Here is a 52,962-nt window from a genome sequence, read left to right on the forward strand (position 1 = left end):
ATCTTCAAGTTGCCGCAGACGGCGCAATTCTGTCACGCCCATACCGCCAAATTTCTTTTTCCAATTGTAAAACGTCGCCTCAGAAATCCCCATCTTTCTGCAGACTTCCTCGACGCGAGTGCCGGTTTCAGCCTGTTTGAGTGCAAAAGCGATTTGTTCCTCGGTATAACGTGTCTTTTTCATAACGAATGACCTCTTTTGGGAAGGAAAAGAAAGGCCGAAAACTCTACTTTACAACGGTACTGAATAAAGGGGGAAGGTCACGATTAATTCCTTTTTTTGGGGATTATCCATTGAGCTTCATCGAGATTAAACTCATGCCAGCGAGCAAAGCGAAGTTCGCTTGAGCGAACAAAGGTCAGCATGGTTAACTCAATAGCCAGACGTGTTATCAGGTTTCCGTTAAAGTCTGCTAACTTTTGGAAAAATGGGGCTAGGTGACCTGTTTTTAATGCTGCATGATGTTTTGTATCACGCTTCTTTAACCGGATATTGAGGTCATCAGGGATAATTTCAGTTTTAGCACCACTCAATCGGGCGTATCGCACCACATCTTTTACCCGCTGTTTCAATCGATCTGCAGTATCGTGCTTTCCCATCTCGTGCACTTTCTGAAATAGCGGTGTAATGCTGAAACTTTCCAGTTTGCGGATATCTAACGCGCCGATGGCAGGAAAAATGTATCGTTCTAAACTGCTTAATACCCGTTTCTGATGGTCTGCACTCCACATCTGATGATTTGCCCAGCTGCGAGCGACAGCTTCAAAAGTATAGGTTCCGTTAGCAGTTGCTTTCTCTTCTCTCTGCTTCGCCTTCGGATCGATATCTTGGAGGAGGAGACCTTTGGCTTCATCTCGTCTTGCTCTGGCACCAGCCAGACTCAGATCGGGATACACACCGAAGGCAAGGCGATCTTCTTTTCTGTCAGAAGGACGACGATACTTCATACGCCAGTATTTAGAACCTGTCGGAGATACTTCAAGATACAAGCCGCCCCCGTCAGAGAGTTTGTAACTTTTCTCTTTTGGTTTGGCTGTTTTACAGGTTTGTGCTTAGAGTTTGTCGCGGACGTTTCTGTTCATTTTGGGGGCATATTTTACATCGAACCGGAAGTGCCCCGGATTATGCCCCATACATGCACTGGATTTCAATAGATGTGACTGGACCTCAGAATAACTAGAATCCTTTAAGAATCAGTGGTTGATGGGGGTTTGTAGACTTTAGAAGACGTAACTGGATGTCGATATGGTGTCCCCTGCAGACATCAAATTAGAGTTGCAGGAGACTGATTAGAAAAGGTTATTTGGTATGTGTTTGTTTTTTTACCCGCTAATTTACCCATTACGTCCGGATAAAAGCCTGGATTTGAATGTGCAGTGGTCACTATATAGCCAACGGGCCCGGCCGTGAACGATGGTACTTTTCGGCAGCGTTCCGTCTTTGATGCGGTCATATATAAAGGTTTTTCCGAAGCCAGTATCTGCCATGATGAATTTCAGGTCAACCAGGGAGTCTGGCTGTAATTCATGTTGCATATGCTTTTCCTTATTCCTGATTGGATGATACCCAACCCGCGGGCACGACGATACCGCCGGTGACCGGTGCGGGATAGGGTGGTTTGGTTTAGTGGGTGGGGTTACTTACCGTTGATGTGGGGATATTTCTTCAGCAGTTCAGTGGCTTTGAATGGCGGGCCCATGCCGATCCCCTTACGGTTGTTGTCTCGGTAGTTATCGAGGACGTCTTTCAGCATTTGCAATGCTTCATCGCGCTGCTTCAAAAAGTGAGAGTCGAGTTCGTTGCTCATTCATACCTCAGTGGCGTTTAAACTTCGCGGCGCGTTCGCGTTTCTCGTCATCTTCACGGCAGGCTGAATCGCAATAGTGGCCTTTGTCGATGGTGTCGCCACAGCTATAGCATTTGCCGGTGAACGGCTTCGGGCGCGGGCGGTTAGCCATCGCAATCTTCAGTTGTTGCTGCTCCAGCTCTGAAGCCTGGTCGAGTGGGTCTGCGTACATAGTGGTTTCCTTTAGGCAATAAAAAACCGCCTCAGTGGGCGGTCTGGATCAGAGATGAGTGGCTAGCTTATCGCTTTGCCACTCTCATTACTGAGGGATAGGCTACATCGTTATTTATTGGCCCTCCAACTGTCATAACGTGGTACTGAGCAACAATCCCATCGATAGAAAGTGAAATGTCTGTTCCTGCTCTGGTGTCCTCAGGAAGGTCAATTTCCTTCACTTCCCCTGTTTCGTGAAATGTAACTTTAAAAATCACTTCCCTTCCTCCTTCGCATAAACTGGGTCATTTCCCCGTGGTAACTTCATGGCCTCCTGCCGGTACATTGCAAGCCTTTCCCTGAAATACTCCCACAGCGCTTCCGGCTGTTGTTCCTCAACCTGCACGGGCACGACCGGCATATTCATGCGCTCTTTGTAAGCCACGCCTGACGCTGCCAAATCGGCATTAATTTTCTCGCGTTCTTCTTCTGGTCTGGCCGAAATATTGAATGACATAAGCACCCCTCCATTAGGGATATTACATCTTTCTTTCGACTTCGCCACACAATAACTCAGCCGCCGGCCGCCGCTCATGCAGTCGGTCGATGATCAGTTGGCACTGTGTTTCGGTGGGGTAGATTGTTTCAGTGAGGGGAGTTGCCTGGTTACCGGAGAGAATAAGGATTACGTATCCGGCGAGCATCATCTTTCGAGTGCCTCAATTTTTCGCATAATCCGGTCGTAGTGTTCTGTGGTGTTAACGCCAGCCGCAACAACCTCCCGGATATCCTCGACTTCTTCTGTGGTCAGAAATTTATCCCTGTAATCACTCCAACTGACAGCTGCCAGCTTTCCGCCTAAAACATCCATGTTTGCATGAACCGGCGGCTCCTTGCCGTCTTCGTACTCGATAACATAAGTCACCTTTCCCATCACTTCCTCCTGTACGCATCCCACAGAGCAATGCGGAACGCTATTCGTTTAATGAAAGCAGGGAACCATCCTCTGATTATCAGCATGCTTATTCTCTGGATCATCGCACCACCAAAAGGGCGCTTTGCTTCAGGTTTTCGAGCCATGTCTTATCCATTGCAGCGAGTCTCATGCTGATATTAAAGCGACCCTGATTATAAAGCCAAGCCATTGAGCCCATACAATGAGCCTCTTTGCCACTATGCTGATACTTGCCGTTAACATCTTCATGTCCTGAGAGTGTTTTGTGGCACAGGAACGGCGTTATGTCATCAGCAAGAAGCCCAGACTTAATTCCAGCCAGTCGCCCGGACTTCAGCGTGTGAGAAATGGACTCCGGAGAGTCCAGGAATGGACAGTTACTGCATGGTCTGGTTAATGCTATTGCTCGTATTTTTCCCATCACTCAGACTCCAACTTGATGCCGGCCGCGGACAGAGATGCTTTCCATTTTTCATCATGTTTTTTTATTTCCTCTCTCAACCAGCCGATACATTTTGTGCCGGGGGTATTCACTGTTCGGGCTTCCAGTTCGGCAATGCGGGCCTGCGCTTTCTCCAGTGCATCGATAATTACAGTGATGTTTTCGGGGAAGCAAAGGGCGATAAAATCCTGATCCGATTTGCTAACCTGCAATGACGTATGACCATCTTCCATTCTATAGGAGTCGATAACACCCCCATCTTTAGCAGTGGCATCACTACTTAATCGAAGGAATGAGTTACTGGTCCACCACATCCATTTGCCCGGAGTGGCTTTCTTTGCCGCCGCTTTAATCCTCTGCACTAGTTCTGAGATATCAGTCATTAGCCGATTCCTCTTTCAAGACCAGCTTGCCATTAATCAGCGCATCAATGATGACGGTGAACTCCCAGCACCATACGCGGCTATCAACGAACACTCGTAGGCCATCAGGGTAATCGTGAGCTTTGCGCTTAATGAATGCTTCCGCCGCATCGCGGGTTAGGTGGGAGTTAACGTATACCCATTCTTCCTGATAGCCATAGAGGCTCAGATAGTCCCGATCACCCAAAAACTGCCACTGATCATCCTCGTCTAAATCCAGGAAAAACTGTTCTTCGGACTCTATGCATTCTTCATTCAGGGAACTCTTTTCATCCAGATCCAGCGAGTCCCAATATTCTTTCGGGGAAAACCATTCACGCTCATGGTCTGAGTCGGAGAGCATACGTTCCGGGTCAAATGAAAGGTCTATGCCGGTAACCCGGCGGAGTCTTTCTACGTTAAAAATTGCGTCCCGGGTGCAGTGTCGTTCAACCCCTTCACCGGCAACGTCGTGTCTCAATCTGGTAATAAAGTCCGCAAATGTTTCAGGCGTCAGTTCCGCGCCTGTTGCTAATGTTTCCACTTTTTCCTCTCCAACAGATAACCCTCCCGGCGCCGTAGGGCAGAGGATAGGGTGGGTGAATGGGGTTTAATTGACGTAGTGCTTTCGGCTGAAGACGATCCGTGTCTTTTTTTTCGCATTAACGCGCCGTGGTTTGGCTTCCAGCCAGTAGAGCCTGTCCATGGCTCTGCCGTCAGTGGCGAATAGCTCTCCTTTGCCGAGCTTCACTGTGTCGCCTTTAAAGCTGGAGCGCATAACCTCGTTTATCCTGCCGAGGCTAAGGCCGAACTTGTCGGCCAGTTGCTGGCCGGTCATTGGTCCCTTGTTTAACTGCCAGGTTATCTTCTCCTTGATACCAGATAGCGGACATTCCCTTGTCCGGCGGTAGTGGGGCATTAGCTTCATGCGGCGGCCCGGTTATTCATGATGGACGCGATCTCTTTATCGAGGTCCGAAAGAAAGTCGCTTATCTCCGACTCAATTTCCTGCACAAGGTTAGCGTCCCTGTGAATCCTGGTTTCAAAGTAGGATAAATCTTCCGGTAACCGGTTATCAAAGCTGACGAAATCGCACCAGTTCCTGCCGGTACACATCATCTGAGCATGCATCTGCAGGATATATTCCCGCTTTGGCTTCCCTGTGCGCATGGTTTCAATGTGGGTTGCGGTATTGGGGCACTTGATCTCGATAAGTCCGTCATCATTGACCAGGCCGTCCGGAGAGGCTCCGAACCACTCGATAGTAGGGTGGGGAATAAACCCGACTTCAGTGACCTCTGCATCGAACTGATTGAGTACATACATTTCACGCGCCAGTGGCTCAAGTTCAGTCCCGCGCATCATTGGTCCACTGGTGAATCCTGGCTCACACTTCCCTGTCAGCCGCTGGCAAATAAGCTCCATCATGTAGTTCTTGCGGCTGGCTGAATACCCGGATTTGGTTTTCGCCATCACATCTGCAAGTCGGCTTGCGGTGATACGGCCGCATCGGGCCGCAAACCAATCATCGGTTCTCTGTTCCATCAGGCCACCTCCTGATTAACCAATTCTCCCTCAACAACGCCGCTTGCATCCTCGCTCAGTGTCTTGATGCGCTCCTTTTCTTCTTTTCCAATGATGTTTCTGTCTGCGATAGAGAGTGACATCCAGTGAGACTTGAACGCTTCAATCCCTTTCTTTGCGGATTCCTCTGCTGCTGAAATCAGAAGCGGCCGCTTTTCGTCAGACTGCCGACCCGCATCCACGCCAGCCGGAGTTCCTTCAATTACACGTTCCGCTTCATCCTGATCGAATATTCCTGCGAACCCGAAAGCCATCCTGGCGCACTGAATCAGAGATTTATGACGAAGCATTCTGGTTGGATGTGACTGCCATGGCTGAGTGTTTCGCTTACACTCACCCATGTATTCGGTCACGACAGTCGGGTGAGCGCGGTCTTTCCTGTAAATCTTGCAGGTACACGCACCTTCATCCTTGTCGTAGCTAAATTCCATTCCATCAAACTGAGGGTGTTCATTGATGATTCTGGCCCAGCCATCGACTCCGACAACAGGTACGATTCCACCTTTGTCAGGAAAGGCGTAAATTTCCTTAGTCCAAGGATTAAGCCCATACTGGTTAGCCACAATCAGCAGGGCAGTGAACTGTTCATCTGTGACGTTCCCGCTTTTGAATGCAGTGTTTTTCAGCGTTGTAATCAGTTCCGTTCCGGCATCCATTCCGAGTCGGTCGGCCAATTTATTAGCCATCGTGCTTAATGCTGTGGACATGCTTTACCTCTCTAATTTTTACTGTTTCCACTCAGCCTCTGCCAGCTTCAGGCAAAGGCGATCGACAAATTCGGCATATTCGTCTTGGGCTTCATCGGTAGATAACATCGCCATTAACAGGGGGTGCTCTCTCGCAAATTCCTCTACGGTGTCAGGGTACTGAGCTGACAATTCCTCGGCCCGTTCCCGCACCGCTTCGTCATAATTCAGTTCGGCGTAGTGCCGATCCCAGCGCTGTGCCTCTGCGTTCTCAGCGACTGCAAATGAAGGTTCAAGCAACATTCTTCACCTCCGCGAACGAGTTCACATACTCAACCAGCCAGTCAAATTCCATTTGCGCGCATAGCTCCATCTGCTGCTCTCGGGTGAGTGGCTCTATCTGGCAATCCTCAAGCTCAAAGTTGTACTTCCCTGGCCTTGCCTGCCAGCCGGTGTGCATCCCACTGCATTCGATTTTTAGGTTCAGGCTCATTTTGACCTCCGAGTTAACTGTTCCATACGAAGCCGGCTGTCAGCGTTATCCGGCAGTGAGTAGCGCGTAAAAGCGACATTGAACTTCAGTCTTTCTTGCTTCATGCGAAAGCCTCCGGCCCCGGACGGGCAGCATCGTTGACGAACTTCTGGATGCGCTCCAGTTGGGTAGTGGTGAATGATTTAACGTGGTTTAACAGGTTGGTAGCAGCGCCAATGACGCCGCCGATGACGTTGGTTGTCATTAGCGATACTCCGTTAGGTGTTGTGGTCATATAACCGCCCACTCAGTAAATGGACGCTGATATGAGGGCGTAAAAAAGCAGCTCAGTGGCTGCTTATTCGCTTCTCAGATTTTTCACGTAATTCATGCAGTAGGTAGGTGAACAATCACGCCATTTCCCTTTATGCTGCATTCTCTGTGACGGAGGGTAGTAGGCGACCGTTCCTGCCGCTGTTCTGAATAGCAGGGTGTTATTTCCCTCTTCGAACTCAATGCCATTCTTCCTGAAGAATGCGGATATTCTGATGTGAGCCGAATCCCTGGCCTGCTTTCTCCTTTCCTTCGTTCCATCCCTGACGTCACGCCAGTATTCACCCATATCACCCAAGACAAACTCTCCCATAAAAAAGCCCCTGCATAAGCAGAGGCGAAATTTAATCAGAACAGGTCTTCCACTCCTGTTCATCGGGCAGTATTACCCACATAGCCCACTGGTTAATGAGCTATAGGGGGTTACTGGTCGGGTATGTAAAAACTCATAACCGCTAACCTTTAAACAGCTCCTCGAAAGCAACACGGATAGTTTTAGCAATCTTCTTTGCTTCTTCTGTCCGTTTTTCTCCCATCATATCAATCTCGGTACGCAATCCTGACGCCAGGGCTTCGGCAGCGATCGCCTGAATATCTGCTGGTAATTCGTTAATTTTCATACTTCACCTCACACTAAAGGAATAGACCGGCCTCTGACCTTCTGACGGCCGGTGCATGTTACCCGGTCACTTTTGGTGCGGTGGCCGGCTGAATAAATTGCTACGTCTGGCATGCACTGTGATACCTGCTCCGGACGGTTACGCCAGTTCGGTGCTTTCAGTGCCCGCTCAACGCGATCGACTGGTTTAAGCTGCATTGCTTCGGCTGCCTTGCGGGCATTGAACTCTGCCATGCGGCGTCTGTTTCTGTTCATTGGGATATCCTCTGTAAGTTCTTTGGTGGAGTGGTGGCCGGTAGTCCGGCAGGGCTTACTGATTTTCTCGGCCTCTATCAAGTCCACGAAAAAACCGTGATTCGTGTATGTCGCCTTACTGATATGCCTTCTTCACCTTGCCCCTGCTGGTCGATTACCAACGCTATGCGGGCATCATTCTCCATCTACTCACAGGATTGCAGCGCACAGCCTGCGCATTCACCACTCCCCGAAGAACTCACTTCGGCCTGTGTATTCACAGGAACCTTGTTTTTAAATAGCAGCCTGACTTCATGTCCGGCGCGGTAGGTAGTCCGTTTACCGCATCGATGTTTCGTTTCGATGGGCTAAGAATACTTGCAGTATTTATTTATGTAAATACCTTTAGTATTCTTTTGTGGTGTGGTTTATCTATCGCATTGAGTATTAAGGGTATTTATTTTACTCATACGAAAAAATCCCGCACGGAGCAGGGCGGGATAGTGTCCGAGGTTCGGTCTGGTTGTGATTTCGGGTGGTGCAGCTATCAGGAGAGGGGAGAGCAGTGGATTACAGGCACAAAAAAAACCGGCGCGGTGGCCGGGGTTAGCAGTTAATTTTGCTTTTTATGTCGACCAGAAGCCTGTCGGCTCCGCTGGCTTTTAGCTTTCTTTCTATCCTCCCACCAATCTGGTGCTGGGTTCGGTTCTGCATGCAATGCATCCGCAAGCCCAGTAATGAGGCTAAATGATTGAACCCCATCTATGTGTTCGGATAGTGAAGGGCTGACGTTTTGTCTGAGGGGATCAAGAATGAAATCAATGCCTTTTATGCGGGCGTGCTTTGCTGCCGGAACAAAGTCTGAGTCCCCAGCAACCAATACAATAACATCTACGAGTTTTTCATAAGTAAGGGTTGTAATATCTACCCCTAACTTTATATCAACCTGTTTTTGCTTGATGTCATAATAAAAATCATCGTTAGTTAATTCGCTCCACTGCTTATGCCCCTTCATCAGGGCATCAAGAGAAAAGCTGGTTAGTTGCCAACGCTTATTGTCAACTAGGTGACCGAGCCGCAGAGCTGTCTTTCTTGTCTTTCTTAGCTCTTCGTGAAGCTCAGTTCTTAACTGATAGGACTTATCTAGCTTGAAGTTTTTACGCCCAGGGGTTTTATTTCCTGGCTCAGGGAGTGGGTATCTTGTTTGTATATCTAAAGGAGGGCAGTCATAAAAATAGATACGGTAGAGTTCGAGTGGATCTCTTCTCTCCTGAGATTGCTTTCTGTCCTTGAGGTGTGAAATTACCATCGACCATATCACTTTCATGATACAAGGTGCCGTTAATTCCTCAGACGAGAAGTGCTTTCTATGTGTTGCATTTAGACGCTGCATAAAAAATCCGGCGTCTATCAGTATTGCTGCTTTTTTCATAAAAAATCCAAAAAAAAGCCCGGAGCCGTTATGCAGATATTAACAATTGTCTGCGAACGGGGCCGGGCTGGTGAGTAAAATCTACTTAAACTTGACCCGTGAGTCAAACAAAAAAACCAGAAGAATTAAAAAAAACAGAAAAGCAAAAAAAACAAAAACGTAAAAAACGGAAAAAACAATTCACTTAAACCGCATCTTGGCCTCAACGGCTACGCCAATGATTTTGCAGTTCCCGTTGATCGGAACCATCGGCCAGGCCGGGTTAAGGCCTTTCAGGTACTTCTGGCCGCCATCGATAATCAGCTTCTTGAACGTTGCTTCGTTGGAATCGACCAGCTTTGCGATCACCAGGCTTCCATTAACCGGATCTTTGCCAGTATCGAACAGGACATACATACCCTCAGGAACACTCATGCCGGTCGGCGCAGTCATTGAGTCACCCTCAACCTTCAGCCAGAACGCTTCACCCTGGATATGCGCGTCAGACTCAAGCCACTCACTTATCTCGCTTAAGGTGTAGGCTTCGATAGCTTCGGCCCAGCAACCCGCCTGAACGGAGCTGAGGACGGGGTATCGCTTCCCGGGATGGTAAGGCTGGGGATTGCTCACATTATTTTCAAAAGCTGCAGCATACTTGCCAACTTCTTTAGCCAGCTTCGGGCTAATGTCAGACACCTGAACCTGCAATATCCTTGCGAAATCAGTCACTACAGGGACATTTAATGCGATTCTTCCATTAATGTAATGGCCGACAGCTCCCTGAGATATACCCATATCATCAGCGATTGTGTATTGAGTAACCTTTAATTGCTTCTTTTTTGACTCATACAAGGCCTTTAGACGCGCGGCATCTTCAAGCTGTTCTGTCGTCAGGGTCTTTTTAATTTCCATAAACGCATTGTAATACCAACAGTAATCAATAATGAAATACCTGGGATATTTACTTGAATAAATACTTGTAGTATTCTTTAGTCATATCCAAGGAGGTATTGATGAACAAAATGACCTTAGAGGATTACGCCAAAATTCACGGCCAGGCTAAGACTGCAAAAGACTTTGGTGTAATCCAGTGCGCTATCAGCAAGGCGATTCGTACAGGACGAAATATTTTTGTGACCGTTCTGAACGATGGCTCTGTCAAGGCTGAAGAATTAAAGCCATTCCCAAGCACCAGAAAGTAAGCACCAACCGCTCTTTATCAATCTGCCACCCTCGGAATACCAGGGACCAATTCAAGTGACAGCACCTGCTGATCACTCAACTTCACACACACAAGGATTTTCTCAAATGGAAGTATCAACCACACGCAACAACGCTCGCGCAATTGAGAGCAAGTTATTGAACAAAATCGCATTAGTCGGGCTGACCAACGTAGCGAAAGCTGTTGGCGTCGATAAGTCTCAGGTGTCGCGCTGGAAAGCTAATTTCATTCCGAAGATGTCACTGCTACTGGCGGTGCTGGAGTGGGGAGTGGATGACGAACAGATTAACGATCTGGCCCAGCGTCTACGGGTATTGCTCACAAATGAAAGGGCCCCAAAGAACGGCGAATTCTTTGAGGCCTGATAGCGAATTTTTGGACCAATTCACAGGAGGAATTATGCCAGGCATAACTGGATATGTAAACAGTAAGGAGGGCAGCTATGGCAACCGCAGCCCTTTATGATTTTAACTCCGCTCGCAATCTCAGGAGCAATCGGATGGAAAACCAGAAGTCAGGTTTTGTGCCGATGTACCGGAGTATTTTAAAGCAGTCATGGAGGAAGGACGTTTATCTTAGAACGCTGTGGCAGGACCTGTTGTTTGCTGCACAGAAAGAGCCACGGAAGGTAAGTTTCAGAGGTCATGACTGGCAGCTTAATACCGGACAACTGGTCACAACACTGGACGATTTAGGGGCCAATCTCTGCAACAGGGAGGGGGATCCAACAAGTCGTCATGCAGTGAAAAGAATGCTTACCGTGTTCGAAAAAGAAGGGATGATTACTATCCATTCTGAGCACCGAAAAGGGACGGTGATCACCATCCTGAATTACTCAGAATATAACCAAAAAATGGCCGATTTACCCGCGCATAACATCGCGCACTACTCCGCGCCCAACAAACCCAGTAATACCAACGCTTCAGAGGGTGGTGCCGCGCATAGTGCCGCGCACTACCCCGCGCACCATGAACAACAATGTAATAACAATAATAAAAACCTTACGTCTGAGAATTCTGACGAATCCTCTGACAGGCCCGATAAAAATCCTCCTGCTCTCCGTCCCGGGGCTGCAATCCAAAGCGGAAACAAGTGGGGATCGGACGAAGACCTTCGTGCTGCTGAATGGCTTTTTGGCAAGGTCCAGGAAATCTCACCCTCTGCGAAGAAGCCGAACTATGCTGCCTGGGCTAACGACATCCGACTCATGCGGGAACGGGATAACCGAACCCACAAAGAAATCTGCCAGTTGTTCAAGTGGGCCTGTCAGGACAGCTTCTGGCAAGGCAACGTCCTTTGCCCTGGAAAGCTCAGGGAAAAGTGGGATCAGCTGGCGATTAAGTGCAGCAAACAACAGGTTAGCGCTCAGGCTGCCATCCAGCAGGACGTACCCCACTGGAACAGCCCTGAATCATGGGAGGAATTTATATGAGTCGATTACTCCAGGCGGTCGCCAACCGTGACGCCGGTACGTTATCGCAGATCGCAGGTAACTATCCTGACAAGCCAACACAGAGCGTGGTCAATAGCGAGGCTGAGCACCTGGTCGATGCGCTGTTCCGGCAGTTCAGGCAGGTATTCCCGGCGGCGGCAGCGACAAACCTGCGTACTCAGGCAGACGAATCAGCCGCGAAAAAACAGTGGATTGCTGCTTTCGCTGAAAACGGGATCACCACCCGTGAGCAACTGGCGGCCGGTATGCGGTGGGCGAGGGCGAAAGATACCCCGTTCATGCCATCCCCGGGCCAGTTCATCGAACAGTGCAAAGCTGGGGCCTGCCACGCCGCAGGATTGCCGGACGCTGACGAGTTATACCGCCGGGTGATGAAATACTGCGGGGAACGGGGATTTTATGATTGCCCGGAAAACTACCCCTGGGATAACAACGCTGACTACTGGATGATCACCGCCCTGTACAGCCAGATGCAGGCCGGGAACCTGACGGAATCAGAACTGCGTCATCGGTGCGGTAAGCAGCTCAAATCCATGGCTGACCGGATCACTTCCGGAGAGGATATCCCCGAACCCCGGAAGCAAATCCCGCAGTTGCACATACCGTCAAAACCCGATGTGGCGAAGTCACATATTGCAGACATCCGGGCCCGGTTCGGGCTCCGGAAAAATTAGTGATTGGATTAAAATATCTGGGTTATTTATCTGATTTTTCTCGTTTTACTCTAACCATTTCAGGGAGTGTGAATGAATAAATCAGGAATACTTCGGTGAAGCCAATCATCTCTTCAGCTTCCTGCTGAGTGAATTCTTCATCTGAATGAACTGCTCCATTGGCATCAAATCTGACGATGTGGGCCCATTCCCTCATTTGTTCAGTTATTTTCCCTTGAGCATGGAGCATGGAAATTCGTTTTGAAAGCTGCTCTTTGCCGGAGTCATCCCCTAGAATGACTTTTGTTGATATATCTACCACTTTCCGACATAGCATTACGGACGTTTCGTAATTCCCACGCTTCAGGTTGTCTTTTGCTTCGACAAAGAATTTTGCGGCTCTTTCTGGAGAGCTCTCTGGGGCAGAGCTAATTTCTGGCTTAGGGAAATAATCAAGAAGAGGAAATTGTGGGCTATCAGGAATCGAGGTGTCACCATAATGTTCGGCAAATCCCATGGGGTTAAAACCACCAGGAGATAAAACATTAGCTGATGTTGGATTACCGCAGCTACGGCAAAAAAAACTGACGGAGTGCTCGCTATTTTTCTTTTCAATCTGACCAAACGCCACAAGCACAGCCTTCTCCCGAAGGCAATGAGGGCAGGTTATATCTAATGTGAGGATACCCATGAATATTTCCCATATATCGAATGAAATAGAGCAAGTTTTACTTTCAGCAGAAAGGCCGGAAGTTAAATTAATTCAAATGTATCAATGTTCATCAGAAGATCAACGCTTTGTCTTTATCAGTGCTCTCATTGGTAAGGTGATAGCCCAAGACAGAATGCTTCGCCACAAAAAAGACCCCACCGCCGCTTAATGCGGTTTTTTTTGTGCCTGAACACGGGGAGAACCATGAACATCCCAAAGACGGCATCCGGTTACACACCACCAACTTTCAGGCCATAGGCCAGCAACTCTCAGAACTACTCCAGTCTGGTAACAGCTTCCGCCTCAAGGTCGAGCCATGGCGAGAACGTCGCAGCCTTTCACAGAACAGTATTCAGCATTTGTGGTACGCCGAAATGAGCCGATATCTCATCGCTCACGGTCGTCCCTTTGCGTCTGCTGAATGGGTGAAAGACGCGATGAAACATACCTACCTGGGGTACGAAGAGACTGAAAGGGTGGATGTGATAACCGGAGAGCGAACAGTAATCCAAACACTCAGACACACATCCCGACTCGATACCGGCGAAATGCACGACTACCTGAGCAGGGTAGAGGGCTGGGCCCGCAGCATTGGCTGCCTGCTCACCGTGCCGGATAACAGCGAGTACCGGGAATTACAGAGGAAGCAGGACGAATGAGAACTTGGAAACATTACAATCAGGATGAACTCGACTACATCGTGCGAGTGGCCGGCAAGGTGCCGATACCGGTTATCTGCAAGTCACTCAAACGCACTGAGAACTCTGTTGTACGTAAAGCTCAGGAAATGAAATTAAGCCTCACAGTGCCGAAAAGGGTATTACTCAAGCACTGGCCTGAATATGTGAGAGGTGGTGATGAAGCGTAGCCCGACACAACTAGCCATCGATAACCTGATATTTCGTCCCACAAAACTCTCCCGCAATAAACCCAAGCCGATACCGATAGCCTCAGAGGTCGAAACCTATGATGCCGTCCGGCTATTGCGTAAACGGAAATATGACTGCATGAGGATGAGGCGTATATGACCGCGTATTACAACGAATTCGACCCCAAGGCTGCTGCCTGGCTTAGGGAATTAATTAAACAAGGCCACATCGCACATGGCGTGGTTGATGAAAGGAGCATTACAGATGTCAGACCTGAAGACCTTACCGGATTCACTCAATGTCACTTCTTCGCTGGCATTGGTGGATGGTCATATGCACTGCGTCTTGCAGGTATCCCCGATGATTACCCGTGCTGGACAGGATCACCACCGTGCCAGCCCTTCAGTATCGCAGGAAAGCAACTCGGACAACTCGACGATCGCCACCTTGCCCCCACATTCATGCGGCTCGTTGAGCAGTGCAAACCTTCAATCCTCTTTGGCGAACAAGTTGCGGCAGCGATTAGAAAACACTGGCTCGATGATTTATTCACTGAGCTGGAAAGACAAGGCTACGCCTGCGGGTCGGCAGTATTGCCAGCGTGCAGCGTCGGTGCCCCGCACAAAAGGGATCGACTTTTCTTTGGGGCAGTTAATCGACTGGCCCACTCCGGCAGTGTCAGCAATAACCAATGGAGTGAGAATGCAAAGCTGCAAGGATGGCAGGAAAAAGCCAAACAAAGTGGGCTGGGCGGCAGCTCTTTGTTCGTGGCCCACGCCGACAGCAAACAACGGCACTGGCCCGGGAACGTCGGGGCGACAGGGGGGCATGAATTTACAGACGGCGGCATCAATGGCGGCATGGCCGACACCAACAACAATCGACAACCCGCAGGTTCGCGGGGAGGGAAAAGCTGTAGGAACGTCTCGCGGGACGACGCTGGGCGGCGCGGTTCGACTAATAGACAAGCCCATCAGAATCCTCGCAATAACTGGTCAGACCCTGATTGGCTCAGCGGCAGGGATGGATATTTTAGGCCAGTTGAATCCGGCACATTCCCGCTGGCTAATGGGATTCCCGCCAGAGTGGGACGCCTGCGCGGTTACGGCAATGCCATCGTCCCGCAAGTAGCGGCTGAGTTTATCGGGGCATTTCTCGACAGTCTGGCGGAGACGCCTTGCACAGCCTGTGGCTTCCCGGCCACTGATAACCAACTCTGCGATACCTGTGAGGAACTATACAGCGCAAAGAGCCCTAACTTTTACGACCTGGGAGGTGATGATGGTCAGGCAGAAGAAGCCGAAACCGAAAACCTGCCGCCACTGTAAATCGAAATACTTCCCCCGCACCACCACTCAAGTCGTCTGCTCAACCTCCTGCGCAATTCAATACAGCAAGCACCAATCAGCCAAACAGGCTGAGCGGCAGGCTATTGCCGATCGGAAAGCGCACCGGGAACGGAAAGCAGCGCTCAAGGGTATTCCAGAGTGGAGTCGGGAGGCTCAGGTGGCATTTAACAGGTACGTAAGGTGGCGAGATTTTGGCAAGGAGTGTGCGAGTTGCGGGTGCATTCTATCCTGGTCAGGTAATTACCTCACCGGGAGCGCAGTCGATGCAAGCCATTACCGGTCCCGAGGTGCCGCATCTCAACATCGGTTCAATGTCTTTAATGTCCACGCAGCTTGCACCAGGTGCAACCGCCAGTTAAGTGGAAATGCTGTTGAGTTCAGGATTCGACTTGTCCAGCGCATTGGCTTGGAGAGGGTTGAGAGGCTGGAGTCTGACAATACACCACGAAAATTCGATATCGACTATTTGAAGCGAGTGAAATCACTATTCACGCGCCGGGCCCGTCATTACGAAAAACTGCGAAAAATACACTCGGAGGCAGCATGAAATGCAAGATTGAAGGGTGTGAGCGAGAGAGCATCTATAAAGCGCAGCAGGTCTGTCAAAAGCACTACTTCAGAATGATGCGATATGGAACATATGAACTTACTACTGTCGGAAAGCGCAAGGAACGGTCTCAAAACGCTAAGGGGTATCAGATGCTTTTCCTCCCTGACCACCCACTTGCGATGGCAAACGGCTCTGTATACGAGCACAGAAAAGTAGTTTATGACCAATATGGTGAAAACATTCCACCCTGCCAATTATGTGGAAAATCAATTAATTGGAAAACCGTACACATCGACCATATTGACGACTCAGTAGATAACAATGACCCGGAGAATCTAAGGGCTTTGTGCAGGGCATGCAACACAATGAGAGCGAGAGTGCATATACCTCAGCACACAGTAAAGCGCAGACATGCAATAACTTTTAAGGGGGTTACAAAGACACCGACGGAGTGGGCGAGAGAGCCAGGGGTGAGGGTTTCAGGGGCAACCATCATCAGGAGGATAAAAGACGGCATGTCTGTTGAGCAGGCACTGTTTGGTGAGAAAGTTACACATCGCGGCACCAAAGCCAATCCGAGGCAGCCTTTATACGGCGAATACCAGGGCCCCAAATTAGTCGGTGCATCCTCATGACTTGGCTAACCCGAATCCTCAACCACTTCACCCCGATCACCCCGACAGCCCACTACAAAATATCACACAGCTACCCGGCACAGCCTGGCAGTAAGCGGAGGATTAATGAATCTCGAAAACGCCGTTAAATTTCACAGCCCCAAATCCCCGCAATTCACCGACTCCCCACGGGCAACCGCATCAGAGGCCTTAACCGGTACTGATGTTATGGGAGCGTTCGGAATGGTACAGAGTCGCTCTGCACTCGGATTCACAGCTTTCAGCGGCAAAATGGATCTGAGTGAGAACGACAAACGAAAGGCTATTCAGTTACTGACACAACACGGATTAAAGCACTGCGATAAGGTGGCCGCCTTACGCAAGCTTGAAACCAAGGTTAAGGGAAAAGTGGTGCAAACACTCGCAACTTTCGCATATCGGGACTATTGCCGATCTGCGGCCAGTACTGCAACCTGCCCATGCTGCGCCGGTAAGCGAGTGGTGCGAAAGGTTAGGGTGGTAGTTAAACACCCTGGCTGTGGGGAATCGACGCCACAAAGGGTGGCTGAGGAGTCAGTCGAGGAATTGTGCTCGAAGTGTGGCGGTCGTGGCGTCATCTCAACTGCGTGTATTAAGTGCCGCGGTCGAGGAATGGCGCTAAACAGGAAGGAGACTGAGGCGCAAGGTGTTCCGGTAATGGCATCGTGCAAGCAGTGCTCTGGCCGTGGGTATGAACGACTGCCAGCGGTTTCATGCTATCGAGCCATCAGTAAATTCACTGACTCGATTTCACCCGGCGTATGGGATAAGGCGCTCAAGCCATTTTATGAATCACTGATAACGGAGTTGGAAAGGAAAGAATCAGAGGCAAATGATAACTTGGCGGAAGTTACTGGGTAAGTTTGCCTTAGGTATCGATTGCCTATTGAAAAATGACGGAAGTTAGAATATCATGGCTCTAATACTAGAAATCCGTTCGTTATTAACGTGATTGTCTGACAAGAAGCCTCGCCTAACCGCGGGGCTTTTTTGTGCCTGCGCCACAGAGAGATCACCCCTCGGTGGCAACGAAAGCCGCTGATCGGTCATGAGGAACTGAACGGACAGTTCGAAACTGCGGTATCCGTAAATATCATCCAGGCTCTGCTACGGCAGGGCCTTTTTTATGCCCGAATTTCACCCTCTGCCAATCGACGACCCGTTAAATATCCTCTCTGAACTGAAGCGTTAACGGCAGCGGGTGAATCCCCTACACACAACACCGTTCCGTAATCACGGAGGTGAACCTATGAAGATCACAAACATGCCCGACAAAGTTGCTTCGGCGGCCAGCTATTGCGTCTCGGGTGGGCTGATATGTGGAGGCGGTATTTTGCAATGGTTACAACACCTGAACTGGAACACCATTGCGGTTATCGGTGGCTTCATCATCGGTATCGTTACTTGCCTCACCAATATGTATTTCAAGCTCCGCCAGACCAGATCGTATGAGTCCGCACTACAAAGGGGAATTATTACCCCGCCACAGGAAGACTGACCATGGCCATATCACTTTCACTCAGGAAGAAGCTGATTGCGGCCGCCGGTGGAGGTGTTATTGCCATTGCCTCGGTTCTGGTTAGTAGCCAGGAGGGTATAGAGCACACCCCGTACCGGGACGGCGGCGGAGTCTGGACTGTCTGCAAAGGACACACCGGTCCCGACGTCATCCCCGGACGCACCTACACAGATTCTCAGTGCAATGCCTTCCTGTCTTCGGACATCGCCATAGCTAATCGGTCGGTCACCCGTCTGGTAAAAGTTCCGATGGACGAAATGCAGGAGGCGGCTCTGACCAGTTTCGTGTTTAACGTGGGAGCCGGTAACTTCTCCCGGTCATCATTACTGCGCGAGCTTAATGCTGGCCACTACACGCAGGCATGTAATTCACTCACCCGTTGGGTATATATCGGCAAAGAAAAGTCCACAGGTCTGATGAACCGCCGGCAGGTTGAGCGTGAAGTCTGTATGTGGGGTGCTCAATGATTTGGTTATTCGAGAATTGGCGGTATGTGGTCATCACTATCCTTGCTGGCATATCTCTGAGCCTCACAAGTCTTGTGGATCACTACCGATACTCTGCCGAATCATGGAAAGAGAAGTCACAGCAGCAATCCGCACTGGCAGACTCCCGACTAAAGACCATCACCGCGATGCAGGAACAGCAGAAATCTGTGTCTGACATCGACAACCAGTACCAGACAACTATCAAGGAGAAAGACGATGAAATCAGTTCTCTGCGCAACAGCGTTGACTCTGGTGCTGTCCGGCTGCGCATCAAAGCAGTCTGTCCAGTCGGAGTGTCCAAAACCTCCGGCACCGCCAGCCGCACTAATGCAACCAGCGCCGAGCTCAGTCCAGACGCTCGACAAGATTATTACACCCTCCGGAGCCAACTGAATCAGGCCACTGCACAGATTAACGGCCTGCAGGCTTATATCAGGGAAATCACGAAATGAAATTCATCACCTGGCTGAAAAGCCTTTTTAACCGAGAGAAAGAGAAAATGTCAGATCAATCAGTAGTGCAACCAGAAGCAGCACAACCAGCCGCCGCTCAGTCTGTAGCGAACGAAGCAGCACAGCCAGCAGATACCGGAAGTCTAAATAGTGGTAGTGGCGCGCAGGTTGCAGACACCACCTCAACCAGTTCTCCACTGGAGCAGGCTAAAGCCAAGTTTGACGCTTTCGTCGAATTTGTTGAGCACGGCCTGGAAGTCCTCGGCGAAGAAGCCGAAGCCGATCTGGTCGCTCTGAAAGATAAGTTCCTGTAATCAGAACAGAGGCCATTACGGTGGCCTCGATTGTGGTTATAAAAAAATCAAAAAAAAGCTTGTTTCCATTTTGCCGCATTTAACGAACTTCCCATCCTAAGCCCGCCCGCAAAAGGTGGGCTTTTTTATTGGCGCATTCTCGTGCGCTTATATTAACCAGGAGTCCTTTCGGGATAGAGCTTGAGATTAAGCGGCGGTTATCGCTGACCACTCTTGGGCTGCTTCTATCTACGAGAACAGGCTCTATCACCAAAAGGTAATAGCGATATGAACTATCCAACAGTAAAAGTTAATGGGATCTCTGTTCGTGTAGACGAAGAAGGGCGATATAACCTGAACGATTTACACGCTGCCGCAGTAGCTAACGGCGAGGCGACTGAATCACAAAGACCCAGCAACTTTGCTAAAGCAGCAAAGATAAAGTCTTTCGCTCACGAATTGACCGCAGCTACAAACGTAGCGGCGCTCAAGATCATCAACGGCGGCCATAACCATGGCGTATGGGGATTAGAGCTAATCGCTATTCGATATGCTGCGTGGCTGTCCGCAAAATTCGAGATCAAGGTTTATCAGACGTTCCAGGCTGTAATACGGAACGGCTTGGACGCACTCAACCGGTTAAACCGTATCGATGCTGTGATCAACCGGGAAACCCGAGAGGTAAGCCAGTGCGCAAGCAAAATGGCCCGATGGGGTATTGGTGGAAGAAAGCAGCTACTACATACAGCGCGTGAGCGGGTTATTCAGGAAGTGCAATTGTATCTCCCTGGCATGGCTCACTGAAACCAACCCGAGAGCCACTCTCACAACGGCTCTCGGGCATTGATTCATATTAAAGATTGAACTTGTGGCTTAGGTTGTGGGCCATAAAAAATCTCAGCAGACTCTCTTACTGATAAAGTCCCAAGTCCTGACGCTGCTGAAACATGGGTTACGAATTCCTCAAAATTATCAGAAACTACGTTCTTACCATTGTTTATCAGCGCTACAAATTTAATGTGTTGTGAATGCTCATAGGTAATACCTTGGACAGTGGACATTCTAAATCCTTATTTATGAGTATATGGAAGTGTGATTTATTTAACCTCTGGCTTCCCTACCGTCTTCATCTTCATGAACTCGATAACGCCAGTATCTATCAGCTTTAACCCAAACAACATCATTGCCGCTATCAACGCGAAACTTATTGATGACCTTTGCAGATAAAGCTTGGTTACCGTCAGCATTTTCTTTCAGGTGTAACTCCTGAGCGCCCTTAACCAAGTAATCTACAACCTCTTGCTGATAGAGACATTTGTCCTTATTTAACTTGCTCATCATCCAATTTGATACATCGTCAATAGATAATTTTGGCGCGCTTGGGTTTATGGCTTTGGGTTTTTTTTAGTTAATGACTCCTCAGGGAATCTTGACTGTTCACTTTTTCTACCAGCGAACCACTGGCAATAGTATTCACCTGTAAATTCGTCGTGACCATTTACTATTGGGCGCTGAATGGCCATTCCAGGGCCGCCAGCAACTAGATAGACAATTTCTCCAATATCGAATTTTGGTGAGCGAGCCTTTGTTGACATAAAAAATCCTTATTTATAAAGGTAATATGGCAGTCACCGACAAACACGAATGTTCTGTCGAGAGTAACTCATGGATTCGGAAGCTATGCACGCATATCATCGTTTAGCATCATTACTGTTGATCATCCATAAACAAAACTAAAGAGAAATATCATGGCAAAGCCGGATTGGAGCGAGCTTCAAGATCGGTTCCTGTCCGAACATGCCGAATCCGGCGTATCACCGAAAGAGTGGTGTGAGTCGCAGGGGCTGAACTATGCAACTGCTCGCCGATACATAAAGAAACCTGCGCAGAGTGCGCAAAAAGGTGCGCAGCGTAAAACGCGCAGTGCGCAAAAGCAGGAATGCGCAGAAAAGCTGACAGACAGCGATGAACTGACCAGTAAGCAGCAGATATTTGTTGCGGAGTATCTGAAAGACAGCAATGCAACACAGGCTGCTATTCGGGCTGGGTACAGTAAGAAAACAGCGAATGAGCAAGGTGCGAGACTGTTAGCAAAGGTTAGCGTCGCCAAAGCCATCGCCGAACAGCAGAAAAAATCCCTCGCACGAACCATCGGCACTGCTGATGAAATCCTTTCACAGATGTGGCAATTAGCAACCTTTGACGCCAACGAGCTATCGCAATATCGCCGTGGCTGCTGCCGTCACTGCTGGGGCATCGACCATAAATACCAGTGGACCGAATTCGAATACCGGCAGGCTGAAGATAAAGCCGAACGCCAAGGCAAAGCACCGCCTGATGATTCCGGCGGTCTCGACTACAACCGCACCATTGACGCTAACCCCGATTGCCCTGTTTGTAGCGGCGAAGGCGTGGGGCGCGTTTATATGCAGGACACCCGCAAGCTATCCCCAATAGCTCGGCTGGCTTACTCCGGCACAAAGGTGACTAAAGGCGGTATCGAGGTTGTCAGCATCAGCCGTGAAAAGATGTTTGAAGCCATCATCAAACGGATGGGCCTGTCTGATAGCGAGATTGCGCAAAAACTACAGCAGCTTGAGCTGGAACGCAGGCAGCTTGAGATTGAAAAACTGCGCAAGGAAATCAGTGCGCAGGGAAGTGACCAGCCGATAACACGAATGGAGGTGGTAATTGTCGGGGAGAATAATCAGAACGACCCTGACGCCACCACAGGGTAAGTTTTTTAACCTTCAGTGCAAATATCCGGCCTTTGTCGGTGGCTTCGGTACCGGTAAGACGGAAACTATGGCGGTGAGCGCGTTCCGTGACGCCAGCCATTCATCTGACGCACTGATAGCGATGTATGAACCCACCTACGACCTGATTCGCTTAATCCTCGCGCCTCGCATGGAGGATAAGCTCAGTGAGTACGGCGTCCGGTACAAGTACAACAAATCAGAGAACATCATTTACACCGCGTCACCGGGCATTGGTGACTTTGTTCTGCGCACGCTGGATAACCCGGCGCGTATCGTCGGTTATGAGTCTTACCGCAGCCACATTGACGAAATAGACACACTGAAAGAGCAGCACGCCACTGATGTGTGGATTAAGGTCATTGCCCGTAACCGTCAGCGACCTAACGGATTACCTGACCCGTTCAACCGGGTAAGCGTCTACACCACGCCGGAAGGTTTCCGGTTCGTGTACAAGACGTGGAAGCGCAACCCGAAGCCTGGTTACGAGATGGTTCAGGCCAGCACCTACAGCAACCCGTTTCTGCCGCCGGATTACGCCGACACATTGCGCAGCTCTTATCCTGCGCAGTTAATCGAGGCGTATCTGAACGGCGATTTCGTCAACCTGACCAGCGGCACGGTATATCACTGTTATGACCGCAAGCTGAATGGCAGCAGCGAAGTGGTCAGCGGTAATGAACCGATTCATGTCGGCATGGACTTCAACGTCGGCAAGATGTCGGCGATTGTCCATGTCCTGCGTGGCGAACTGCCTCATGCAGTGGATGAAATTACGAGCGGCTACGATACGCCTGACGTGATTAAGACGCTGCAAAACCGGTTCCCGGCTAATAGGGTGCATGTCTATCCAGACGCCAGCGGCAACAGTCGCAAATCAGTCAATGCCTCGGAAACAGACCTCAGCCTGTTACGCACCGCTGGCTTTACCGTCCACGTAAACGGCACAAACCCGTCAGTTAAAGACAGGGTGAATTCAGTGAATGCAATGCTGCTGAATGCCGAAGGTGATCGCCGGTACCGCATAAATGCCGACAGGTGCCCTGTGTACGCGGAATCACTGGAGCAGCAGATTTGGTCACCCAGCGGCGAGCCTGACAAAACGGCGGGATTTGACCATACGAATGATGCAGGCGGTTATTTCATTGTGAAGCGATTCCCGATCATCAAGCCAACTGGCAAAGTAACTCAACTCCGGATGTAAACCATGGCAGATATTTCTACACCCAATCTCGACTACAACGATATGTGCGAGGCGTGGGACATCAATGATGCGCTCATGGGCGGAACGCTGGAAATGCGCCGCCAGGGTGAAATCTATCTCCCGCGCTGGCCGAACGAAGACAAAGAGAGCTATAAACAGCGACTCTGTGCAGCAACCCTTCTTCCTGTCTACGAGGAAACAATCAAACAGAACATTGGCCGCATCTTCGCCGAGCCGACTGTACTCAGCACATCAACACCGCCGAAAATACAGGCGCTTGCTGAAAACATCGATATGGAAGGCAACCGGCTTGATGTCTGGGCGCAGCAGTTCTTCAGCATCGCGTTTCAGTACGGGCTGGCTCACGCCCTTGTCGACTATCCGAAAACTGACCCGACTGCGGTGAAAACCCGTGCTGATGAACAGCAATCCGGCGCACGGCCATATGTCACCATGCTGAACCCGCGGCAAATCATCGGCTGGCAGTCTGCTATTCAGGGCGGAAAGGTCGTGTTGACCGATCTGCGTATCAAAGAAATTGTTGTTGTCGAAGGTGACGATTTCGGGCAGGAAAAGGTTGAGCAAATCCGGCACATCATGCCCGGGAAGGTAGAGATTTACCGGACACCGATGGGTGATGACGGGGCAAAAACATGGGTCATGGTCGACCAGTGGGAAACCAGCCGGCAGGATATACCGTTGGTGACGCTATACACCAAGCGCACCGGCTTCATGCGCGGCGCACCGCCATTGCTTAATCTGGCGCACCTGAATATCAAACACTGGCAGTCACAGTCTGAGCAGGACAACATCCTGCACGTTGCCCGCGTTCCGCTGTTATCGGTCTACGGGCTTACGGAAGGTCAGGAACTGACTATCGGCTCATCATGTGCAACGCAATTCTCTGACCGCTCAACTCAAGGCATGGAGTATACAGAGCATTCCGGAACAGCTATCGGCGCAGGAAAAACCTCTCTCGACGACCTGGAAAACCAGATGCGTCAGGCAGGGGCGAAACTCGTTCGCGCACAGAACACGTCCACCAAGTCTATTGAGCAGAACCATTCCGAGCACATGCAGGAAAACTCGCCGCTTTACACCATGGCGAATTCACTGGAAGACGCGCTGGATAACATTCTGCAGATTATGGCTGAGTGGATTGGCGAGAAAGATGGCGGAAATGTCGACATCAGGACTGAGCTGGACGTTTCCACACAGACCTACGATGCACCGTCGGCGCTTGCCGTTCAGTCTCTTGAGCAGGGCGGTATTATCCGCAAAATTGACGCCGTCATGACGCTCCAGGCGCTTAAATTCATCGATCCGGACGCAGACCCGAATGATGTCGTTGACCAGCTTAACAACCTGCCGGTCGCAATCGCGCCTTCGCCAGCACCCACGCCACCAGTGACGCCGGAATCAATAGCGAGCATGACCAATGACGACAGCCAATGAGACGCTACGTGATGAATACATCGCCCACGCCATATGGGTGAGCAGATTCGGGACCGGCGTCGCAAACAGGATGGTTAATATCCTCAACGAGAGCGACGCAGAGCTGACGGCACGATTACTGGTTGCAATGGATGGCCTGAGCGCGAGTAACTTCACTGTGACGCGCCTGGAGGCTTTGCTGGGCGGTGTGCGCTCCGTTAACTCCCAGGCAGTCAGCGCAATGCTGACCAGCCTCAATGATGAAATCCATCAGCTTGCCTTGCATGAAGCAGGCTATCAGCTCGATCTCTTTCACCACGCAATACCTGATTCGGTGCTGGCATTGCACCCGCTGACAGGCATTCATCCGGATGCGCTTTACGCGGCCACAATGGCAAGGCCATTCCAGGGGCAATTGCTGAGTGAGTGGGCGTCGAATCTGGAAGCCGACCGGATGACCAAAATCCGCAATACTGTCAGGCAGGGCTTTTTGCTCGGCGATACCGCGGAGCAGATTGCGAAGAAAGTCCGTGGCCATGCGAATAACGGTTACAAAGACGGCGTTTTACAGGTGAGCCGGGCAAATGCTGCCAGTATCGCTAAAACAGCGGTAGGGCATCTCGCAGCAACAGCCAGAGACAGCTTTGCATCGGCTAACGATGACATCATGAAAGGCAAACAATGGCTGTCGACGCTGGATAACCGCACAACGCCGGAATGCCGCATTCGTGACCGCCTGAAGTACACGCTGGATAACAAGCCCATCGGTCACAAAATACCGTATCTGCAGGGGCCCGGAAAGCTTCACTGGTGCTGCCGCTCGACTGAAACCTACATTCTCAAATCTGCCGCAGAACTCGGCATTGATATCAGAGAAATCCCGCCATCAGCCCGCGCCAGTATGGACGGACAGGTGCCGGGTGATACGGATTATCAGAGCTGGTTTGCCCGGCAGTCATATGACCGGCAGAAGCAGATTGTGGGTGAGAAACGGGCGCGGTTAATACGGGATGGCGGCATGAAGCCGGACGCATTCTACAGCGATAACGGGGAGTGGCTGACGCTTGCACAGCTAAAGGATCGGGACGCCACGGCGTTCGATAAAGCAGGAATCAATTAACAGGGTCACTTCGGTGGCCTTTTTTTATGGCCGCAATCCGGATGGTGAGTGGCGCAACGGTCGGATGACCAAACCAAAGGTATAAGCATGAAACTGAAAACAGTAGAAGTGAACGGTCAGCAATTCGCAGCTCTCGACAACAACGGTTTGCCGGTGTACGTCCATGAAGATGGCAAAGAAATCGGCTTCGATGCTGCACAGGCTATCGGGAAAATCTCGGCGCTGAATGGCGAGGCTAAATCTCACCGTGAAGCGAAAGAAGCAGCAGAATCCAGCCTGGCGAAGTTCTCCGGCATCAGCGACCCGTCAAAAGCGCTGGAAGCTCTGGAAATGATGACCAAAATTGACCAGAAAAAACTGATTGATGCCGGTTCCGTTGACCAGGTTAAAGCCGAGATCACCAAGTCATTTCAGGCCCAACTGGAAGAGGCTGCAAATCGCAGTAAGGCTCTGGAAGGTCAGCTTTATGACGCGAAGATCGGCGGCAGTTTCGCTGGCTCCAAGTTCATTTCTGAAAAGATGGCAATCCCTTCTGATTTCGTTCAGGCCCGCTTTGGTCAGTCATTCAAAATCGAAGACGGTCAGGTCGTTGCCTATGACGGCAGCGGTAACAAGGTTTACTCCCGCTCCAAGCCTGGTGAACTCGCCGGATTTGATGAAGCGCTGGAGTACCTGGTCGAGCAATACCCGCAGAAAGACCACATTCTGAAAGCCAGCGGCAATAACGGCGGCGGCTCTCAGACCTCGCAGCATGCTGTCGGACAGAAGACCATCAAGCGCTCTGCGTTTGACTCACTGGACGCCACCGGCAGGCAATCTGCACTTAAAGACGGCGTAACCATCGTCGATTAATCCTCATTTGCCATTCCCCGGATGGGGACTGGCGCCAGAGCTGGATAGCTCAAACAACCCTCAATTTAAGCGAAAGGAATTTATAACATGAGTAACACTCTGACCGGGTTGATCCCGACTATCTATACCGCTCTGGACGTCGTATCACGCGAGCAGGTCGGTTTTATCCCTGCTGTCGCCCGTAACTCCAAAGCTGACGCTGCGGCAAAAGGGCAGTCAGTCACCGCGCCAGTAGCTCCGGTCGCAACCACTGTTGACATCACGCCGGGTGCAACCGCACCGAATGACGGAGATCAGGATATTGGTAGTGTTAACGTGCAAATCACCAAGTCTAAAATGGCCTCGGTCAAATGGAACGGTGAAGAACAACTGGCTATCGGCCCATCCGGTACCTACAACACCATTCTGGCTGACCAGTTCAAGCAGGCGTTCCGCGCACTGGCTAACGAAGTCGATGCCGACCTTGGTGCGCTGTATCTGAACTCGTCCCGTGCAGTCGGTACAGCAGGCACTACACCGTTCGGCGTAAAAGAAGACCTCTCCGATGCGGCACTAGCCCGTCAGGTGCTGGAAGACAACGGCGCACCGACTACCGATCTGCAAATGGTACTTGGTTCGGCGGCTGTCGCTAACCTGCGTGGCAAACAGGCTGTGCTGTTCAAGGTAAACGAGGCAGGCACCGACCAGCTTCTGCGCGAGGGCGTCATCGGCAGACTGGAAGGTTTTAACCTGCATAGCTCTGCCGGTGTGGCTAAAACTGCAGCAACAACAGCATCAGGCTATCTGGTGAACGGTGCCAAAAACGAAGGTGATGTGATCATCGCGGTGGACTCCGGTACTGGCGGCATCCTGCAGGGCAATGCAGTGAAATTTGCGGGAGATGATAATACCTATTTGGTAGTAGCGACGACCGCAACAACCATCACCCTGGCAGCCCCCGGCCTGCAGCAGGCTCTGGCTGATAATGCTGAAATCACCGTTATCGGCGGATTCACTGCCAACATGGCATTTGACCGCAATGCCTTCCTGCTGGCTGCCCGTACTCCGGCAATGCCGCAGGGTGGTGATACCGCTGATGATGTGATGAACGTCACCGACCCGGTTTCCGGCATTACTTTCCAGGTGGCGCTGTACCGTCAGTACCGTCAGGTGCGCTATGAAGTTGGCCTGGCGTGGGGTGTGGCATCTATCAAGCCTGAGCATAGCTGCGTTCTGCTGGCCTAATGTCTGCCAATAACCTTGGGGCTTCGGCACCGTTTTTACAGGAGGGCTTATGGCCGGACTTACAAAAGAACAGCGGGCGCAGCGCGAGGCTGAAAAGGCTCAAAGCCAGCAGGAATTTGTCTGCATGGTGACAGAGTTTCCGGCATTTGAAGGTGCGCCAACGCGGGCCGACGTGCATCCGGAAGAGGTTGAGGCCTGGAAAGCACATGGCTGGAAAGTCGGGGTGTAATCATGATCACCTTCATCACGACGGATGATGTCGATACCACTCTCGGCAGCACATGGGCTGATGCCAGCGCCAAAGCAAAAGCTGTCCTGATGGCGAATACCTGGCTCAACGGCGCTTCATTACGTCTGCCGCATGACAGGGTCACACATGAGCTGATTATCCCTGACGATGTGAAAGTTGCCGGTGCTTATGTGGCGCTTGCGGCTGCAAATAACGGCCTGTATCAGCAAAAGACTGATTCCGGAGCAATCCTGAGCAAGTCGGTTGATGCAAACGGCGTCAGTGTGTCAAAGACCTTTGCTGACCTGTATGCGAATAGCGCTTCTCTGCTGGACTCAAACCTGCAACTGGCAATGGCGATGCTCAAACCCTACGGGCTGAGTACGTCGCAAATCCGGATTGTGAGAGGCTGATATGGGGATGCGTGACGATTTGCAGGCAGAACTTGCAGAGGCATTTGATAGCGCAGACTGGCTGGGTGATGCCGTGAATACGTTTGCCGGTAGTTATGTCGTTGCCGGCGAAGTCGATCCGGTTACAGAGGAATCGACCAGCCAGACGGTGACCTATTCCGGGCGTGGTGTGCTGTCGGGATACAGTCTGAGCCGCATTGATGGCGTCAATATCCTGCATGGTGACCTGAAGCTCACGGCACTGACAAATGAAGTAACGGATAAGCCTGCGGAGAATCACGTCATCACGGCTCCGGATCTGGTTACAGGGAAGCAGCAGGCGTACAAGGTCGTCACTGTCGGTACTGATGCGGCGAAGGCCACGTATTCTATCCAGTTGCGGAGGGCATAGCATGGCGAAAGGCTGGAGTTTTGACCCGTCAGAGTTTGCTGGAATGGTTGAGGAGGATGTCGGGAAAAAGCTGAGGGTTATTTCCGTCCAGTTGCTGAATGAGATTGTGATGACCTCTCCGGTCGGGAATCCCGAACTGTGGATGAGTAAACCACCTCCCGGCTATGTCGGCGGTACGTTCCGGGCGTCAAACCTTGTCAGTGTCGATGAACCTGATTACTCAGAGCCTGCCGGTCCGGATGAAGAAGGCTCGCGCACCATCCAGCAGGGGAATGCAGTCATCGCTACCGGCAAACCTTTCTCAGTTATCTATATCCAGTCAAACCTGCCATACAGTGTGGCCCTCGAAAACGGACACTCAAAGCAGGCACCGACCGGCATATATGCCAATGCATTTAACGGAATAGCGCAGGCCAACAAATGACCCTCACCGAAATAAGAAACGCTGTCATTAAGCGAATGACGGCGCAGGCGGCTATGCCTGCAGGTTCTGTGACCTATCCGAATGATCCTACCTTCGACCCGACAGGCAAAACCATCTGGGCCAGATTAACAAATCTCCCCGGGATCGCCGGAGCGGTTGAGATTGGCGACGGTCCTGTAGTTCACCGCACAGGGACCATCATCATTCAGTTATTCGTCCCGACCGGATCGCGCTCACTTCTCATTACCGAAACCGCTGATGCTATCCGGGAATTGTTCGAGTTTCAGACGGACGGTGCGCTGGATTACTTTGCTGTTAGCGCGGTCGATGCCGGAGAAACCGACGGATGGGCGCAGTTAAATCTTTCCATTCCATATCGCGCTATGTAGCGCCAATCAGGAGACAACATGTCATCTGGAGCTAAGATTCAAACGGCATATTGCCGTGAAACAACACCAGGCACCACTCCGGCTAGTCCGGCGTGGCTGCTTTTAAAGCGCGTCACTAACGGTCTGAAACCCACTCAGAACATGGTAGAGAACGCGGAGATCGGCGGCACCCGCATGGCGAACGGTAAGACTCCGGGCACTACTGATGTCGGCGGTGATGTGGTCTGCAAATACCGTTACGGCCAGCATGATGACTTCCTTGCATCATGCTTCGGCAATGACTGGGTTAATAACGTGCTGACTATGGGGAATAACCGCATCGCATTTTCCGTGGCGTCATTCGCCTCAGATATCGGTGTAGCGTCAATTGCTACCGGCTGCCAGGTCGGCACATTTAAGCTGGAAATCCCGAACGATGGTGATTTGCAGGCCACTATTACCCTGGCTGGCCTTGACTGGAACGATAAAGACGACGGCACCAGTTATTTTGACTCACCAACGGATGCGGCCGGCACACTGCGTTACTCATTCAAACAGGTCACGGCAATCAGCCTGAATGGTATTGCTGGCGGCTCTGGTTTCTGTGTGGATACCTTTGATATCCAGTTTGATAACGGACTGAAAACGCAGCGCTGTATCGGTACCGGCACTGGCTTTGCTGGCGCGAACATCCCGACCACGTTCACGCCATCCGGGCAAATTACCCTTTCATGGTCAAAATCGGCCTATGAAACGTGGAAAAAAACGCTGACCGGTGCTGCGATGCCATTCAGCTTCACAATTGCGAATGATGAAGGCTCTTACACCTTCGATTTTCCTTCTGTGCAGGTTGATGGTGACTGGCCTGATGGCGGCAATACCGACATTGTTCAGGTGAAACTGAACATCACCGGTTCTGATATTCCACCAACCATCACCCGCGCACCGGCCGCAGTAGCTGTCACCGGAATCACCGTGACGCCGACCACTGCATCCGTGGCTGTGGGGTCGACTACCACGCTGGCTGCAGCGCTAACGCCGTCAAATACCACTGACAGCACCGTGACCTGGTCGTCCAGCGATAACACTATTGCAACGGTCGACCCTTCAACCGGTGTCGTGACCGGCGTAGCTGCAGGTTCTGCCACTATCACAGCAAGCGCTGGCGGCGTGACTGCAACATCTGCAGTTACCGTAACCGCAGCATAATAATCCCACCTTTTGCCCGTTGCGTTCTGCGTGACGCTTCGGGCCTTTTAACGCAGAGGCACTATGTTAATTATCAATAAACACCTGGACGCTGACGGAACCCGCTGGATTGAGCCGGTAAAGGGTCTGAAACTCAAAGTCGGCAGCGTATCAAGTCACGGGTTCAAATCCCGCAGCGCACTGGTGCGCCGCCATATCGATAAGCTGGACAACCTGTTTAAAGCCGGCACCACTGATTTTAGTCTGAATTCTGTGGGTGACATCGACTCGATGGACGATCTGCTGCTGGAAACGTGTGCCGGACACCTGTTGCTTGACTGGGAGGGTGTCGGTGAAGTTGTCGACGGCAAAGAGCAGGCGATCCCTTACACGCCGGAAGCCGGACTGATTTTCCTGCAACAAAATCCGGAGTTCTACTGGTTCATTCTCAAAGCTGGCTCAGATATTGCCGCCGGTAAAGAAGAACAAAAACAGGATGCCGTGGGAAAGTAATAGCCGCTCAGAAGTGGCTTAACCGGTATTCGGGGCCTGAAGGTGAGCGTAATCGCTGGCGTGAAGAACGTCTGGGTATTAAGCCAAGTGAAGAGCCGGAAATTGATGAACTGTCAGCGCTGATATTGTCTGCCTATGCCGCTATCAGTCGCGGCAGGCAATATGTCGGCATGATGGCATCACCGCTTCCATTATCTCTCAGGGACGTTGATACCTACCTGACGTCAAGGCCCGTAACGATTGACCGGGAGTTATTGGAAGAGGCGATTTTCGCCCTTGATGACGTTTACCGCGATGAATGGGCGAGAGATCAGGGTGATGAAGATGGTGATGAAGATTGATTGTTAAGTATTTTTTATTGAAGAGAATCCGTTTCTTGTTAAGATGTTTCTGATTGCAATCAAATGGAAACAAAATAATGAAAAAGATGTTCGCTTTAGCTGTTGTTGGTGTGGCTTTACTTAGCGGGTGTAGTGCACGAGTTGCTGACCTGACGATAGGCAGTACGAAAAACTATGACATCAACTCAAATCACTTCATCAAGGGTGCTCGTGTTACGGGTGAAGATTCAGCGCCTGTTGTGATTTTCCCTCTGGGAATACCTAACGTTAAAACAGCTATAGACAACGCTATCGAGAAAGATAAGTGCTCTGTAGCGTTATCTGATTTAGTAGTAACTCAGTACAATCACTCTTTCCTCTTTGGTAAGTTCGGCTTCATCGTTGAGGGTAATCAGGTGATTGACCGTTCACAGCCTGGTTGTGAAAACGCGAACTAATATGAAGCCACCTCCGGGTGGCTTTTTGCTTTCTTGGGTTAGGGCTTTTTGTCGTTCCTCTGTTCTACCAGCAGAATCCCAGCATCAATTGCCTTTGTCATTAGCTCCTCTAACCTTTCTATTCTGAGCTCAATATCGCTTTTTTCCTTAGGTGTATGGTGTGTGACTACATGATTTGAGTTGATATATGTCTGGGCGTGGAGCGCCTTACCGATAGCAATGATGTTGTAACCGCATGGGAGTATAGGCCACGCAGGATTAAGCCCTTTTAGGTAATGTTTACCCTGATCTATCACGAGCTGCTTGAATGTTGCTTCAGTTGAATCTCGCAGGAAAAACAATCCAAAATCCCCATGTTCAGGTTTTACGTCTGGATCAATGGTAATAATGGTACCGTCAGGAAAACTCACCGGGCCATTGCAGGTCATTGAGTCCCCTTGAACTATGAACGCAAATGAGTTCTCTCCAGCCCCTTCAGGGCAAGCGATGAAGTCTGATGCTGATGATGCTGCTATTCCTTCAGTAGCAGCAGATGCTTGAATGATTGTATAAACGGGGATGAGGGGAACTGTAACGGTCTTTCTTACGTTTTTCACGTCAGGGCCAATTCCAGACCCAGTTGCTAGCCAGTCGGATGTTGTACCCAGCGCCGCTGCAAGGTTATGAAGTGCTTTATCCCTTGGGCGTGCCTCTCCTCCTTCGTAGGCAGCTATCTGACGTGCCACTACGCCGACTTTTTTAGCTAACTCTGCCTGAGTAAATCCTAATGAATTCCGTGCCATAGCAACACGCAAAGGAAATGAACTATCAAAACTCATAGTTGAACCTTAAAAAGACATTGACTCATAATGTATGGTGCGGCATATTTAATTCCGCACATGAGTTACTGTGTTTAAAAAATGCATGAGGTGAATAATGGAACAGAAGAAAAAAGATATCAAGCCTATGGCATACCGGATGACTCCGGAGGTGAAAGAATTCGTTGATAGTAATGCCAAAAAAACCTATCGGTCAGCGCAGGGGATGATGGACTACCTGATCTCTAAAGTGATGGAAATGGAGAAGAAAGGTGAATTTATCATTCAGTAAAAGCGAAGAAACCCCAACCGCGGCAACGGATGAGGTTTCAATTTTGTTAGCCATTTCTAAGGAACCAACAATGAAAATCATAGCAAAAGAAAACCAAGAGTTCACCATTTTCCGTTTTGGTGATAGCGAAATTCGAGTAATTAACAAACAGGGTGAGCCGTGGTTTGTTGCTCAAGATGTTTGTGATGCATTGATGTTAAGCAACTCCCGCATGTCTCTTAAAGCGCTAGATGAGGATGAAAAGGGTGTAAGTTCAACTTACACCCTTAAAGGAAATCAAGAGGTTGCGGTGATTTCGGAGTCTGGCATGTACACATTAGTTCTCCGTTGCCGTGACGCAGTTAACAAAGGCTCTGTCCCCCATAAATTCCGAAAATGGGTGACAGGCGAAGTACTGCCATCAATTCGCAAAACTGGAAGCTATGAAAAACCGTTGTCTCGTAAAAGTACCACTGAAGAAAGGACACCGCTTCGGGACGCCGTGAACATGCTGGTCAGTAAAAGGCACATGATGTACCCGGAGGCATATGCGCTTATTCATCAGCGTTTCCAGATCAGCAGCTTCGAGCAATTGACCCCGGAACAAATTGAGCCGGCTATTGAGTATGTCCACTCTGTCATTTTGGAAGGCGAGTTACTTTCACGGCAGGATAAGCAAATGGCTTTGCCTTTGTCTTACCCGATGGCTTATTTCGATAGCTACCGACACATAATCCAGCCCAAGGAATTAACCGCACCTTGGCGCTATAAGCCCAGCCATTTAAGACCGGATGGGGACAACCCAAATCCATTGGGCGCGCTGATTATTCAGTTAAAGAATCTTGGTTATAACGTTGATGCTGCTCAGTTCCAATTAATGTCATTTCAGCATCACATGGAAGATGTCCGGCGCCAGATATCAGCAATTGAACGAGTTGTGATGCGCCAGCAAGAAAGAGGGTAATGAAATGTCTTTATGTGTAATTGGTGAGCAAAAGATTTCAAGTTTCAGCTTCAAGGTAGATGAGGATATATTTTCAGCAACTATATCCTCAATTCTCGCTGAAGGTGATGGTGGTAAGGAGGAGTACCATTACTCTGTTATTGTCACTGATAGGAGTGGCAATCTAGTGATGAAGGAGATTCACCAAGATTTCCAAGTGGCATACGATGTCTTTGACAGACTATCCATCCTTGTCGGTAGCAAGATTTCCCATAGCTAGCAAACAACCAGCAATCCAATAACCCGCTTAACTGCGGGTTTCTTGCTTCCCATTGCATAAGTTTCCCTTTAGGATTGGTCTTAACTTTACTAATGGGGATAGGGATGTGGAATTACTGCTAATCTGTGCCGTTTTAGGCTGTATACCTGCTGCGATAGCAAGTAGCAAAGGTCGATCATTTGGTGCGTGGTGGGTTTATGGTGCATTACTATTCATCGTTGCCCTTATTCACTCCCTTTGTATTAAAAGAGACCATAAGGCAATAGAGAAAGAGCAACTTTCTGAAGGTCTCGTTAAGTGCCCGTACTGCGCTGAAATGGTGAAGCCAGAGGCAATCAAGTGCAAGCATTGTGGAAGTGATCTGCAGCCCTTGCCTATGAAGTCTGCGCTTGTACCTATTGCAAAAATCGGAGTTACCAGGAACTTAGCAGACTCCGTGATTCTCGATGATTTTAAGGTGAGCGAGATTTGTACAAGGATGCGTATTGGTAACGAAAGGAAAAGTGTTCAGGAATTATTGGATGAATACTCAGGGGAGTTAACAGCGATAAAGGATAAAATTCCGGAGTCTCTGCACAATAAGTTCGATGAATCATTAATTAATCATCTGAATAAGTAAGTTATTTCACTTTTTAAGGAAATAAATTATTGCCCATAACCTCGCTCCGGCGGGGTTTTTTTATGCCCGGAGAAAAGCAAATGGCAGAACAAACATCCCGCCTCGCCGTCATCATCGACAGCTCCGGCGCTCAAAAAAGTGCTGAAACACTGGCGAGTGCCCTGGATAATCTCTCTCAGGAGGGTAAAAAGGCAGAAACTGCAACTGATAACCTATCCTCCGCTACCAAAGATTTAAATTCATGGCTGAAACAGGGCCCAAAGGCGGCATCTGATGCTTCAAAGGCAATCGAAGATGAAGCGAAGTCATTAAACTCGTTACTCGAAAAAATCAGGCCGACAAATAAGGCATTGTCTCAACTGGATAGCATGAGCAAGCAGTTATCCCAGTCATTCTCTAAAGGATTGATTAACGAGTCCCAGTTTAATACTTACGATAAAATTCTGGGTAATTTAGTCGATAAATACGAGAAGGTTGATGATGAACTAACCGGTATAGCTCAGGCTGAGAGAGAAGCTGCAGCAGCTGCTAAAGCCACCCAGCAAGCTCATGAAGCCGAAGCCCTGGCACTCCAGAAAATGCTTGATAAGCTCGACCCAGTGTCAGCATCTGTACGGCGATTGGAGCAGGATCAGCAATCACTTCAATCGGCGCTTTCATCCGGGAGAATTTCCGGCGAAGAATATGACAAATATTCAGAAAGCATAGCGCGTGCCAGAAAAGAGGTTACAGGGGAAGCCCAGGCTGAACGCGATGCAGCAAAAGCAAGAGAGCAGCAAGAGCAGTCGTTCCAGAGGATGCTGGATAAAATCGATCCTGTTTCCTCAGCCCTCCGTAACCTGGAGAAACAGCAGAATGACCTGTCAGCGGCCCTATCCAGTGGCAAAATCAGCGCGGGTCAATATGGGCTTTACGCCCAAAAGGTAGACGAGGCCCGCCGTGAAGTTAACGGAGAAGCCCAGGCCGAGCGGGACGCAGCAAAGGCGCATGATGCACAGGTCGCATCACTTCAAAGGCTGTTAGCTCAGTTGGACCCGCTTGGCGAATCGTTCAGAAAGTTATCCCAACAGCAGCAACAGCTTGATGATGCTAAATCTTCCGGGATGCTATCCACAGACCGCTACACTGAATTATCTGCAGCTCTGACCAAAACCAGAGATGAATTGCAAAAAACTGCTGAAGTGTCACACACCACAGCTCATGCAATGCAAATGCTGCCGATGCAAATGTCTTATATCTTAAGCGGCCTTGCCAGTGGCCAGTCGCCGTTTATGGTTCTGATCCAGCAGGGTGGTTGGCTTACCGGAATGTTTGGCGGGCTCGGGGCCACTATCAAGGGCGTTGGCACGTATGTCGCAGGGTTGGTAAATCCTTTTACAGTGGCAGCTGCAGCCGTTGGCGTTCTCGGGCTTGCGTATTATGAAGGGGCCGCAGAGCAGGAGGAATTCCGGAAATCCCTGATACTCACCGGTAACCAGGTTGGAAAGACATCCGGCCAGTTATCAGAAATGGCTGCCACCATCAGCAATGTTACAGGGTCAACGCACGGTCAAGCGGCATCAGTTATTAATCAGGTTGTCTCGGCTGGTAACATTGCCGGCGACTCTCTACAGAAAGTCTCTTCTGCAATTGTCAGCATCAGCGATGCAACCGGACAGGCCACTGATAAATTAGTCTCCGATTTCAGCAATATTGCCAATGACCCGGTAGCGGCGGTCACAAAACTGAACGACCAGTACCATTTCCTCACGCTGGCAACCTACAACCAGATAAAGGCACTCCAAGATGAAGGTAATCAGCAGGATGCCGCGAGAGTTGCTAATGACGCCTATGCCAATGCGCTAACCCAGAGAGCGGGAGAGATTAAAAACAGTCTGGGTACACTGGAAACCATCTGGAATTCAGTTGGTGAGGCTGCGAAGGGTGCCTGGGATAGCATGTTGGATATTGGTCGTGGCCAGACGCTACAGCAGCAGATAGCTAATGTCCAAAAGCAAATATCCGACATTCAAGGCAACGTGAAGCCCGGAGCCTTTGGGTTGGGAGGGATTGGTGATGACGGGGTTCAGAATAAACAGCTTGCGGCTCTTAAATCTCAGTTGTTATTTTTGCAAAGTCAGGCCACGACCCAGGATGTTTTGAATGGATTTGTCGATAAGCACAACCAGGCGCAGCAGGCCGGTATAAAGGCGCAAGAGTACATTGATAACCTCCAACAACAATCCCTGTCTAATGCTGAAAAAAGGACTAAAGAGCAGAACCTGCTCACCGAAGCCTTGGAAAAGACTCGCGCTGCTGGTACGAGCATAAGCGCCGCTGAGGAAGCACAGCTTCGCCAGGATATAGACAATAAATATAAAGACCCGGCCGCACCGAAACAGCGCCAGGGGAAAGCCTACACCGAAGATGCAGGCAGCAGGTTGGTTGACCAAATCGATCAGCAAACCGCCGCACTGTCAGCACAGTTAAATACGACAGAGAAACTATCTTCAGTTACACAGCAGCGGGTTAAGTTTGAACAACAATTAGCTGAAATACAAAGGAAGGTAGCTAACAGCCAACCAATCACGGCTGACCAGCAATCACTACTTAACCATCAGAAAGAAATTCAACAAGCTTACGATAGGCAAGAGGCCCTTCAGAAAAGTGTCACCACTCTGGATGACTACCGCAAAATGATGCTGGAGATTGCACCGAAAGAGCAGAAACAGAACGATGTTTTGCAAAAGCGGCTGGATATTCTCAAGCAAATGGTGGCACTTAAAAAACTGTCTCCAGAGGATGCCTCGAAGCAGGCGTCTGACCTGATCAGCAAATCAGTGCTACCCGACTCGGTTATCTCTGGCGTGAATGCGGCCGGTGGAACGCTGAAGTCCGGAGCTACTAACAGCGACTTATCCGGTCAAGGAATGAACATGATCGGATTGCAGTCCAATCCTCAGTTGGAGACTATCGCCAAGCTCAGAAAGGCCCAGACTGATTATGCGTCTTGGCTTAATAGTCAGGAAAAAGCGATTAACTCGGCCTCATTCGCCAATGAGCAGGACCGGCAAAAGGCGCTGATGGATGTCCAAAGCAAAGGTGCGGCCAACCAGCAGGCTATCAGCCTAGCACTTCACAAAACGGAGATGGAATCAGCGCAGACGTCATTCTCTACTATCACCGACTCAATGGGTACTATGTTCGGGCAGCAGTCGGGAATGTATAAAGCCGCGTTTGCCACACAAAAGGCATTTGCTATTGCTCAGGCAGGAATACAGCTACCCATGGCAATGGCTCAGGCCATGGCTAACCTGCCGTTTCCAGCCAACTTAGCCGCGGTTGCCAACGTTGTCGCACTGATGAGCACCATCACCTCAAGCATCACCAGTGTCGCCGCGAACGGCTTCCAGTCAGGAGGGTATACCGGTAACGGTGGCGTGAGTGATATTGCCGGTGTTGTTCACGGACAGGAGTTCGTTATGGATGCTGCGGCAACGAAGCGGATCGGCGTCAGCAATCTTGAAGCCATTCGCAGAAATGGGCTGGATGCCACTCTGTCACGTTCAGGTTTCGGGACTGGCGCCAAAAATGTCAGTAATTCAACAGCCACAACTAATCAGACGCAGCATGTTACTCAGCAGATATCAATCAATGGCAACCCATCTGATGCAACCATCCAGCTTGTGCAGCAAGCCGCAAAACAGGGCGCTCAGCAGGGGTACAAGATGGTTGCAGGAGATCTGGCTGCGGGAAAGGGGCAAGTGCATAAGTCACTGACTGCCGGATATAACACTTCAAGGAGAACGGGTTAATGGCAGACATCTACTATCCACACCAATATCTGCCATTACCTCAGCAGGATGGCTATGCGTTCCAGCCTATCAGCCCGCTCCGGCGCACAGACCTTACATCCGGTCGTGCGAGGCAGCGCAGGCTGTATACCTCAACTCCCACCCAGGCGTCAGTGACCTGGCTGTTTACCACTGACCCGCAGTGCCAGGTGTTTGAGGCGTGGTTCCGGGATGCTCTAACAGACGGTGCATCCTGGTTCTATATGCGCCTGCAGACTCCGGTAGGCACCAAGGACTATAAATGCCGTTTCACGGATATTTATCAGGGCCCGACGCTGGTTGCCCCGATTTATTGGCAATACACCGCCACGCTGGAATTGTGGGAACGGCCTTTGCCGCCGGTTGGCTGGGGTAATTATCCGGAGCTGCTTATCGGTTCCGATATCATTGATATTGCCATCAACAAGGAGTGGCCGCAGGCATGACAGTATTAAACCGGCTCTATGCATCGTCCGGCCCGGAAGTGCTGATTAACACTCTGCAAATCAATGTAGGCGATGACGTTTATTATCTCTGCCAGGGGTATGACGACATTGTCGCTACAGACGAAAGTGGCAATAGCCTGACGTTTACTGCATGCGCTATGGATGTCGCGCTTCCGGCCAGAAACACAGACGGTACGCAGGATTTGAATATAGCGATCAGCAACGTTGACGGGATTGTCTCCACTACTATCCGGAATGCTCTGAACTCTCTCAGCGGAGCGACAGTGACATACCGGCAATACATTTCCACCGACCTTTCAGCACCGTCATCAACGCCTTATACCATGGCGATTAAAACAGGCCAATGGACATCCCTGCAGGTGCAAATCACCGCCGGTTACATGAACTGGCTTGATACAGCGTGGCCGCGTTACCGGTACACGCTTCCCGATCACCCCGGGCTTCGTTACATCAGCTAAGAGGCATCCATGTTCAATCCAGACAAATACCTGACTGTCCGCTGGCAGATGGGGGGAAGGGTGTACCCGGTCCTCGACTGCTACGGCCTTGTTCATGAGGTCAGGAGAGACCTGGGATTTCCTGAGTGGCCGCTGTTTGAGTCGGTCACGAAAGACGGCAGGCAGATGGCCGACTTCTGCGATGAATACCGGAAGCAGATAAAACCGTGCCAGCCATCGCCCGGCGCAGTTGCGGCCTGCTACAGCGGCGGCCTGATTGGTCATCTTGCTGTGGTGGTCGAGATTAATGGCGAACTGATGGCGGCAGAATCCAACCCGAAGCGGAATATCACCTTTATGCCGATGTCCCGCTTTGAGCGGCGATTTCAAAAAGTGGAGTATTACCAGTGACCATCAGAATTTACCCATCAAGGCTGCCAGGAGAGCCGCTGGAAACGCATGAGCATGGTGACACGACCATTCATCAATGGATGGCGGAAAACGTCAGTGGCTATGGGCCAGATAATCCGCAAAGAGTTATCTTCGAGGTCAACCGACGCGCGGTACCTCCCGGTGAGTGGGCATTATGTTATATCAGGCCAGATACAGATGTGAAAGTCTACCCGATACCCGGAGCCGACCCCGTCACCTGGGCTGTGGTTGCAGCGGTTGTAATTTCAGTGGCATCAGCGGCGTACTCAATCGTGATGATGTCAAAGCTCGGAAAGGGGGCTTCGACCGCAACGGGCGATCAGCTTAACCTGAATCCGGCGCAGGCCAATACCGCAAAGCTTGGCGACCCAATCCGGGAAATATTCGGCCAATATCGGGTTTATCCGGATTATCTTGTCCAGCCTGTCAGTCGTTTTGATACCAGCGATCCGCAGATTTACCGCACAGAAATGTTTCTCAGTATTGGCGTGGGGAATTTCTCAATCAGCAGTGCAGATATCAAAATCGGGAATACACCTATTTCATCATTCGGAGATGATGCCACGTTTACGCTCTACGCTCCTGGCGCTGACGTGTCTGGCGATAGTCGTGCAGACAACTGGTATAACTCGACCGAGGTTGGCGGCACTACTTCCGGAACGTCCGGCCTTGATCTGGCATCGACGGGCTCAAATAAAGTGAGTATCAGCGCTGATGCTATTACTGTGTCCGGGAACACTATCACTCTGATAGGGGAGACAGCTTCAGATGATGATGACGATGATACTGCGGCAGAAACTGATACCAAGGTGCCTGATTCCTGGGTGAGCGGGACAGTTCTTACTGTGGTTGTGCCGGATAGCTTCACAGTAGCGACTGAGTCGGGGCACACGCGGATTTATGGTGATTTCACTGAACTGGCTCCCTACGTCGGAATGCCGGTAAGCGCGGAATGGAGCTCATTCGATTATGACTTATATATTGCGTCGTATGACAAAGGGACTACAGCAGTGCCGGGCGCTGGCGGTAATGCCGCATCAGTAACAGCCAGCGCCGCTCCGACGACATATGACTTCAGCTCGTCTGCATTGTCGTTCACTCTGACCTGGTCAGGCGTGAGTTATATCATTTCGCTGTCTGCCAATTACACCACGATGTCTGGCCTGGTTGACACGATCACAGACCAGTTAACGGGTAGCGGGTTAGTTGCTCAGGATAATAGCGGCCGGCTTGAAATTGTCGAGCCTACAAGCCCGTTCAGTGGGAACAGCATTGGCTACACCGTATTGCCTTCCGCCATTTTTGGCGGCTCTCCGGTGGTTGTTAGCGGAACCGCATCAAGTGGCGGGACTCCGGAGGTTTTGCCATCAATCACCCTGGCATATGGTAGTGCGACCGGTACATTGTTTAATGGTATGCCTACCGGTACGCAGAGGATCGCTTTCGGGCCGAAGGGTAACCAGTATCAGATCACCGATGTTGACGGGCTAGCCATTACCGTTGAACGGATTATCGAAGTTGCCGCAACCACAACAACTGCAAGCACGACGAAAGTTGATGCAGACTGGCCGGGGTTTACAGAGCGCACTTTGCTGGACGCCACTGTCACAGGGATTAATGACAGCTACAACTGGATGGGTCCATTCCTATGCTGCCCTGATGGCGAAACCACTACCGAAGTAGAGCTTAATTTCATCTACCCACAAGGATTATTGTATGTGGGAAGCAAAGATGGCTCCTGGCACTATCATGAGGTACAGATCACCGTTCAGTACCGGATTTTAGGAGCTACAGACTGGACATCTGTGGCTATCACTCACGGTAATGAGACAATTAATGAAATCGGGTATACGAACGTCATAACTTTGCCGTCTGCCGGAAATTATGAGTTTCGTATGAAGCGTGACACTCCGCTGTGGAGCTCCCCGACCCGTGACTCCGTGCAGTGGCAGGCAATGAGGTCGAAACTATCCAAACGACCGGGCAGTTACAAAAACATCACCACCCTGGGTGTCACCATCCGCACTGGTAACCGTCTGGCGTCACAGTCAGATCGCCGGGTGAGCGTTGTTGCTAATCGTCTTTATGATGGCTACACATCCAGGAGCATCAGTGGCGCACTGAATCACCTTCTCGCCGATACCGGGGCGCAGGTAGATACCGATGCCATAAGCGCATTGGAAACTAATTACTGGACGCCACGCGGTGAAACTTTCGATTTCTCCGCTGACACTGACAGTACCTCAATGCTGGATATCATGCAGAAGATCGCAACAGCCGGGATGGGGTACTTTCACCTGAGTGACGGGCTGGCGACGGTAGGCCGGGAAGGTATAAAAAGCTGGTCCGGGGTAATCAGTCCGCAGGAAACAACGGAGGAGCTGACGACCTCATTTAAGGCGCCATCCTCGGATGATTATGACGGAGTGGATGTCACGTTTATTAGTTCAACGACCTGGGCTGAGGAAACGGTCCAGTGCCGGACCTCTGATAATCCGACGCCGACTAAAGTGGAGGCTTATAAACTGGATGGCGTGGTGACGCAGGATCGGGCTTATCGAATCGGTATGCGCCGCCTAATGAAGTATACCTATCAGCGGTTATCTTTCTCTTTATCCACCGAGCTTGATGCACTGTGCTATCGGTTTGGTGACAGGCTAATACTGACGGACGATATTCCTGGCAGTAACACAATCAGCTGTCTTGTCACTGATATGAGTTATACCAGTGACCTGATAATCATAGGCGTATCGGAGCCTCTCGACTGGACATTCACAAATCCACGGATTGTTATCCGGTACCAGGACGGCAGCGCATCAGCGTTGCTTACACCCACTCAGATTGATGACTTCACTTTCAGCATCCCTTACAGCACCGATATTGCACCTGAAGCATGGGAGATGAGTATGGGGGCAATTGAGCCACCACGGGTAATTTTCTGCAGTTCAGAAAGCGTGGGCTATGACTCACTGATTTCAGAGATTGCACCGGAGAGTGACGGGACCTGCCAGGTAACGGCTACGGCCTACGATGAACGGTTCTATCAGCATGACGACGACACCTATCCGGGTGATGTCAGCTAACTAAATCTAATCAAAATTAACCCGCTTCGGCGGGTTTTCTCGTTTCTGAGGCTTATAAATGGCGACTTACAATACGAACAACCCTTTAGGCTCTGCCGATCCGCGCGACCTGCTTGATAACTCACAGATTGCCGACCATTTCGTGAGCGATCCAGAGAATGAGTCCTGGCCTGACAGGTTCGGTAATGCGCGAAAGACATGGAAGGGTATTGAAGCAGATGCGGCCGCAAAGCTTGACCAGATTGCAGACAATGCTTCCAGCCAATTAGCTGCAGAGAATGATAGCTTCCAGCAGTTCCTGCTGAACTCTGGCTATGAGCCACTGGCTGATTATGTTGATGGACCAATTACGTTTGAGCGGCGCAACCAAATCACTGCATATAACGGCGAGTTTTATCGACCAAAAGCCTCCGTAACCCTCCCATACACCACCACCGGCAATACAGCGACAACCTGGGCGACAGACGAGAGTAATTTTGTTGCTGTGGGTGATGCAGTGCTGCGGCAGGATCTGGCATCCACTTCCGGCTACAAGATAGTCGGCGGCTTTTACTCGCAGGAGGGTGATCCGACAACATCCCCGGATTCAGGCAATAATCTCGACGGGCGACGAGGCGCTCGCGGACAATTCGATGTTATATCTGCGCCCTGGGAGCCGAAGGGTGTAGCCGGGATCACATTCGGGGGAGATAACGGACGGGGTACATTCACCATAGACGAGCGAGGTATGGTCCGAACTTCCGTCTGGTATAAAGGGCTCAGGATGCAGAGTAATGTCCTGCTGCCAGTGCTTCAAAGTCTCGGGTTTAAGTCTGGCCCCGACTCACTTGAAGGTGTGATGCTTCGCATGGGGAACCCGGACTCATCCCCTACGATATTTGTGGATTATGATGCGTCTGGGCTGCCGGTTCTTGGCCTGATGAATGCACAGCAATTCGGCGAATATGGGTACCCTAATCCGTCAGATGAGGGGTACTCATATAATTTGTACTGGACAAGGAAGCAGGTTCAATCTGCAATCAATACGGCAATATCTGGATATCAGCAATATTTTACTTACCCCTTGCCAAGTAATGACACTACCAGTCATGTATGGGTGCCGGTTGCTAAATTCACTACAGCAACAGGAACAGGAAACGCGAACGGGGTATTTAAGGCACTAATAACGGTCGCTGGTAATGTATTCCCGAATGGTCGTTCATACCTTATTTCGGGTAACTCCAGAGGATTAAGCAGTGTTTCACTAACCTCATCAAATGTTAATTCATATTTTAATATTACTGCATTAGATGCCCCGGCTTCAGATGATGCCAATAATGTAAATTACATTCTCAGTATGGGTGTTGTTCAGTCTGCGAATACAGTAACACTGTATGCAAAAATGCCATATAGTTGTGCTTATTCAACTATAAAAGCTCTAAATGTTGGATTTTCCGGATACGTGGCTTACACCCCATCGGCATTCACATCAGTATCAACTGAACCATCAGGGATAATTTATTTAACAACAATCAAGCCATACAACTCTTCAAATGTAACCGTTTCGTCAGATGGTACATTAATGGCAGCTTCACCAATTGTAAGGGTTGCTACCGACACAAATACATCTGACAGGGCAGATATTAACTCGGGGGGATTTAACTGGTCTGGTTCAGGCGCTGTTAATACTGAAGCATTCGAATATTCCGTTACTCATTCTTCAACGGGTACATATTTAATTCCTGGTGCAAAACTCGCAACAGAGGGTTGGCAATTTAAATCACCGAAATCTCCTACCGGTGGTGACGATCTTGCAGTAGTCGAAGTTTCCGATACTGACTCAGGAGTTCAGGTTCTGGTGTATGAGCGAACAATGCAAATAAGCGGTTCGTCCGTATCCATTGTTAAAGGGGATTTGATGGACGTTCCGTCAGATTCATGGGTTGATGTCAGGTTGTATGAAACTCCGGTTACTTATTAAGGACTAATATGAATAATTATTATATAGACCCATCAGCAGCGGAAAATGGCACAGGAACAATCGATAGTCCCTATAATTCCTGGGCAATACTGGAAACGCTGCAGCCTTCATTTCCTTTTACTATCAACGTGAAAAGGGGTACATCTGAGAGGGGGAACTTTAGCTATCTTTCGCTCAGAAACCTTGTGTCAACAAGTGATGAACAGTCATTTATTCAGCCTTATGGAACCGGAGCTAACCCTGTAATTATTCAGGATGACGGAACGGTGCCAGCCCTGGGAATAGTAATCCGGAAGACCACCCTGCTGATGATTGATTTTATCACCAATGAGGTAACACAGTCTGCCGATGTGGTTGCTTTGTCTGCGTTAACTACACTCACTGATACGTCAGTCGATGTGTATGCATCTAACTGCAATTTTAAATCGTTCCCGCACACGATGATAAGCCAGTATTGCAAGGGCATAGCAATTGTAGCTAACCGGGACGTTAATGCTGCAGCTAATAAAATGGGGTGCATTAATTGTACTTTTGATTATTTATCCAGGGGGGTTCAGATTTTAGGCAACTATAATGTTCCGTCAGACCAGGATGCCACAACAAATGTCGGTGACCGATATCGTACGAATGGCGCTATAGTTGACGGCTGCTCTTTTACAAATATGCGGGATGACGGAGCTATCCTGAATCGCTGCACATCCCCGGAATCAGCTAATTATGACACTACCAATCCGCTGGTTTCTAAAATAAGTAACTGTTACTACTCAAGCTACAGGTCAAACACTGCAGCTACAGATAACTACACTCAAGCCCCTGCGGTTGCCTTCTGGACTGTTTACTCGAACAGAACGGTCATTGAGTATTGTTCTGCTATTGGGTCATATGCATCCAGAGCAGACAGGATGGCTTTCGATTTTGATATTATGACGTGGGATTGTGTTATTCGTTATTGCTACTCTGCTAATAACGCTGGCGGGATTTTGCTCTTTATATCCAATGCTGATGGTGACGGCTCTCAAGCGCAGCCATCAGGCACCAGTAACACCGAATGGTTTATTAATCGCAGGTGGGGGCAGGGTAACAATGTCATGCATGATTGCGTATCATTTAACGATGGAATTAGCAGGGCAGCATCAGCATCAGCGCTTTGGATGTCTAAATTCAGATATTTCGGATACGCCAGCAATTGCACCGTGAAAAACTTAACTATTATTGACACTTTATCTGCTAACAGAGCGGCAATAGTGCATCAATACGGAAAGTTCACTGCATCCGACAATGTCACCAGCATTAATATACAAGATACGATTTTTCACTATCGAAGATTAGCTGTTGCCCCTGGGATAATTCGCGGTGATACAACCACTGACACACAAGGACTGGTTAAGTTTAAGTCTAACAACATGTATTCGGAAGCTGCGACAGGATTGTTTTCTATTCCGACTTACGCCGATGCAGGCGGTAACACATCTACAGATCCTGAGTTTGAATATATCCCGCAAGATGCGCCATCTACATTTGATTCAGCTAAACTGATAAGGATGATGAAAACCTCAGCATATTATGGAACGCTAGGTAATTTGGTTACCTGACATGAGGAATTAAAATGGCCTTCCCATCCCCAGCAGCAGATTACGTCGAAGCACGTTTAACCCCTGAGTCAGTGATGGGGATCACCGAATCCTCCGTCATCATCCCGACAGATGAAGGTTATGCCGTGGCCGAACCGGGCCTGCGGGTGAAGATGGGTAAAGTCGTTTTACTGGAGGTGTCCGGCCAGAAGGTATTCGCCACGGTAGGCGCTGGCCGGTTTATCACTGACGGTGGAATTATCGAAGGTGACGCACTGGACGATGCCAGAGTGATCGGAGTGGTGACGTACTTCGTGAAGAGTTTGTGATTAAACCTTTCCGTCAATCCAGTCAGCCCACCACTGCATCATCTCTATACGGGTCCGCATATATTCAGCATGGTTGTACACTCCACGGATGGAGTTCTTATCAGAGTGCGCGAGCTGCTTCTCTATTGCATCATGTGGCCACCCGTTCTCGTTCAGTATTGTGCTGAATTGATGACGAAAGCCGTGGCCAGACGCCAACCCCTCATAGCCAATCTGCCTGATGACGAGTAACACGGCGTTTTCACTGATGGGCTTCTTCTTATCATTCCTGCCTGCAAAAACGAAATCAGACACCGGCTGAGTCATTGGCCGGATGGTTTCCAGCAATTGCACCACCTGATCTGACATCGGAACCAGGTGGGTCTTCCTTCCTTTCATGACACCTTCATCAATGGTGATCACTCTGTTTTCAAAGTCGACGTTTTCCCATTGCATAGAACGGAGTTCTTTTGTTCTCACTGCGGTGTACTGCAAGATCTGTGTAGCGATGCGGGAAACCACGCTTCCGGTATATGTGGACAGGGCTTCATTAAACGCCGGTATCTGACTGGCCGGCAGAAAAGGGTAGTTTTTTTTCCTGTAGCCCTTCATTGCATCGGCAAGGTCAGGAGCTGGATTATATTTTGCCCTGCCGGTGACTATGGCGTAGCGAAATACCTCACCACACCGCCGCCGTGCTTTGTTGGCGCGTTCCATGGCGCCGCGGCTTTCAAAGTGCCTGATGACTGACAGAACCTGCATGGGCTCAATTTCGTTAATGTCCATCGAGCCGATCATCGGCAGAATGTCGTCATCAAACATACGCCCAAGCTCTAACCCATACCCCTCCGACCACACATCCTTTTTGTGCAGGTACCATTCGCGATAGATAGACGAAAATGAATTGTCATTATCTGTCTTTTTTTTCGACTGGACAGGATCGAATCCTTCGCTGACCGTTTTCCTGGCTTCGTATGATTTCTCTCTGGCTTCCTGCAGTGACATGAACGGGTATTTACCCACCGTCATCACCTTTTCTTTACCCGAAATTTTATACCTAAGTTGCCAGACCTTTTTCCCGGAAACCGGCACGTACAGATACAGGCCGTTGGCATCCAGAATGCGGTATGGCTTATCTTTTGGCTTCGCTGCCTCTATCTGCTTGACTGTCAGCATGGGTAAAAATCCGGTGGGTAAAAATATTTATCCGTTTTTTACCCGCTTTAGAGTGCGGCTGTCAACGAACTTTGGCGAACTATGACGAACGGTTTTTTTGCCTGGATACTGATTCAATGGGGGTTTGGCGAACTATTACGGAGGGTGGCGAACTATGGAATGGTGTCCCCTGCAGGAATCGAACCTGCAACTAGCCCTTAGGAGGGGCTCGTTATATCCATTTAACTAAGGAGACGTAAAACTGCGGACAGGCAGGATATCGCGCTGTCTTTCTATGTTACCGTAAATGCTCAGGTTTTTACAAGTACAACCTTCTCTCTGGTGGCTTCCTGTTGCCGGGCAGATGAGGGGGGCGGGGACTGCTGGCCCGAAAGTTTTGGCCATAGCAGGTTTCTGCCGCGGGAAGACTGCGGCAGAAACATCGGGGTTGATGCACAACGACCTGGAATTAGTCATGTGTGTCATACTCAGATAATGGCAGTGATTATTGTGCGGGGCAGGCCGGTTTCCGCTAATTGCAGAAGACCAGAGCCTGCAGCCAATCTTGCTATTTATGCTGTTTATTCAGCTCACTCATGTCATTACGGATTTGAACATGACTGAGCAGGGCGAAAATGAACGTTCCTCCGGTAATGTTTCCGAGCAGTGTCGGAAGTGCAAATGGCCAGAAAAATTCCGCCCAGGTCATATGACCATTAAAGACCAGATAGAAAGCTTCTACCGACCCCACAACAATATGTGACAGCCCTGCCAGCGACATAATCCAGGTGATCATTATGATCACGAAGACTTTTGCCGATCCCGCGTGCGGGAACATCCATACCATCGTTGCAATCAGCCAGCCCGAGATAAGTGCGCCACAAAACATCTGCAATGCATCATGTCTGACGGCGGTTTCGCTAAGATGCACAAAGGCCTGTTGCAGGGTGTCATCAAAAACCGGCAGATGGTTAAAGGCCAGTGCTATCAGCGCAGTACCTATAAAATTACCGACCAGTACAATGCCCCATAGCCGTAGTAGTAACAAAATATTCCCTTTTACCGGCTTGTGCATCACCGGTAGCACGGCCGTGATGGTGTTTTCGGTGAAGAGTTGCTGATGTGCAAGAATGACGATAATAAAGCCCACACAATAACCAAAGTTCTCAAGCAAAAAACTGCCCGGCATACCTTCGGTGTGCACCTGCAATAATCCTTTTACCAGCAGGGATGTCCCCATTGATAATCCGGCGGTAACTGCGGAAAGCAGCAATGCCATACTGTCTCTTTCCAGTTCCTTTTCACCGCTCTGGCGGATCGTTTCATGAATAGCGACCGCAGAGGAGGGTAATTCTTCTTCGGAGGTGGTGATTTCATCCTCATTACTTTTTTCATCACTGTCGACTTCTTTTGCCCGCATACGCGGTGTTTCAGGATTCTGCATTCTGCTCTCCGACGGAAAATTAACGGATCTGTGACGTTTAAGTTTAGTCTTTTTTCTCAATATTTCAGGCGGTCATACGGAGGATTTGCAGGTTAATAGCGTTGTTACTTTCATGTTGGTTTTATGAGGGTGAGATGTAATTTATCAGTTCGGGTAACGGAACCCTGAAAAATGGACTTTCGTTCACAAAGCGTGAACTTTTTTCAAAAACAGCGGTTTTATCGGGCTGATACCGGTAACTGCGGAAGAGATTTTTCAGTAGTAAGCGCAGGCGGTCCTCCAGCCTTAACCTGATGGATAACAAAATAAACGTAACAAAATTTTATCATTGTCTGTTTTTTGGACGAAAAGGTGTCTGTCAGAGCTTTTTTATGGAACCGTAACCATTTTCACCATTCGGCAGCCGATTTCCTTATGCTATAGTTCGGTTTCATTTATGTTAACGCGAATAGATTCTGCATGCTGGAAGCCAAAAACCTGACCTGCGTTCGTGATGAAAGGGTGCTTTTTGAACAGCTCTCGTTCAATGTGGAACGCGGCGATATTGTTCAGATAGAAGGGCCGAATGGGGCAGGTAAAACCTCTTTGTTACGTCTGTTGTCTGGCCTGAGCCGTGCTGAATCCGGAGACATTCTCTGGGAAGGCACCCCGATAGCCGCTCAGCGTGATATCTGGCAGCGGCAGATGATTTATCTGGGCCATCTGCCCGGAATTAAAGGTGTTCTCTCCGCGCTGGAAAATCTGCGTTTTTTTCATCCTGCCTGCAGTAATGAGCAAATATTTCATGCGCTGGAAGAGGTAGAGCTTACGGGTTATGAGGATGCACTGGTCTCCCAGCTCTCCGCAGGGCAACAGCGCAGGGTTGCGCTGGCACGGTTATGGTTAACAGAAGCACCGCTCTGGATCCTCGATGAACCGTTGACGGCAATAGATAAAGCAGGTGTTGAAAAAATAATGTCACAATTTTCAGTACATGCCCGGCAGGGGGGATCCGTTATTCTGACAACGCATCAGGATCTGCCAGCGCGTACGGTCCCGGTAAGGAAAATACGCTTACTGGCGGAAGGAAACGAGCCATGCTGGTAAGCATTATTCGTCGGGAATTAAAAGTAGCGTTTCGCAACAGTTCGGAACTGATTAATCCGTTATGGTTTTTTCTGATTGTGATCACGCTGTTTCCGTTGGGGATCGGTCCGGAGTCTGCATTACTGGCCAGGATAGCGCCAGGCGTTGTCTGGGTGGCAGCCCTGCTGTCGTCATTACTGGCGCTTGAGCGGTTGTTCCGCGATGACTTCCTGGACGGCTCGCTGGAACAACTGGTGCTATTGCCTGCACCGTTACCTCTGACGGTTTTAGGAAAGGTCATTGCACACTGGCTGGTGACCGGGGTGCCGTTGATCATTCTGTCGCCACTGGCCTCTTTGCTGCTGTCGCTGAGCTTTGCCGGCTGGTGTGGTCTGGCGCTGACGTTATTGCTGGGAACGCCGATCCTGAGTTTCCTCGGTGCCATCGGGGTCGGGCTGACCGTCGGGTTAAGACGAGGCGGGGTCTTATTAAGTCTACTGGTTCTGCCACTGGCGGTCCCGGTACTGATTTTTTCAAGTGCAGCCATTGATGCTGCCAGCCAGGGAGTCTCCATCGGGGGCTACCTGGCCATATTAGGCGCAATGCTAATCGCCAGTATTACTCTGGCACCTTTTGCCACAGCCGCAGCGTTACGGATCAGTCTGCAATAAGCTGCGTGTTGTGCCGCTTTTAGTAACTATCAGTGAGCAATACGAAAATGTGGAAATGGTTACATCAACTGGCAAGGCCTGAAAGGCTTTATCACCTGTGCGGCAGGTTTATTCCCTGGTTTGCGCTGGCGGCAACAATCACTCTGTTACTCGGCTGGGCCTGGGGCTTTGGCTTTGCGCCTGCAGATTATCAGCAGGGTGACAGCTACCGGATTATGTATCTTCATGTGCCGGCAGCCATGTGGTCGATGGGGGTGTATGCTTCCATGGCGATTGCCGCCTTTATCGGTCTGGTCTGGCAGATGAAAATGTCTGATCTGGTCGCTGCAGCGATGGCTCCGGTGGGGGCTGTTTTCACCTTTATTGCGCTGGTCACCGGCTCTGCCTGGGGCAAACCGATGTGGGGAACCTGGTGGATATGGGATGCCCGTCTCACTTCTGAACTGGTCCTGCTCTTTATCTATATGGGGGTGATTACCCTGTATAACGCGTTCGATGACCGCCGTGTGGCCGGACGAGCGGCCGGAATTCTTATTCTGGTTGGGGTTGTTAACCTGCCTATCATCCATTATTCCGTTCAGTGGTGGAATACTCTGCACCAGGGCTCGTCCGGTTTCTTTCAGCAGGATATCGCACGGCCGATGCGTACACCGCTGCAGTGGTCTATCCTCGGGTACCTGCTGGTCTTTATTACACTGACATTAATACGCCTGCGAACGCTTATTCTGTTTACCGAACGAAACCGTCCCTGGGTTTCCGTTATTGCTAACAAGGGGCGTAAATAATGACTCCTGCATTTTCTTCATGGGCCGATTTCTTCCGAATGGGGGGGTATGCCTTTTACGTCTGGTTGTCCGTTTTCTTCACTCTGTTGGCCTTCACTGTGCTTATCATTCACACGCGGGTACAAAGAACGCTTTTATTAAAACAGATAAGGCAGCGTGAATCCCGCGAACGTCGGGTCAGCGCGGCGAAACAAAAGAAAGCTGCAGCTAAAACGGGAGAACCCCTGTGAATATTCGTCGCCGTCGCCGCTTGATGGTCGTCGTGGCAATACTGGTGGGGCTTGGGCTGGCCACCGCATTAGTCATGTACGCACTGCGTTCAAATATTGATCTGTTCTATACCCCGAGTGAAATTCTTTACGGACGGGGGGCTGATCATGCGGATAAACCGCATCCGGGTCAGCAGTTACGCATCGGTGGCATAGTGATGCCGGGCAGTGTTAAACGTGACCCTGACACCCTGGCGGTACAGTTCAAACTCTATGATGCCAATGGCGTGGTCGGGGTGACCTATGTGGGTATTCTTCCCGATCTCTTCCGTGAAGGGCAGGGGATTGTTGCCGAGGGCATACTGGAGGATGGCAATGTCATCAAAGCCCGGCAGGTACTGGCAAAACAC

At 50.1% G+C, this 52,962-nt stretch carries 75 protein-coding genes, 1 tRNA gene and 3 pseudogenes (1 of these 79 only partly in view); 49 read left to right on the forward strand and 30 right to left on the reverse strand.

Annotation, left to right across the window (positions count from 1 at the left end):
* The 22 genes and pseudogenes from GTPT_RS07720 to GTPT_RS07815 form a co-directional block, all read right to left on the reverse strand.
* A partial coding sequence (locus GTPT_RS07720) for a transposase (RefSeq protein WP_038011194.1) occupies positions 1-183 on the reverse strand: 183 nt, incomplete at its 3' end.
* 83 nt (positions 184-266) lie between these two features.
* A complete protein-coding gene (locus GTPT_RS07725; protein WP_425314958.1) occupies positions 267-824 on the reverse strand; it encodes a tyrosine-type recombinase/integrase in 558 nt (185 codons plus the stop codon).
* Positions 807-1,034 (reverse strand): annotated as a pseudogene (locus GTPT_RS18055) (Arm DNA-binding domain-containing protein); the annotation flags it as partial. The gene GTPT_RS07725 and the pseudogene GTPT_RS18055, both read right to left, overlap by 18 nt.
* Before the next feature lie 300 nt (positions 1,035-1,334).
* The gene (locus GTPT_RS07730; protein WP_029989379.1) at positions 1,335-1,535 is read right to left on the reverse strand and encodes a helix-turn-helix transcriptional regulator; all 201 of its coding nucleotides are present in this window, start codon (positions 1,533-1,535) and stop codon (positions 1,335-1,337) included.
* Between the two features lie 101 nt (positions 1,536-1,636).
* Positions 1,637-1,807, reverse strand: coding sequence for a hypothetical protein (locus GTPT_RS17435; RefSeq protein ID WP_156022673.1), 171 nt, complete (start codon positions 1,805-1,807; stop codon positions 1,637-1,639).
* Between the two features lie 7 nt (positions 1,808-1,814).
* Positions 1,815-2,018, reverse strand: coding sequence for a hypothetical protein (locus GTPT_RS07735; protein WP_029989381.1), 204 nt, complete (start codon positions 2,016-2,018; stop codon positions 1,815-1,817).
* A gap of 255 nt (positions 2,019-2,273) precedes the next feature.
* Positions 2,274-2,516 (reverse strand): DNA polymerase III subunit theta, encoded by a 243-nt coding sequence (locus GTPT_RS07745; protein WP_029989385.1) that lies wholly within the window; start codon positions 2,514-2,516, stop codon positions 2,274-2,276.
* Positions 2,517-2,702: 186 nt separating this feature from the next.
* The gene (locus tag GTPT_RS07750) at positions 2,703-2,933 is read right to left on the reverse strand and encodes a hypothetical protein (protein ID WP_029989387.1); all 231 of its coding nucleotides are present in this window, start codon (positions 2,931-2,933) and stop codon (positions 2,703-2,705) included.
* A gap of 441 nt (positions 2,934-3,374) precedes the next feature.
* A complete protein-coding gene (locus GTPT_RS07760) occupies positions 3,375-3,779 on the reverse strand; it encodes an ead/Ea22-like family protein (protein WP_071780085.1) in 405 nt (134 codons plus the stop codon).
* On the reverse strand, positions 3,772-4,341 hold the full coding sequence (locus tag GTPT_RS07765; protein WP_029989392.1) for a hypothetical protein: 570 nt from the start codon (positions 4,339-4,341) through the stop codon (positions 3,772-3,774). Before GTPT_RS07765 ends, GTPT_RS07760 begins: the two co-directional genes overlap by 8 nt.
* A gap of 66 nt (positions 4,342-4,407) precedes the next feature.
* Positions 4,408-4,725, reverse strand: a complete 318-nt coding sequence (locus GTPT_RS07770) for a hypothetical protein (RefSeq protein ID WP_051170686.1) — start codon at positions 4,723-4,725, stop codon at positions 4,408-4,410.
* The gene (locus GTPT_RS07775; RefSeq protein WP_174371892.1) at positions 4,722-5,342 is read right to left on the reverse strand and encodes a lambda exonuclease family protein; all 621 of its coding nucleotides are present in this window, start codon (positions 5,340-5,342) and stop codon (positions 4,722-4,724) included. The genes GTPT_RS07770 and GTPT_RS07775 overlap by 4 nt, the downstream gene beginning before the upstream one ends.
* Positions 5,342-6,088, reverse strand: coding sequence for a phage recombination protein Bet (gene bet, locus GTPT_RS07780; RefSeq protein WP_029989397.1), 747 nt, complete (start codon positions 6,086-6,088; stop codon positions 5,342-5,344). The genes GTPT_RS07775 and bet overlap by 1 nt, the downstream gene beginning before the upstream one ends.
* Before the next feature lie 18 nt (positions 6,089-6,106).
* Complete coding sequence (locus GTPT_RS07785) at positions 6,107-6,370, reverse strand: hypothetical protein (protein WP_029989399.1); 264 nt, start codon at positions 6,368-6,370, stop codon at positions 6,107-6,109.
* Entirely contained in the window at positions 6,360-6,560 is a 201-nt protein-coding gene (locus GTPT_RS07790) for a hypothetical protein (protein WP_029989400.1), read from the reverse strand. The genes GTPT_RS07785 and GTPT_RS07790 overlap by 11 nt, the downstream gene beginning before the upstream one ends.
* A 100-nt stretch (positions 6,561-6,660) precedes the next feature.
* The gene (locus GTPT_RS17440) at positions 6,661-6,804 is read right to left on the reverse strand and encodes a hypothetical protein (RefSeq protein ID WP_156022674.1); all 144 of its coding nucleotides are present in this window, start codon (positions 6,802-6,804) and stop codon (positions 6,661-6,663) included.
* Positions 6,805-6,897: 93 nt separating this feature from the next.
* A complete protein-coding gene (locus tag GTPT_RS07795; protein ID WP_029989402.1) occupies positions 6,898-7,185 on the reverse strand; it encodes a hypothetical protein in 288 nt (95 codons plus the stop codon).
* 142 nt (positions 7,186-7,327) lie between these two features.
* Complete coding sequence (locus GTPT_RS17445) at positions 7,328-7,492, reverse strand: hypothetical protein (RefSeq protein WP_156022675.1); 165 nt, start codon at positions 7,490-7,492, stop codon at positions 7,328-7,330.
* 8 nt (positions 7,493-7,500) lie between these two features.
* A complete protein-coding gene (locus GTPT_RS07800; RefSeq protein ID WP_025901431.1) occupies positions 7,501-7,746 on the reverse strand; it encodes a transcriptional antitermination N peptide in 246 nt (81 codons plus the stop codon).
* A 592-nt stretch (positions 7,747-8,338) separates the two neighbouring features.
* On the reverse strand, positions 8,339-8,740 hold the full coding sequence (locus tag GTPT_RS17790; RefSeq protein WP_241964922.1) for an NYN domain-containing protein: 402 nt from the start codon (positions 8,738-8,740) through the stop codon (positions 8,339-8,341).
* A gap of 63 nt (positions 8,741-8,803) precedes the next feature.
* A pseudogene (locus GTPT_RS17795) lies at positions 8,804-9,157 on the reverse strand (PIN domain-containing protein); the annotation flags it as partial.
* 180 nt (positions 9,158-9,337) lie between these two features.
* Positions 9,338-10,048, reverse strand: coding sequence for a LexA family protein (locus tag GTPT_RS07815; protein ID WP_029989408.1), 711 nt, complete (start codon positions 10,046-10,048; stop codon positions 9,338-9,340).
* Between the two features lie 101 nt (positions 10,049-10,149).
* Between GTPT_RS07815 and GTPT_RS07820 the strand changes: the two genes are divergently transcribed.
* The 4 genes from GTPT_RS07820 to GTPT_RS07835 all read left to right on the forward strand — a co-directional run bounded on the left by GTPT_RS07820 (position 10,150) and on the right by GTPT_RS07835 (position 12,485).
* Positions 10,150-10,338, forward strand: coding sequence for a Cro/CI family transcriptional regulator (locus tag GTPT_RS07820; RefSeq protein WP_029687112.1), 189 nt, complete (start codon positions 10,150-10,152; stop codon positions 10,336-10,338).
* Positions 10,339-10,444: 106 nt separating this feature from the next.
* Positions 10,445-10,723 (forward strand): CII family transcriptional regulator, encoded by a 279-nt coding sequence (locus GTPT_RS07825; RefSeq protein ID WP_029989409.1) that lies wholly within the window; start codon positions 10,445-10,447, stop codon positions 10,721-10,723.
* 77 nt (positions 10,724-10,800) lie between these two features.
* Positions 10,801-11,790, forward strand: coding sequence for a replication protein (locus tag GTPT_RS07830; RefSeq protein ID WP_029989411.1), 990 nt, complete (start codon positions 10,801-10,803; stop codon positions 11,788-11,790).
* A complete protein-coding gene (locus tag GTPT_RS07835; RefSeq protein WP_029989413.1) occupies positions 11,787-12,485 on the forward strand; it encodes a replication protein P in 699 nt (232 codons plus the stop codon). The genes GTPT_RS07830 and GTPT_RS07835 overlap by 4 nt, the downstream gene beginning before the upstream one ends.
* Before the next feature lie 22 nt (positions 12,486-12,507).
* Here GTPT_RS07835 and GTPT_RS07840 read toward each other — a convergent pair whose 3' ends face one another.
* On the reverse strand, positions 12,508-13,101 hold the full coding sequence (locus GTPT_RS07840) for a DUF4145 domain-containing protein (protein WP_111678618.1): 594 nt from the start codon (positions 13,099-13,101) through the stop codon (positions 12,508-12,510).
* A 52-nt stretch (positions 13,102-13,153) separates the two neighbouring features.
* Between GTPT_RS07840 and GTPT_RS07845 the strand changes: the two genes are divergently transcribed.
* The 13 genes from GTPT_RS07845 to GTPT_RS07890 all read left to right on the forward strand — a co-directional run bounded on the left by GTPT_RS07845 (position 13,154) and on the right by GTPT_RS07890 (position 20,153).
* Complete coding sequence (locus tag GTPT_RS07845) at positions 13,154-13,345, forward strand: hypothetical protein (protein ID WP_029989416.1); 192 nt, start codon at positions 13,154-13,156, stop codon at positions 13,343-13,345.
* 13 nt (positions 13,346-13,358) lie between these two features.
* Positions 13,359-13,835 carry a YbcN family protein gene (locus GTPT_RS07850; protein WP_029989417.1) on the forward strand — a complete coding sequence of 159 codons (477 nt, stop codon included), beginning with the start codon at positions 13,359-13,361 and terminating at the stop codon, positions 13,833-13,835.
* The gene (locus tag GTPT_RS07855; protein ID WP_025903250.1) at positions 13,832-14,044 is read left to right on the forward strand and encodes a hypothetical protein; all 213 of its coding nucleotides are present in this window, start codon (positions 13,832-13,834) and stop codon (positions 14,042-14,044) included. The genes GTPT_RS07850 and GTPT_RS07855 overlap by 4 nt, the downstream gene beginning before the upstream one ends.
* On the forward strand, positions 14,034-14,204 hold the full coding sequence (locus GTPT_RS17450; RefSeq protein ID WP_111678615.1) for a NinE family protein: 171 nt from the start codon (positions 14,034-14,036) through the stop codon (positions 14,202-14,204). The genes GTPT_RS07855 and GTPT_RS17450 overlap by 11 nt, the downstream gene beginning before the upstream one ends.
* A complete protein-coding gene (locus tag GTPT_RS07860; RefSeq protein ID WP_051170687.1) occupies positions 14,201-15,373 on the forward strand; it encodes a DNA cytosine methyltransferase in 1,173 nt (390 codons plus the stop codon). The genes GTPT_RS17450 and GTPT_RS07860 overlap by 4 nt, the downstream gene beginning before the upstream one ends.
* Positions 15,327-15,941 (forward strand): recombination protein NinG, encoded by a 615-nt coding sequence (locus tag GTPT_RS16990; RefSeq protein WP_029989419.1) that lies wholly within the window; start codon positions 15,327-15,329, stop codon positions 15,939-15,941. The genes GTPT_RS07860 and GTPT_RS16990 overlap by 47 nt, the downstream gene beginning before the upstream one ends.
* Complete coding sequence (locus GTPT_RS07865; protein WP_029989420.1) at positions 15,938-16,579, forward strand: HNH endonuclease signature motif containing protein; 642 nt, start codon at positions 15,938-15,940, stop codon at positions 16,577-16,579. The genes GTPT_RS16990 and GTPT_RS07865 overlap by 4 nt, the downstream gene beginning before the upstream one ends.
* A 105-nt stretch (positions 16,580-16,684) precedes the next feature.
* On the forward strand, positions 16,685-17,458 hold the full coding sequence (locus GTPT_RS07870) for an antitermination protein Q (protein WP_029989421.1): 774 nt from the start codon (positions 16,685-16,687) through the stop codon (positions 17,456-17,458).
* Between the two features lie 388 nt (positions 17,459-17,846).
* On the forward strand, positions 17,847-18,095 hold the full coding sequence (locus GTPT_RS07875; protein ID WP_197709855.1) for a phage holin: 249 nt from the start codon (positions 17,847-17,849) through the stop codon (positions 18,093-18,095).
* Between the two features lie 8 nt (positions 18,096-18,103).
* Positions 18,104-18,583, forward strand: coding sequence for a lysozyme (locus tag GTPT_RS07880; protein WP_168091275.1), 480 nt, complete (start codon positions 18,104-18,106; stop codon positions 18,581-18,583).
* Positions 18,580-19,056: a lysis protein gene (locus GTPT_RS17455; RefSeq protein WP_051170688.1), complete on the forward strand. Its 477-nt coding sequence runs from the start codon at positions 18,580-18,582 to the stop codon at positions 19,054-19,056. Before GTPT_RS07880 ends, GTPT_RS17455 begins: the two co-directional genes overlap by 4 nt.
* Entirely contained in the window at positions 19,053-19,370 is a 318-nt protein-coding gene (locus tag GTPT_RS07885) for a hypothetical protein (RefSeq protein ID WP_241964836.1), read from the forward strand. The genes GTPT_RS17455 and GTPT_RS07885 overlap by 4 nt, the downstream gene beginning before the upstream one ends.
* A 267-nt stretch (positions 19,371-19,637) precedes the next feature.
* Positions 19,638-20,153, forward strand: a complete 516-nt coding sequence (locus GTPT_RS07890) for a KilA-N domain-containing protein (RefSeq protein ID WP_029989424.1) — start codon at positions 19,638-19,640, stop codon at positions 20,151-20,153.
* Between the two features lie 44 nt (positions 20,154-20,197).
* On the opposite strand, the gene GTPT_RS17460 is transcribed toward GTPT_RS07890, so the two are convergent.
* The 3 genes from GTPT_RS17460 to GTPT_RS17005 are packed head-to-tail and all read right to left on the reverse strand — an operon-like array spanning position 20,198 to position 20,944.
* The gene (locus GTPT_RS17460; protein WP_145959590.1) at positions 20,198-20,410 is read right to left on the reverse strand and encodes a hypothetical protein; all 213 of its coding nucleotides are present in this window, start codon (positions 20,408-20,410) and stop codon (positions 20,198-20,200) included.
* Positions 20,411-20,450: 40 nt separating this feature from the next.
* Positions 20,451-20,711 (reverse strand): DUF6953 family protein, encoded by a 261-nt coding sequence (locus GTPT_RS17000; RefSeq protein WP_425314959.1) that lies wholly within the window; start codon positions 20,709-20,711, stop codon positions 20,451-20,453.
* Positions 20,712-20,734: 23 nt separating this feature from the next.
* A complete protein-coding gene (locus GTPT_RS17005) occupies positions 20,735-20,944 on the reverse strand; it encodes a DUF2158 domain-containing protein (RefSeq protein ID WP_029989425.1) in 210 nt (69 codons plus the stop codon).
* A gap of 153 nt (positions 20,945-21,097) precedes the next feature.
* Between GTPT_RS17005 and GTPT_RS07895 the strand changes: the two genes are divergently transcribed.
* The 16 genes and pseudogenes from GTPT_RS07895 to GTPT_RS07965 all read left to right on the forward strand — a co-directional run bounded on the left by GTPT_RS07895 (position 21,098) and on the right by GTPT_RS07965 (position 32,243).
* Positions 21,098-22,087 (forward strand): terminase small subunit, encoded by a 990-nt coding sequence (locus GTPT_RS07895; protein ID WP_051170689.1) that lies wholly within the window; start codon positions 21,098-21,100, stop codon positions 22,085-22,087.
* The gene (locus GTPT_RS07900) at positions 22,041-23,309 is read left to right on the forward strand and encodes a terminase large subunit domain-containing protein (protein WP_280513339.1); all 1,269 of its coding nucleotides are present in this window, start codon (positions 22,041-22,043) and stop codon (positions 23,307-23,309) included. Before GTPT_RS07895 ends, GTPT_RS07900 begins: the two co-directional genes overlap by 47 nt.
* Positions 23,310-23,312: 3 nt before the next feature.
* Positions 23,313-24,764 (forward strand): DUF4055 domain-containing protein, encoded by a 1,452-nt coding sequence (locus GTPT_RS07905; protein ID WP_051170690.1) that lies wholly within the window; start codon positions 23,313-23,315, stop codon positions 24,762-24,764.
* Entirely contained in the window at positions 24,748-25,863 is a 1,116-nt protein-coding gene (locus GTPT_RS07910; RefSeq protein WP_029989431.1) for a phage minor head protein, read from the forward strand. Before GTPT_RS07905 ends, GTPT_RS07910 begins: the two co-directional genes overlap by 17 nt.
* An 87-nt stretch (positions 25,864-25,950) precedes the next feature.
* Positions 25,951-26,715, forward strand: a complete 765-nt coding sequence (locus GTPT_RS07915) for a DUF6651 domain-containing protein (RefSeq protein WP_029989433.1) — start codon at positions 25,951-25,953, stop codon at positions 26,713-26,715.
* Positions 26,716-26,802: 87 nt separating this feature from the next.
* Positions 26,803-27,939, forward strand: coding sequence for a major capsid protein (locus GTPT_RS07920; RefSeq protein ID WP_029989435.1), 1,137 nt, complete (start codon positions 26,803-26,805; stop codon positions 27,937-27,939).
* A gap of 49 nt (positions 27,940-27,988) precedes the next feature.
* Positions 27,989-28,168: a hypothetical protein gene (locus GTPT_RS07925; protein ID WP_025901403.1), complete on the forward strand. Its 180-nt coding sequence runs from the start codon at positions 27,989-27,991 to the stop codon at positions 28,166-28,168.
* A gap of 2 nt (positions 28,169-28,170) precedes the next feature.
* Entirely contained in the window at positions 28,171-28,581 is a 411-nt protein-coding gene (locus GTPT_RS07930; protein ID WP_025901402.1) for a hypothetical protein, read from the forward strand.
* Between the two features lies 1 nt (position 28,582).
* Positions 28,583-28,972 carry a hypothetical protein gene (locus GTPT_RS07935; protein WP_029989437.1) on the forward strand — a complete coding sequence of 130 codons (390 nt, stop codon included), beginning with the start codon at positions 28,583-28,585 and terminating at the stop codon, positions 28,970-28,972.
* Between the two features lies 1 nt (position 28,973).
* Entirely contained in the window at positions 28,974-29,396 is a 423-nt protein-coding gene (locus GTPT_RS07940) for a hypothetical protein (protein ID WP_029989439.1), read from the forward strand.
* Positions 29,393-29,785, forward strand: a complete 393-nt coding sequence (locus GTPT_RS07945) for a phage tail terminator-like protein (protein WP_029989441.1) — start codon at positions 29,393-29,395, stop codon at positions 29,783-29,785. The genes GTPT_RS07940 and GTPT_RS07945 overlap by 4 nt, the downstream gene beginning before the upstream one ends.
* A gap of 18 nt (positions 29,786-29,803) precedes the next feature.
* A pseudogene (locus GTPT_RS07950) lies at positions 29,804-30,721 on the forward strand (phage tail tube protein); the annotation flags it as partial.
* Positions 30,722-30,733: 12 nt separating this feature from the next.
* The gene (locus GTPT_RS17970) at positions 30,734-30,973 is read left to right on the forward strand and encodes an Ig-like domain-containing protein (RefSeq protein ID WP_342341866.1); all 240 of its coding nucleotides are present in this window, start codon (positions 30,734-30,736) and stop codon (positions 30,971-30,973) included.
* A gap of 63 nt (positions 30,974-31,036) precedes the next feature.
* A complete protein-coding gene (locus GTPT_RS07955) occupies positions 31,037-31,465 on the forward strand; it encodes a hypothetical protein (protein WP_029989445.1) in 429 nt (142 codons plus the stop codon).
* A 170-nt stretch (positions 31,466-31,635) separates the two neighbouring features.
* Positions 31,636-31,806, forward strand: a complete 171-nt coding sequence (locus tag GTPT_RS17650; RefSeq protein ID WP_162832845.1) for a hypothetical protein — start codon at positions 31,636-31,638, stop codon at positions 31,804-31,806.
* A 77-nt stretch (positions 31,807-31,883) separates the two neighbouring features.
* Entirely contained in the window at positions 31,884-32,243 is a 360-nt protein-coding gene (locus GTPT_RS07965; protein WP_025901396.1) for a hypothetical protein, read from the forward strand.
* Positions 32,244-32,281: 38 nt separating this feature from the next.
* Here GTPT_RS07965 and GTPT_RS07970 read toward each other — a convergent pair whose 3' ends face one another.
* Positions 32,282-33,061 carry a LexA family protein gene (locus tag GTPT_RS07970; RefSeq protein ID WP_051170691.1) on the reverse strand — a complete coding sequence of 260 codons (780 nt, stop codon included), beginning with the start codon at positions 33,059-33,061 and terminating at the stop codon, positions 32,282-32,284.
* A 97-nt stretch (positions 33,062-33,158) separates the two neighbouring features.
* Between GTPT_RS07970 and GTPT_RS17465 the strand changes: the two genes are divergently transcribed.
* The 11 genes from GTPT_RS17465 to GTPT_RS08025 all read left to right on the forward strand — a co-directional run bounded on the left by GTPT_RS17465 (position 33,159) and on the right by GTPT_RS08025 (position 47,244).
* Entirely contained in the window at positions 33,159-33,332 is a 174-nt protein-coding gene (locus tag GTPT_RS17465; RefSeq protein WP_156022676.1) for a hypothetical protein, read from the forward strand.
* Between the two features lie 70 nt (positions 33,333-33,402).
* A complete protein-coding gene (locus GTPT_RS07975) occupies positions 33,403-34,275 on the forward strand; it encodes a BRO-N domain-containing protein (protein WP_051170692.1) in 873 nt (290 codons plus the stop codon).
* 365 nt (positions 34,276-34,640) lie between these two features.
* On the forward strand, positions 34,641-35,153 hold the full coding sequence (locus GTPT_RS17470) for a zinc ribbon domain-containing protein (protein WP_029989452.1): 513 nt from the start codon (positions 34,641-34,643) through the stop codon (positions 35,151-35,153).
* An 80-nt stretch (positions 35,154-35,233) separates the two neighbouring features.
* Positions 35,234-38,947 carry a phage tail length tape measure family protein gene (locus GTPT_RS07990; RefSeq protein WP_029989454.1) on the forward strand — a complete coding sequence of 1,238 codons (3,714 nt, stop codon included), beginning with the start codon at positions 35,234-35,236 and terminating at the stop codon, positions 38,945-38,947.
* Positions 38,947-39,411: a hypothetical protein gene (locus GTPT_RS07995; protein WP_029989456.1), complete on the forward strand. Its 465-nt coding sequence runs from the start codon at positions 38,947-38,949 to the stop codon at positions 39,409-39,411. Before GTPT_RS07990 ends, GTPT_RS07995 begins: the two co-directional genes overlap by 1 nt.
* Positions 39,408-39,890 carry a DUF1833 family protein gene (locus GTPT_RS08000; protein ID WP_029989458.1) on the forward strand — a complete coding sequence of 161 codons (483 nt, stop codon included), beginning with the start codon at positions 39,408-39,410 and terminating at the stop codon, positions 39,888-39,890. Before GTPT_RS07995 ends, GTPT_RS08000 begins: the two co-directional genes overlap by 4 nt.
* A 9-nt stretch (positions 39,891-39,899) precedes the next feature.
* Entirely contained in the window at positions 39,900-40,280 is a 381-nt protein-coding gene (locus GTPT_RS08005; RefSeq protein ID WP_029989459.1) for a CHAP domain-containing protein, read from the forward strand.
* Positions 40,277-43,384 carry a host specificity factor TipJ family phage tail protein gene (locus GTPT_RS08010; RefSeq protein WP_029989460.1) on the forward strand — a complete coding sequence of 1,036 codons (3,108 nt, stop codon included), beginning with the start codon at positions 40,277-40,279 and terminating at the stop codon, positions 43,382-43,384. The genes GTPT_RS08005 and GTPT_RS08010 overlap by 4 nt, the downstream gene beginning before the upstream one ends.
* Positions 43,385-43,442: 58 nt before the next feature.
* Complete coding sequence (locus tag GTPT_RS17320) at positions 43,443-45,344, forward strand: phage tail fiber protein (RefSeq protein WP_051170693.1); 1,902 nt, start codon at positions 43,443-43,445, stop codon at positions 45,342-45,344.
* Between the two features lie 8 nt (positions 45,345-45,352).
* Positions 45,353-46,936, forward strand: coding sequence for a hypothetical protein (locus tag GTPT_RS08020; RefSeq protein ID WP_029989463.1), 1,584 nt, complete (start codon positions 45,353-45,355; stop codon positions 46,934-46,936).
* 14 nt (positions 46,937-46,950) lie between these two features.
* Positions 46,951-47,244 (forward strand): hypothetical protein, encoded by a 294-nt coding sequence (locus GTPT_RS08025; protein WP_029989465.1) that lies wholly within the window; start codon positions 46,951-46,953, stop codon positions 47,242-47,244.
* Here the strand turns inward: GTPT_RS08025 and GTPT_RS08030 are convergent, their stop codons facing one another.
* The 3 genes from GTPT_RS08030 to GTPT_RS08045 all read right to left on the reverse strand — a co-directional run bounded on the left by GTPT_RS08030 (position 47,245) and on the right by GTPT_RS08045 (position 49,822).
* Complete coding sequence (locus GTPT_RS08030; protein ID WP_029989467.1) at positions 47,245-48,399, reverse strand: tyrosine-type recombinase/integrase; 1,155 nt, start codon at positions 48,397-48,399, stop codon at positions 47,245-47,247.
* Between the two features lie 160 nt (positions 48,400-48,559).
* Positions 48,560-48,634: transfer RNA gene (locus GTPT_RS08035), tRNA-Arg, on the reverse strand.
* A 312-nt stretch (positions 48,635-48,946) separates the two neighbouring features.
* On the reverse strand, positions 48,947-49,822 hold the full coding sequence (locus tag GTPT_RS08045; RefSeq protein ID WP_051170694.1) for a formate/nitrite transporter family protein: 876 nt from the start codon (positions 49,820-49,822) through the stop codon (positions 48,947-48,949).
* Positions 49,823-50,281: 459 nt separating this feature from the next.
* Between GTPT_RS08045 and ccmA the strand changes: the two genes are divergently transcribed.
* The 5 genes in view from ccmA to ccmE are tightly spaced (at most 47 nt apart) and all read left to right on the forward strand, a layout consistent with a single transcriptional unit that may run on beyond the window.
* A complete protein-coding gene (gene ccmA / locus GTPT_RS08050; protein WP_029989471.1) occupies positions 50,282-50,908 on the forward strand; it encodes a cytochrome c biogenesis heme-transporting ATPase CcmA in 627 nt (208 codons plus the stop codon).
* Complete coding sequence (gene ccmB, locus GTPT_RS08055; RefSeq protein ID WP_025903287.1) at positions 50,899-51,558, forward strand: heme exporter protein CcmB; 660 nt, start codon at positions 50,899-50,901, stop codon at positions 51,556-51,558. Before ccmA ends, ccmB begins: the two co-directional genes overlap by 10 nt.
* Positions 51,559-51,605: 47 nt before the next feature.
* Complete coding sequence (locus GTPT_RS08060) at positions 51,606-52,343, forward strand: heme ABC transporter permease (protein ID WP_025903288.1); 738 nt, start codon at positions 51,606-51,608, stop codon at positions 52,341-52,343.
* Complete coding sequence (gene ccmD, locus GTPT_RS08065; protein WP_025903289.1) at positions 52,343-52,573, forward strand: heme exporter protein CcmD; 231 nt, start codon at positions 52,343-52,345, stop codon at positions 52,571-52,573. The genes GTPT_RS08060 and ccmD overlap by 1 nt, the downstream gene beginning before the upstream one ends.
* On the forward strand, positions 52,570-52,962 hold the 5' portion of the coding sequence (gene ccmE / locus GTPT_RS08070) for a cytochrome c maturation protein CcmE (RefSeq protein WP_025903290.1). Its footprint extends 99 nt past the window's final position; only the first 393 of its 492 coding nucleotides appear in the window; the start codon lies at positions 52,570-52,572; the stop codon falls past the right edge of the window. Before ccmD ends, ccmE begins: the two co-directional genes overlap by 4 nt.

Origin of the sequence: Tatumella ptyseos ATCC 33301, assembly GCF_000735525.1 — a bacterium.
Classification (GTDB): domain Bacteria; phylum Pseudomonadota; class Gammaproteobacteria; order Enterobacterales; family Enterobacteriaceae; genus Tatumella; species Tatumella ptyseos.

What these genes read in the sequence shown, in the direction of transcription:
- ccmB (WP_025903287.1), top strand. Translation starts at nt 50,899, where the DNA reads ATGCTGGTAAGCATTATTCGTCGGGAATTAAAAGTAGCGTTTCGCAAC.
- GTPT_RS07890 (WP_029989424.1), top strand. Translation starts at nt 19,638, where the DNA reads ATGAACTATCCAACAGTAAAAGTTAATGGGATCTCTGTTCGTGTAGAC.
- GTPT_RS07800 (WP_025901431.1), bottom strand. Translation starts at nt 7,746, where the DNA reads ATGAACAGAAACAGACGCCGCATGGCAGAGTTCAATGCCCGCAAGGCA.
- GTPT_RS07770 (WP_051170686.1), bottom strand. Translation starts at nt 4,725, where the DNA reads ATGAAGCTAATGCCCCACTACCGCCGGACAAGGGAATGTCCGCTATCT.
- GTPT_RS16990 (WP_029989419.1), top strand. Translation starts at nt 15,327, where the DNA reads ATGGTCAGGCAGAAGAAGCCGAAACCGAAAACCTGCCGCCACTGTAAA.
- GTPT_RS07760 (WP_071780085.1), bottom strand. Translation starts at nt 3,779, where the DNA reads ATGACTGATATCTCAGAACTAGTGCAGAGGATTAAAGCGGCGGCAAAG.
- GTPT_RS17450 (WP_111678615.1), top strand. Translation starts at nt 14,034, where the DNA reads ATGAAGCGTAGCCCGACACAACTAGCCATCGATAACCTGATATTTCGT.
- GTPT_RS07940 (WP_029989439.1), top strand. Translation starts at nt 28,974, where the DNA reads ATGGCGAAAGGCTGGAGTTTTGACCCGTCAGAGTTTGCTGGAATGGTT.
- GTPT_RS07935 (WP_029989437.1), top strand. Translation starts at nt 28,583, where the DNA reads ATGGGGATGCGTGACGATTTGCAGGCAGAACTTGCAGAGGCATTTGAT.
- GTPT_RS07905 (WP_051170690.1), top strand. Translation starts at nt 23,313, where the DNA reads ATGGCAGATATTTCTACACCCAATCTCGACTACAACGATATGTGCGAG.
- GTPT_RS07750 (WP_029989387.1), bottom strand. Translation starts at nt 2,933, where the DNA reads ATGGGAAAGGTGACTTATGTTATCGAGTACGAAGACGGCAAGGAGCCG.
- GTPT_RS07945 (WP_029989441.1), top strand. Translation starts at nt 29,393, where the DNA reads ATGACCCTCACCGAAATAAGAAACGCTGTCATTAAGCGAATGACGGCG.
- GTPT_RS08060 (WP_025903288.1), top strand. Translation starts at nt 51,606, where the DNA reads ATGTGGAAATGGTTACATCAACTGGCAAGGCCTGAAAGGCTTTATCAC.
- GTPT_RS17460 (WP_145959590.1), bottom strand. Translation starts at nt 20,410, where the DNA reads ATGTCCACTGTCCAAGGTATTACCTATGAGCATTCACAACACATTAAA.
- GTPT_RS17435 (WP_156022673.1), bottom strand. Translation starts at nt 1,807, where the DNA reads ATGAGCAACGAACTCGACTCTCACTTTTTGAAGCAGCGCGATGAAGCA.
- GTPT_RS07775 (WP_174371892.1), bottom strand. Translation starts at nt 5,342, where the DNA reads ATGGAACAGAGAACCGATGATTGGTTTGCGGCCCGATGCGGCCGTATC.
- GTPT_RS07785 (WP_029989399.1), bottom strand. Translation starts at nt 6,370, where the DNA reads ATGTTGCTTGAACCTTCATTTGCAGTCGCTGAGAACGCAGAGGCACAG.
- GTPT_RS07820 (WP_029687112.1), top strand. Translation starts at nt 10,150, where the DNA reads ATGAACAAAATGACCTTAGAGGATTACGCCAAAATTCACGGCCAGGCT.
- GTPT_RS07965 (WP_025901396.1), top strand. Translation starts at nt 31,884, where the DNA reads ATGAAAAAGATGTTCGCTTTAGCTGTTGTTGGTGTGGCTTTACTTAGC.
- GTPT_RS07745 (WP_029989385.1), bottom strand. Translation starts at nt 2,516, where the DNA reads ATGTCATTCAATATTTCGGCCAGACCAGAAGAAGAACGCGAGAAAATT.
- GTPT_RS07990 (WP_029989454.1), top strand. Translation starts at nt 35,234, where the DNA reads ATGGCAGAACAAACATCCCGCCTCGCCGTCATCATCGACAGCTCCGGC.
- GTPT_RS07920 (WP_029989435.1), top strand. Translation starts at nt 26,803, where the DNA reads ATGAGTAACACTCTGACCGGGTTGATCCCGACTATCTATACCGCTCTG.
- GTPT_RS07830 (WP_029989411.1), top strand. Translation starts at nt 10,801, where the DNA reads ATGGCAACCGCAGCCCTTTATGATTTTAACTCCGCTCGCAATCTCAGG.
- GTPT_RS17455 (WP_051170688.1), top strand. Translation starts at nt 18,580, where the DNA reads ATGATTTGGTTATTCGAGAATTGGCGGTATGTGGTCATCACTATCCTT.
- GTPT_RS08025 (WP_029989465.1), top strand. Translation starts at nt 46,951, where the DNA reads ATGGCCTTCCCATCCCCAGCAGCAGATTACGTCGAAGCACGTTTAACC.
- GTPT_RS07885 (WP_241964836.1), top strand. Translation starts at nt 19,053, where the DNA reads ATGAAATTCATCACCTGGCTGAAAAGCCTTTTTAACCGAGAGAAAGAG.
- GTPT_RS17465 (WP_156022676.1), top strand. Translation starts at nt 33,159, where the DNA reads ATGGAACAGAAGAAAAAAGATATCAAGCCTATGGCATACCGGATGACT.
- GTPT_RS17440 (WP_156022674.1), bottom strand. Translation starts at nt 6,804, where the DNA reads ATGACAACCAACGTCATCGGCGGCGTCATTGGCGCTGCTACCAACCTG.
- GTPT_RS07865 (WP_029989420.1), top strand. Translation starts at nt 15,938, where the DNA reads ATGAAATGCAAGATTGAAGGGTGTGAGCGAGAGAGCATCTATAAAGCG.
- GTPT_RS08020 (WP_029989463.1), top strand. Translation starts at nt 45,353, where the DNA reads ATGAATAATTATTATATAGACCCATCAGCAGCGGAAAATGGCACAGGA.
- GTPT_RS07975 (WP_051170692.1), top strand. Translation starts at nt 33,403, where the DNA reads ATGAAAATCATAGCAAAAGAAAACCAAGAGTTCACCATTTTCCGTTTT.
- GTPT_RS07895 (WP_051170689.1), top strand. Translation starts at nt 21,098, where the DNA reads ATGGCAAAGCCGGATTGGAGCGAGCTTCAAGATCGGTTCCTGTCCGAA.
- GTPT_RS08005 (WP_029989459.1), top strand. Translation starts at nt 39,900, where the DNA reads ATGTTCAATCCAGACAAATACCTGACTGTCCGCTGGCAGATGGGGGGA.
- GTPT_RS07845 (WP_029989416.1), top strand. Translation starts at nt 13,154, where the DNA reads ATGAATATTTCCCATATATCGAATGAAATAGAGCAAGTTTTACTTTCA.
- GTPT_RS17650 (WP_162832845.1), top strand. Translation starts at nt 31,636, where the DNA reads ATGATGGCATCACCGCTTCCATTATCTCTCAGGGACGTTGATACCTAC.
- GTPT_RS07730 (WP_029989379.1), bottom strand. Translation starts at nt 1,535, where the DNA reads ATGCAACATGAATTACAGCCAGACTCCCTGGTTGACCTGAAATTCATC.
- GTPT_RS07925 (WP_025901403.1), top strand. Translation starts at nt 27,989, where the DNA reads ATGGCCGGACTTACAAAAGAACAGCGGGCGCAGCGCGAGGCTGAAAAG.
- GTPT_RS07930 (WP_025901402.1), top strand. Translation starts at nt 28,171, where the DNA reads ATGATCACCTTCATCACGACGGATGATGTCGATACCACTCTCGGCAGC.
- GTPT_RS07915 (WP_029989433.1), top strand. Translation starts at nt 25,951, where the DNA reads ATGAAACTGAAAACAGTAGAAGTGAACGGTCAGCAATTCGCAGCTCTC.
- GTPT_RS08000 (WP_029989458.1), top strand. Translation starts at nt 39,408, where the DNA reads ATGACAGTATTAAACCGGCTCTATGCATCGTCCGGCCCGGAAGTGCTG.
- GTPT_RS07795 (WP_029989402.1), bottom strand. Translation starts at nt 7,185, where the DNA reads ATGGGAGAGTTTGTCTTGGGTGATATGGGTGAATACTGGCGTGACGTC.
- ccmD (WP_025903289.1), top strand. Translation starts at nt 52,343, where the DNA reads ATGACTCCTGCATTTTCTTCATGGGCCGATTTCTTCCGAATGGGGGGG.
- GTPT_RS08045 (WP_051170694.1), bottom strand. Translation starts at nt 49,822, where the DNA reads ATGCAGAATCCTGAAACACCGCGTATGCGGGCAAAAGAAGTCGACAGT.
- GTPT_RS07855 (WP_025903250.1), top strand. Translation starts at nt 13,832, where the DNA reads ATGAGAACTTGGAAACATTACAATCAGGATGAACTCGACTACATCGTG.
- GTPT_RS17445 (WP_156022675.1), bottom strand. Translation starts at nt 7,492, where the DNA reads ATGAAAATTAACGAATTACCAGCAGATATTCAGGCGATCGCTGCCGAA.
- GTPT_RS07735 (WP_029989381.1), bottom strand. Translation starts at nt 2,018, where the DNA reads ATGTACGCAGACCCACTCGACCAGGCTTCAGAGCTGGAGCAGCAACAA.
- bet (WP_029989397.1), bottom strand. Translation starts at nt 6,088, where the DNA reads ATGTCCACAGCATTAAGCACGATGGCTAATAAATTGGCCGACCGACTC.
- GTPT_RS07860 (WP_051170687.1), top strand. Translation starts at nt 14,201, where the DNA reads ATGACCGCGTATTACAACGAATTCGACCCCAAGGCTGCTGCCTGGCTT.
- GTPT_RS07790 (WP_029989400.1), bottom strand. Translation starts at nt 6,560, where the DNA reads ATGAGCCTGAACCTAAAAATCGAATGCAGTGGGATGCACACCGGCTGG.
- GTPT_RS07970 (WP_051170691.1), bottom strand. Translation starts at nt 33,061, where the DNA reads ATGAGTTTTGATAGTTCATTTCCTTTGCGTGTTGCTATGGCACGGAAT.
- GTPT_RS07815 (WP_029989408.1), bottom strand. Translation starts at nt 10,048, where the DNA reads ATGGAAATTAAAAAGACCCTGACGACAGAACAGCTTGAAGATGCCGCG.
- GTPT_RS17320 (WP_051170693.1), top strand. Translation starts at nt 43,443, where the DNA reads ATGGCGACTTACAATACGAACAACCCTTTAGGCTCTGCCGATCCGCGC.
- GTPT_RS07955 (WP_029989445.1), top strand. Translation starts at nt 31,037, where the DNA reads ATGTTAATTATCAATAAACACCTGGACGCTGACGGAACCCGCTGGATT.
- GTPT_RS07835 (WP_029989413.1), top strand. Translation starts at nt 11,787, where the DNA reads ATGAGTCGATTACTCCAGGCGGTCGCCAACCGTGACGCCGGTACGTTA.
- GTPT_RS08030 (WP_029989467.1), bottom strand. Translation starts at nt 48,399, where the DNA reads ATGCTGACAGTCAAGCAGATAGAGGCAGCGAAGCCAAAAGATAAGCCA.
- ccmA (WP_029989471.1), top strand. Translation starts at nt 50,282, where the DNA reads ATGCTGGAAGCCAAAAACCTGACCTGCGTTCGTGATGAAAGGGTGCTT.
- GTPT_RS07875 (WP_197709855.1), top strand. Translation starts at nt 17,847, where the DNA reads ATGAAGATCACAAACATGCCCGACAAAGTTGCTTCGGCGGCCAGCTAT.
- GTPT_RS17790 (WP_241964922.1), bottom strand. Translation starts at nt 8,740, where the DNA reads ATGAAGGGGCATAAGCAGTGGAGCGAATTAACTAACGATGATTTTTAT.
- GTPT_RS07910 (WP_029989431.1), top strand. Translation starts at nt 24,748, where the DNA reads ATGACGACAGCCAATGAGACGCTACGTGATGAATACATCGCCCACGCC.
- GTPT_RS07995 (WP_029989456.1), top strand. Translation starts at nt 38,947, where the DNA reads ATGGCAGACATCTACTATCCACACCAATATCTGCCATTACCTCAGCAG.
- GTPT_RS17005 (WP_029989425.1), bottom strand. Translation starts at nt 20,944, where the DNA reads ATGTCAACAAAGGCTCGCTCACCAAAATTCGATATTGGAGAAATTGTC.
- GTPT_RS07870 (WP_029989421.1), top strand. Translation starts at nt 16,685, where the DNA reads ATGAATCTCGAAAACGCCGTTAAATTTCACAGCCCCAAATCCCCGCAA.
- GTPT_RS07825 (WP_029989409.1), top strand. Translation starts at nt 10,445, where the DNA reads ATGGAAGTATCAACCACACGCAACAACGCTCGCGCAATTGAGAGCAAG.